Annotated in this window: 53 protein-coding genes, 3 tRNA genes, 1 other RNA gene and 1 pseudogene (1 of these 58 only partly in view); 38 read left to right on the forward strand and 20 right to left on the reverse strand. The window is 44.6% G+C overall.

What is annotated here, in order from left to right; all coding sequences use genetic code 11:
- Nucleotides 1-133: 133 nt before the first annotated feature.
- On the reverse strand, nt 134-730 hold the full coding sequence (locus H9J30_RS08180) for a Yip1 family protein (RefSeq protein WP_240130565.1): 597 nt from the start codon (nt 728-730) through the stop codon (nt 134-136).
- 278 nt (nt 731-1008) lie between these two features.
- Between H9J30_RS08180 and miaE the strand changes: the two genes are divergently transcribed.
- Nucleotides 1009-1779, forward strand: a complete 771-nt coding sequence (gene miaE / locus H9J30_RS08185) for a tRNA isopentenyl-2-thiomethyl-A-37 hydroxylase MiaE (protein ID WP_240130566.1) — start codon at nt 1009-1011, stop codon at nt 1777-1779.
- Nucleotides 1780-2089: 310 nt separating this feature from the next.
- On the opposite strand, the gene H9J30_RS08190 is transcribed toward miaE, so the two are convergent.
- Both H9J30_RS08190 and H9J30_RS08195 read right to left on the reverse strand, forming a co-directional pair.
- Nucleotides 2090-2809, reverse strand: coding sequence for a UDP-2,3-diacylglucosamine diphosphatase (locus tag H9J30_RS08190; protein ID WP_240130567.1), 720 nt, complete (start codon nt 2807-2809; stop codon nt 2090-2092).
- 9 nt (nt 2810-2818) lie between these two features.
- Entirely contained in the window at nt 2819-3310 is a 492-nt protein-coding gene (locus tag H9J30_RS08195) for a peptidylprolyl isomerase (RefSeq protein ID WP_208659283.1), read from the reverse strand.
- A gap of 140 nt (nt 3311-3450) precedes the next feature.
- Between H9J30_RS08195 and cysS the strand changes: the two genes are divergently transcribed.
- A complete protein-coding gene (gene cysS, locus H9J30_RS08200) occupies nt 3451-4830 on the forward strand; it encodes a cysteine--tRNA ligase (protein ID WP_240130568.1) in 1380 nt (459 codons plus the stop codon).
- Nucleotides 4831-4924: 94 nt separating this feature from the next.
- On the opposite strand, the gene folD is transcribed toward cysS, so the two are convergent.
- Complete coding sequence (folD, locus tag H9J30_RS08205) at nt 4925-5779, reverse strand: bifunctional methylenetetrahydrofolate dehydrogenase/methenyltetrahydrofolate cyclohydrolase FolD (protein ID WP_240130569.1); 855 nt, start codon at nt 5777-5779, stop codon at nt 4925-4927.
- Nucleotides 5780-6133: 354 nt separating this feature from the next.
- Here folD and H9J30_RS08210 point away from each other — a divergent pair.
- The 9 genes from H9J30_RS08210 to ppiD all read left to right on the forward strand — a co-directional run bounded on the left by H9J30_RS08210 (nt 6134) and on the right by ppiD (nt 15219).
- A tRNA-Pro gene (locus H9J30_RS08210) sits at nt 6134-6210 on the forward strand.
- A gap of 89 nt (nt 6211-6299) precedes the next feature.
- Nucleotides 6300-6376, forward strand: a tRNA-Arg gene (locus H9J30_RS08215).
- A gap of 9 nt (nt 6377-6385) precedes the next feature.
- Nucleotides 6386-6461: transfer RNA gene (locus tag H9J30_RS08220), tRNA-His, on the forward strand.
- A gap of 261 nt (nt 6462-6722) precedes the next feature.
- On the forward strand, nt 6723-8027 hold the full coding sequence (gene tig, locus H9J30_RS08225) for a trigger factor (RefSeq protein WP_240130570.1): 1305 nt from the start codon (nt 6723-6725) through the stop codon (nt 8025-8027).
- Nucleotides 8028-8116: 89 nt separating this feature from the next.
- Entirely contained in the window at nt 8117-8725 is a 609-nt protein-coding gene (gene clpP / locus H9J30_RS08230; RefSeq protein WP_011071916.1) for an ATP-dependent Clp endopeptidase proteolytic subunit ClpP, read from the forward strand.
- Nucleotides 8726-8824: 99 nt separating this feature from the next.
- The gene (clpX, locus tag H9J30_RS08235) at nt 8825-10105 is read left to right on the forward strand and encodes an ATP-dependent protease ATP-binding subunit ClpX (RefSeq protein WP_240130571.1); all 1281 of its coding nucleotides are present in this window, start codon (nt 8825-8827) and stop codon (nt 10103-10105) included.
- 132 nt (nt 10106-10237) lie between these two features.
- Nucleotides 10238-12595 carry an endopeptidase La gene (lon, locus tag H9J30_RS08240; RefSeq protein ID WP_240130572.1) on the forward strand — a complete coding sequence of 786 codons (2358 nt, stop codon included), beginning with the start codon at nt 10238-10240 and terminating at the stop codon, nt 12593-12595.
- A gap of 244 nt (nt 12596-12839) precedes the next feature.
- Nucleotides 12840-13127 carry a nucleoid-associated protein HU-beta gene (gene hupB / locus H9J30_RS08245; protein WP_486669440.1) on the forward strand — a complete coding sequence of 96 codons (288 nt, stop codon included), beginning with the start codon at nt 12840-12842 and terminating at the stop codon, nt 13125-13127.
- Between the two features lie 226 nt (nt 13128-13353).
- Nucleotides 13354-15219, forward strand: coding sequence for a peptidylprolyl isomerase (ppiD, locus tag H9J30_RS08250; protein WP_240130573.1), 1866 nt, complete (start codon nt 13354-13356; stop codon nt 15217-15219).
- A 166-nt stretch (nt 15220-15385) separates the two neighbouring features.
- Here the strand turns inward: ppiD and H9J30_RS08255 are convergent, their stop codons facing one another.
- The 8 genes from H9J30_RS08255 to pspF all read right to left on the reverse strand — a co-directional run bounded on the left by H9J30_RS08255 (nt 15386) and on the right by pspF (nt 23496).
- Nucleotides 15386-15598, reverse strand: coding sequence for a TOBE domain-containing protein (locus tag H9J30_RS08255; RefSeq protein ID WP_011071920.1), 213 nt, complete (start codon nt 15596-15598; stop codon nt 15386-15388).
- 118 nt (nt 15599-15716) lie between these two features.
- Nucleotides 15717-16919, reverse strand: coding sequence for an enoyl-ACP reductase FabV (gene fabV, locus H9J30_RS08260; RefSeq protein WP_240130574.1), 1203 nt, complete (start codon nt 16917-16919; stop codon nt 15717-15719).
- A 105-nt stretch (nt 16920-17024) separates the two neighbouring features.
- Nucleotides 17025-17810: a peptide ABC transporter ATP-binding protein gene (locus H9J30_RS08265; protein ID WP_011071922.1), complete on the reverse strand. Its 786-nt coding sequence runs from the start codon at nt 17808-17810 to the stop codon at nt 17025-17027.
- Nucleotides 17791-18798: a peptide ABC transporter ATP-binding protein gene (locus tag H9J30_RS08270; protein ID WP_240130575.1), complete on the reverse strand. Its 1008-nt coding sequence runs from the start codon at nt 18796-18798 to the stop codon at nt 17791-17793. Before H9J30_RS08270 ends, H9J30_RS08265 begins: the two co-directional genes overlap by 20 nt.
- A gap of 3 nt (nt 18799-18801) precedes the next feature.
- Nucleotides 18802-19692: an ABC transporter permease subunit gene (locus H9J30_RS08275; protein ID WP_240130576.1), complete on the reverse strand. Its 891-nt coding sequence runs from the start codon at nt 19690-19692 to the stop codon at nt 18802-18804.
- The gene (locus tag H9J30_RS08280; protein WP_240130577.1) at nt 19679-20710 is read right to left on the reverse strand and encodes an ABC transporter permease; all 1032 of its coding nucleotides are present in this window, start codon (nt 20708-20710) and stop codon (nt 19679-19681) included. The genes H9J30_RS08275 and H9J30_RS08280 overlap by 14 nt, the downstream gene beginning before the upstream one ends.
- Nucleotides 20710-22335 (reverse strand): ABC transporter substrate-binding protein, encoded by a 1626-nt coding sequence (locus tag H9J30_RS08285; RefSeq protein ID WP_240130578.1) that lies wholly within the window; start codon nt 22333-22335, stop codon nt 20710-20712. The genes H9J30_RS08280 and H9J30_RS08285 overlap by 1 nt, the downstream gene beginning before the upstream one ends.
- Nucleotides 22336-22404: 69 nt before the next feature.
- A complete protein-coding gene (pspF, locus tag H9J30_RS08290; protein ID WP_240130579.1) occupies nt 22405-23496 on the reverse strand; it encodes a phage shock protein operon transcriptional activator in 1092 nt (363 codons plus the stop codon).
- A 177-nt stretch (nt 23497-23673) separates the two neighbouring features.
- Between pspF and pspA the strand changes: the two genes are divergently transcribed.
- The 8 genes from pspA to ffs all read left to right on the forward strand — a co-directional run bounded on the left by pspA (nt 23674) and on the right by ffs (nt 30160).
- Nucleotides 23674-24357: a phage shock protein PspA gene (gene pspA, locus H9J30_RS08295; RefSeq protein ID WP_240130580.1), complete on the forward strand. Its 684-nt coding sequence runs from the start codon at nt 23674-23676 to the stop codon at nt 24355-24357.
- A 17-nt stretch (nt 24358-24374) separates the two neighbouring features.
- Nucleotides 24375-24614, forward strand: coding sequence for an envelope stress response membrane protein PspB (gene pspB, locus H9J30_RS08300; protein WP_240130581.1), 240 nt, complete (start codon nt 24375-24377; stop codon nt 24612-24614).
- Nucleotides 24601-24987 carry an envelope stress response membrane protein PspC gene (pspC, locus tag H9J30_RS08305; protein ID WP_037428145.1) on the forward strand — a complete coding sequence of 129 codons (387 nt, stop codon included), beginning with the start codon at nt 24601-24603 and terminating at the stop codon, nt 24985-24987. Before pspB ends, pspC begins: the two co-directional genes overlap by 14 nt.
- A gap of 115 nt (nt 24988-25102) precedes the next feature.
- Complete coding sequence (locus H9J30_RS08310) at nt 25103-26560, forward strand: YcjX family GTP-binding protein (RefSeq protein WP_240130582.1); 1458 nt, start codon at nt 25103-25105, stop codon at nt 26558-26560.
- Nucleotides 26557-27753 (forward strand): TIGR01620 family protein, encoded by a 1197-nt coding sequence (locus H9J30_RS08315; protein WP_240130583.1) that lies wholly within the window; start codon nt 26557-26559, stop codon nt 27751-27753. The genes H9J30_RS08310 and H9J30_RS08315 overlap by 4 nt, the downstream gene beginning before the upstream one ends.
- Nucleotides 27754-28066: 313 nt before the next feature.
- Complete coding sequence (megL, locus tag H9J30_RS08320) at nt 28067-29260, forward strand: methionine gamma-lyase (RefSeq protein ID WP_240130584.1); 1194 nt, start codon at nt 28067-28069, stop codon at nt 29258-29260.
- A 211-nt stretch (nt 29261-29471) separates the two neighbouring features.
- Nucleotides 29472-29837, forward strand: a complete 366-nt coding sequence (locus H9J30_RS08325) for a ComEA family DNA-binding protein (RefSeq protein ID WP_240130585.1) — start codon at nt 29472-29474, stop codon at nt 29835-29837.
- A 225-nt stretch (nt 29838-30062) separates the two neighbouring features.
- An RNA gene (gene ffs / locus H9J30_RS08330) (signal recognition particle sRNA small type) lies at nt 30063-30160 on the forward strand.
- Nucleotides 30161-30302: 142 nt separating this feature from the next.
- Here the strand turns inward: ffs and H9J30_RS08335 are convergent.
- Genes H9J30_RS08335 through dinG form a run of 6 tightly spaced genes read right to left on the reverse strand, consistent with a single transcriptional unit; the run spans nt 30303 to nt 35745 of the window.
- Nucleotides 30303-30587 (reverse strand): late competence development ComFB family protein, encoded by a 285-nt coding sequence (locus tag H9J30_RS08335; RefSeq protein WP_240130586.1) that lies wholly within the window; start codon nt 30585-30587, stop codon nt 30303-30305.
- Between the two features lie 21 nt (nt 30588-30608).
- Complete coding sequence (locus H9J30_RS08340; protein ID WP_240130587.1) at nt 30609-31523, reverse strand: histone deacetylase family protein; 915 nt, start codon at nt 31521-31523, stop codon at nt 30609-30611.
- Nucleotides 31524-31528: 5 nt separating this feature from the next.
- Nucleotides 31529-32221 carry a DUF2057 domain-containing protein gene (locus H9J30_RS08345; protein WP_240130588.1) on the reverse strand — a complete coding sequence of 231 codons (693 nt, stop codon included), beginning with the start codon at nt 32219-32221 and terminating at the stop codon, nt 31529-31531.
- Between the two features lie 9 nt (nt 32222-32230).
- Nucleotides 32231-32899 (reverse strand): primosomal replication protein, encoded by a 669-nt coding sequence (locus H9J30_RS08350; RefSeq protein ID WP_240130589.1) that lies wholly within the window; start codon nt 32897-32899, stop codon nt 32231-32233.
- Entirely contained in the window at nt 32890-33663 is a 774-nt protein-coding gene (locus tag H9J30_RS08355; RefSeq protein ID WP_240130590.1) for a sulfite exporter TauE/SafE family protein, read from the reverse strand. Before H9J30_RS08355 ends, H9J30_RS08350 begins: the two co-directional genes overlap by 10 nt.
- 9 nt (nt 33664-33672) lie before the next feature.
- Nucleotides 33673-35745, reverse strand: a complete 2073-nt coding sequence (gene dinG, locus H9J30_RS08360) for an ATP-dependent DNA helicase DinG (RefSeq protein WP_240130591.1) — start codon at nt 35743-35745, stop codon at nt 33673-33675.
- Between the two features lie 113 nt (nt 35746-35858).
- Between dinG and H9J30_RS08365 the strand changes: the two genes are divergently transcribed.
- From H9J30_RS08365 to H9J30_RS08405, 9 genes are all read left to right on the forward strand, one after another.
- Entirely contained in the window at nt 35859-38348 is a 2490-nt protein-coding gene (locus tag H9J30_RS08365; protein WP_240130592.1) for a DNA polymerase II, read from the forward strand.
- A 220-nt stretch (nt 38349-38568) separates the two neighbouring features.
- The gene (locus tag H9J30_RS08370) at nt 38569-39765 is read left to right on the forward strand and encodes a porin (protein ID WP_240130593.1); all 1197 of its coding nucleotides are present in this window, start codon (nt 38569-38571) and stop codon (nt 39763-39765) included.
- A 280-nt stretch (nt 39766-40045) separates the two neighbouring features.
- A complete protein-coding gene (locus tag H9J30_RS08375; protein ID WP_240130594.1) occupies nt 40046-42856 on the forward strand; it encodes a TonB-dependent receptor plug domain-containing protein in 2811 nt (936 codons plus the stop codon).
- Nucleotides 42857-43362: 506 nt separating this feature from the next.
- Nucleotides 43363-44145, forward strand: coding sequence for a DUF3450 domain-containing protein (locus tag H9J30_RS08380; protein WP_240130595.1), 783 nt, complete (start codon nt 43363-43365; stop codon nt 44143-44145).
- The gene (locus H9J30_RS08385; protein ID WP_240130596.1) at nt 44145-45500 is read left to right on the forward strand and encodes a MotA/TolQ/ExbB proton channel family protein; all 1356 of its coding nucleotides are present in this window, start codon (nt 44145-44147) and stop codon (nt 45498-45500) included. The genes H9J30_RS08380 and H9J30_RS08385 overlap by 1 nt, the downstream gene beginning before the upstream one ends.
- Nucleotides 45500-46027, forward strand: coding sequence for a MotA/TolQ/ExbB proton channel family protein (locus H9J30_RS08390; RefSeq protein WP_240130597.1), 528 nt, complete (start codon nt 45500-45502; stop codon nt 46025-46027). The genes H9J30_RS08385 and H9J30_RS08390 overlap by 1 nt, the downstream gene beginning before the upstream one ends.
- A gap of 13 nt (nt 46028-46040) precedes the next feature.
- Nucleotides 46041-46445: an ExbD/TolR family protein gene (locus tag H9J30_RS08395; RefSeq protein WP_240130598.1), complete on the forward strand. Its 405-nt coding sequence runs from the start codon at nt 46041-46043 to the stop codon at nt 46443-46445.
- Between the two features lies 1 nt (nt 46446).
- On the forward strand, nt 46447-47070 hold the full coding sequence (locus H9J30_RS08400) for an energy transducer TonB (protein WP_240130599.1): 624 nt from the start codon (nt 46447-46449) through the stop codon (nt 47068-47070).
- A 2-nt stretch (nt 47071-47072) separates the two neighbouring features.
- Entirely contained in the window at nt 47073-48320 is a 1248-nt protein-coding gene (locus H9J30_RS08405) for a tetratricopeptide repeat protein (RefSeq protein WP_240130600.1), read from the forward strand.
- Nucleotides 48321-48371: 51 nt separating this feature from the next.
- Here H9J30_RS08405 and H9J30_RS08410 read toward each other — a convergent pair.
- A pseudogene (locus H9J30_RS08410) lies at nt 48372-48883 on the reverse strand (diguanylate cyclase domain-containing protein).
- 81 nt (nt 48884-48964) lie between these two features.
- Here H9J30_RS08410 and H9J30_RS08415 point away from each other — a divergent pair.
- From H9J30_RS08415 to H9J30_RS08440, 6 genes are all read left to right on the forward strand, one after another.
- On the forward strand, nt 48965-50797 hold the full coding sequence (locus tag H9J30_RS08415) for a DUF885 domain-containing protein (protein WP_240130601.1): 1833 nt from the start codon (nt 48965-48967) through the stop codon (nt 50795-50797).
- A 166-nt stretch (nt 50798-50963) separates the two neighbouring features.
- Entirely contained in the window at nt 50964-51242 is a 279-nt protein-coding gene (locus H9J30_RS08420) for a peptidylprolyl isomerase (RefSeq protein WP_240130602.1), read from the forward strand.
- A 72-nt stretch (nt 51243-51314) separates the two neighbouring features.
- Nucleotides 51315-51851, forward strand: a complete 537-nt coding sequence (locus H9J30_RS08425) for a GNAT family N-acetyltransferase (protein WP_240130603.1) — start codon at nt 51315-51317, stop codon at nt 51849-51851.
- Between the two features lie 70 nt (nt 51852-51921).
- Nucleotides 51922-52152 (forward strand): RNA-binding S4 domain-containing protein, encoded by a 231-nt coding sequence (locus H9J30_RS08430; protein WP_011071954.1) that lies wholly within the window; start codon nt 51922-51924, stop codon nt 52150-52152.
- Between the two features lie 22 nt (nt 52153-52174).
- The gene (locus tag H9J30_RS08435) at nt 52175-52564 is read left to right on the forward strand and encodes a ribonuclease E inhibitor RraB (RefSeq protein WP_240130604.1); all 390 of its coding nucleotides are present in this window, start codon (nt 52175-52177) and stop codon (nt 52562-52564) included.
- Between the two features lie 484 nt (nt 52565-53048).
- Nucleotides 53049-53339, forward strand: coding sequence for a hypothetical protein (locus H9J30_RS08440; protein ID WP_240130605.1), 291 nt, complete (start codon nt 53049-53051; stop codon nt 53337-53339).
- 288 nt (nt 53340-53627) lie between these two features.
- On the opposite strand, the gene H9J30_RS08445 is transcribed toward H9J30_RS08440, so the two are convergent.
- Nucleotides 53628-54455: a substrate-binding periplasmic protein gene (locus H9J30_RS08445; protein ID WP_240130606.1), complete on the reverse strand. Its 828-nt coding sequence runs from the start codon at nt 54453-54455 to the stop codon at nt 53628-53630.
- A 131-nt stretch (nt 54456-54586) separates the two neighbouring features.
- On the opposite strand from H9J30_RS08445, the gene H9J30_RS08450 reads away from it, so the two are divergent.
- From H9J30_RS08450 to H9J30_RS08465, 4 genes are all read left to right on the forward strand, one after another.
- Nucleotides 54587-55654 carry a DUF2157 domain-containing protein gene (locus H9J30_RS08450; RefSeq protein WP_240130607.1) on the forward strand — a complete coding sequence of 356 codons (1068 nt, stop codon included), beginning with the start codon at nt 54587-54589 and terminating at the stop codon, nt 55652-55654.
- Nucleotides 55651-56799, forward strand: a complete 1149-nt coding sequence (locus H9J30_RS08455) for a DUF4401 domain-containing protein (RefSeq protein WP_240130608.1) — start codon at nt 55651-55653, stop codon at nt 56797-56799. The genes H9J30_RS08450 and H9J30_RS08455 overlap by 4 nt, the downstream gene beginning before the upstream one ends.
- The gene (locus tag H9J30_RS08460) at nt 56799-57314 is read left to right on the forward strand and encodes a GDYXXLXY domain-containing protein (RefSeq protein ID WP_240130609.1); all 516 of its coding nucleotides are present in this window, start codon (nt 56799-56801) and stop codon (nt 57312-57314) included. Before H9J30_RS08455 ends, H9J30_RS08460 begins: the two co-directional genes overlap by 1 nt.
- 236 nt (nt 57315-57550) lie before the next feature.
- Nucleotides 57551-57671: the 5' end (the start) of an ExeM/NucH family extracellular endonuclease gene (locus H9J30_RS08465; RefSeq protein WP_240130610.1), read on the forward strand. It continues 2726 nt past the right edge of the window; 121 of the gene's 2847 nt are visible here — the first part of the coding sequence; its start codon is at nt 57551-57553; the stop codon falls past the right edge of the window.

Genomic DNA, 57671 nt, shown 5'->3' on the forward strand with positions numbered 1-57671 from the left:
CGTTAATTGCTATCGCTAATAGAGAAGGCCCTATAAGGGCCTTTTCTATTTTCCTTTAGACGTTTTCTTGTTAACGACTTTATCTGTCACTTTTCAGTGCTCAAGCAACTTCTTGCATGTTAATCGTGACTTCTTATTGATACATAGGGCCAAAGCCAATACTCCAGAGAATAACGCTGGTGGCCATTAACCCAACCAAAAGCACTAAACCTGCTGTCACCATTGAACTTGCGTAAATAAAGCCTTTCTCTTCGGGGATATTCATGATGATTGGTACGCCAGCGTAGAGCAGGTATACCGAGTAGGCTAAACCGATGAGTCCGACAACCATAATAAACCAGAGTACAGGATAAAGCGCCGCTAGGCCGACCATAAATAATGGTGTTGCAGTGTAAGATGCCAGTTCCAATGCTTGGGTAAAGGTGGGATGAGCATCGAAGGTTTTTGCCATCCAAAAGGCTAAATAGGCAAGGGCAAAGACGCCAGCTATGAGACCAAAATACATACCTACGGACATAAACATTGCGCTTTGCGGCGTGAGATAAATGGGATCTCCAGCTCCCGGATTCCAACCAATGTAAGCGGTTGCGATAAAACTGCAGACAGCAGGGATGAGTGCGATGAGAAGAACATGGCTCAAGCTGCTTTTCAGTGCCTCATGGTTCTGTTCAATTGCGTGCCACTCTTGTTTTGGATGAGTGTATAACCCCATTAAGTGATTCAGTATCATTATAATTATCCTTGTTCAGCATTGATGATGGCTCGCCAAACGTCAGACGAGCTGATAACAGCTCTACAATCAGGGTCAATGCTCTCTAACCCATTTAACTCCCGATTGCCTACTCTTTGAATTGAGATGTGCTGTGAGCAGTATCTCAATTCTTAGTGTGTAGATTATTTATTGAACAAAAAGTTCAACTCGTCAAGTTTCCTGCTGTGTAGAGCTATAGCTTGTTGGGAATTACGCGTAAAATATGACAATATTTTTAGCGATTTTTGAGTGATCCCATGCAGCAATTATTGGCACCTGTTCATGCGTTTCTTCGTTGTGAGACGCCAGAAACTTGGATTGATATGGCAAGAAGCTCTTCCTCGTTAGATGAACTCTTGATTGACCATTGTAATTGTGAGCTAAAAGCCGCGCAGACTGCGATGTTCCTATTAAGGCGATATGCCTTGGATAAGGACAGCGGACAGTCGCTGTTGGTTTGGGCAAAACCCTATGAGGATTTTGTGTATCATAAGGATCGTGATATCGAGCAGTTTTTGGCCCGCGATGTCAAAAAGAATGAGTTGGTTGCAAATCTACAACCCAATCAACATTTTGTCTTTGCTCAGGATCTTATTCCGCCATTGATTCGTTTGATAAAAGAAGAGTTTCATCATTTTGAGCAAGTGCTAGAGTTAATGCACGCACGGCAAATTCCCTATCGCAATATTCGCGCAGGACGTTATGCCAAGGGCATGATGAGCCATGTGACAACTCATGAGAAGGATATTCTGCGCGATAAGCTCATTGTCGGTGCTTATATTGAGGCACGCTCCTGTGAGCGCTTTGCCAAATTAGCGCCTTATTTAGATGCAGAATTAAGTAAGTTTTATGTGTCTTTGCTGCGCTCCGAGGCGCGTCATTTTGAGGATTATCTTAAGCTGGCACAGTTAGTATCGACTGAGGATATCAGCGAGCGAGTTGCTTATTTTGGCGAGAGAGAAGCCGAATTGATTATGGCGCCCGATGACGAATTTCATTTCCACAGTGGCCAGCCGCTGGCTATCTAACTTGAGCTAGGGATTAGCAGAGCCGCTGAATAGACATCTTTTCGGGCCTCTGTGCGTTGCTCTGTCTAACCATAGCTCGCTATGGCAGACGCCAGAGCGACTTGAGATGCGCAAAAATCTGTGTATTCAATCAGAAAATAGATTTCTCGTTTCAAAATAATCATTTATAGCATTGGGTTAGTTTGTTACATTTAGATTTTTCGACTCTCGTTACCCCGAGTTCAGGTTATCTAATACTGATATGCATGAGCGAATTAACGGCCGTTACCTTGTTTGGGCTTGAGGCCGTTAATAGAGTTTTTAATGGCCTTTAAGTGGTTTCAAAGGGCAGGCTTTTTAACTCCATGCCGTCGGCGCTGACCATCAATACACTGCCTTGCTCGTACCAATCACCGACCACAATTCGTTTACAGCCATTAGTTAAGTCGTGGATGGCGGGTCTGTGGGTATGACCATGGATCATCTGTTTACAGTGGGTCTGGGTAAATAACGCATCTACCGCACACGGCTCCACATCCATGATGACATAGCTTTTTTGTTGATTGCTGCTCTGACTATTGCTGCGGATCTTATTGGCAATCGCTTGACGTTTTTTCTTCGGCAAACAGCTATAAAGCCAACGGGCGAAGGCAAAACTGCGTAATTTGCGAAAGCGTTGGTAGGCTTTATCTAAGGTGCATAGGCTATCGCCGTGCAAGATAACTGTATTAACACCATAGAGATCTAAGCAAGTGACTTCGGGCAACATTTGCATGCCTGCAGCATCAGCAAATTGTTTGCCTAACATAAAGTCTCGATTACCGTGAATAAAGTAGATGGGCAATTTTTGGGAGACTTGCTTGAGCTTGCATGCTAATCCGAGGGCAAAGGGCGCGGCTAAATCATCGCCGACCCATACCTCGAATAGATCCCCCAGAATATAGAGGGCATCGGCATCATCAAGTTCAGTATCGAGGAAACGATTAAAGGCTTGGGTGATATCGAGGCGATCGGCACTTAAGTGCAGATCGCCAATAAATAAGGTTCGCATCCTAGGGAATTAAGCCACACTTACTTTTTCAATCACAACCGCTTCCAATGGTACATCTTGATGCATGCCACGGTTACCAGTGCTGACAGCTTTGATTTTTTCAACGATGTCCATACCTTCAACCACTTCACCAAATACGCAATAACCCCAACCTTGCATGCTTTCAGATTTGAAATCGAGGAAGGTGTTATCGTTGACGTTGATGAAGAACTGGGCCGTTGCTGAGTGAGGATCTGAAGTACGCGCCATCGCGATAGTACCAGTACGGTTTGATAAACCGTTGTTGGCTTCGTTTTTCACTGGCTCATGGCAACGTTTTTGGCTCATTTCAGCGGTAAAGCCACCACCTTGGATCATAAAGCCGTCAATTACACGGTGGAAAATGGTGCCGTCGAAGAAACCTTCGTCAACATATTTCATAAAGTTTGCCACGGTCAGCGGTGCTTTTTCGGCGTTCAGTTGCAGTTTAATGTCGCCAAAATTAGTGTGTAATGTGATCATGTTTTCATACTCTCTGTAAATAGTGGCGCGATTCTAACTTATCTCGGATTGCACGCAAAGTGCAGTATTCAAAACCCTTGTCAGCGTGGTAGACTGACCCCTTGATTTTACACTCGAATCTACCATTGAAGAGAATGCCGATGTTGAAGATTTACAACAGTATTACCCGCCAAAAACAGGAATTTAAGCCAATTACTCCCGGAAAAGTTGGGATGTATGTATGCGGGGTGACCGTATACGATCTGTGTCATATTGGCCATGGGCGTACTTTTGTTTCCTTCGATATGATCGTTCGCTACCTGCGTTACGCGGGTTATGAAGTGAATTTTCAACGTAATATCACTGATATAGATGATAAAATCATCAAACGCGCCAACGAAAATCAAGAAGAGTGCAATGCATTAACCGATCGCTTGATTGGTGAAATGCACAAGGATTTTGATGCGCTGAATATGATCCGTCCCGATTTCGAGCCACGTGCCACTCTGCACATTGCCGAAATCATCGATATGGTTGAGCGTTTACTCGCTCGCGGGCATGCCTATGTGGCTGCTGATGGCGATGTGCTGTTCAGTGTGGCTTCTTTCCCTGAGTATGGTCGCCTATCAGGCCAGAATCTGGAGCAATTACAGGCGGGCGCACGGGTTGAGGTTGACGATAACAAGCAAAATCCAATGGATTTCGTGCTATGGAAAATGTCCAAACCGGGCGAACCAACATGGGAATCACCATGGGGGCCGGGTCGTCCAGGCTGGCATATCGAATGTTCGGCAATGAACAGCAAGCACTTAGGTTTGCATTTTGATATTCACGGTGGCGGTTCAGATTTACAATTCCCACACCATGAGAACGAAATTGCTCAGTCTTGCTGCGCCCATGATACGCCATATGTGAATTACTGGATGCACACCGGCATGGTGATGGTTGACCGCGAAAAGATGTCCAAGTCCTTGGGTAATTTCTTCACCATTCGTGATGTATTAGGCCATTACGACGCTGAAACCGTGCGTTACTTCCTGCTATCGGGTCATTATCGTAGCCAAATCAACTACTCTGAAGAAAACCTCAAGCAGGCGCGTGCGGCGTTAGAGCGTTTATACACTGCGATTAAAGATGTTGACCTGACTGTAGCGCCGGCACCTGCCGAAGAGTTTGTCGCTAAGTTTAAAGCGGCAATGGACGATGACTTTAACACCCCTGAAGCCTATTCAGTGCTGTTTGATATGGTGCGTGAGATCAACCGTCTGAAACTTACTGATATGGCAGAGGCTTCCGCATTAGCCGTGTCAATGAAACAACTTGCTGATGTGCTAGGCATACTGCATCAATCTCCCGATGCCTTCTTTAAAGGTGAGGGCAGTGACGATGAAGTGGCGGAGATTGAAGCCTTGATCGTTGAACGTAACCGCGCTCGCGCCGAAAAAGATTGGCCAGCGGCTGATGTGGCGCGTAATCGTTTAAATGAGCTTGGTGTGGTTCTTGAAGATGGCCCAAGCGGTACCACTTGGCGTAAGAAATAATTCCATCGCCTAAGTTAGATTCGCATCGATAATAAAAAACCTGCCAATGGCAGGTTTTTTATTCTTGTGGAACCTAGAACCTAGAACCTAGAACCTAGTCGTGATATTGCTCAGCGGCATATAAGGTGTTTTCTAATAGACTCGCAATGGTCATTGGGCCGACACCGCCAGGCACTGGCGTAATAAAGCTGGCGTTTTGCGCTGCAGTTTCATATTGCACGTCACCCACTAAGGTGCCGTTTTCTAAGCGGTTGATACCTACATCGATAACGATTGCGCCGGGTTTAATCCACTCACCTGGGATAAAGCCGGGTTTACCCACTGCTACTACAACTAAATCGGCCTGACGGATCTTTTGTTCTAAATTTTTCGTAAAGCGATGGCATGTGGTTGTGGTGCATCCTGCAAGTAGTAGCTCCAGTGTCATCGGGCGGCCAACGATGTTCGATGCGCCTACTACAACGGCATCTAAGCCATAGGTATCAACACCCGTTGATTTGATTAAGGTCATGATCCCCATTGGGGTACATGAACGTAATACAGGAATTCGCTGGGCTAAACGGCCAACGTTATAAGGGTGAAAACCGTCGACATCTTTATCGGGGCGAATGCGCTCGATCACTTTAGAGTCTTCGATATGCGCAGGCAACGGCAGCTGGACTAAGATCCCATCGATGCTTGGATCATCGTTGAGTTGATTAATCAGTGCTAAGAGTTCAGCTTCACTGCAGCTGGTGTCGAGATCATAGGAGCGAGAAATAAATCCCACTTCTTCACAGGCTTTACGCTTACTGCCAACATAAACCTGAGAGGCGGGGTCGGCTCCAACGAGAATGACGGCTAAACCTGGTACGCGTTGTCCAGCCTCTTTACGGGCAGTTACTTGTTCGCGAAGTTGTGTGCGGATGGATTGAGCAATCGCCTTGCCGTCGATTATTTGGGCTGTCATGGGTGTAGGATATCCTTTATATGGGCGATGGTGAAAACAATTGTTAACACAGAGATTGGCAATCGCGGCTATTTTAACAGGGCGTTGCGGGTGTGTCATGGCAAATGCCGTCGTGAAATGGATAAATAAAAGCGTATTCGACTGATAATTCAGCATCTAGCGTGAACGGTTAAAAAAATCGTTGACGGGTGCAAAGTGAGGGGATAAGATGCGCTCCGTTCTCAAGCAGATGTGTTGATTTGCATTGAAAACTTAATACTCGGTGATTAGCGCAGTCCGGTAGCGAATCCAGATTTTGGATGAGAGCCGACCAGAGGAAACCCTCTAAGTTAATGCCAAATATAGTAAGACCTTCGGTGATTAGCGCAGTCCGGTAGCGCATCTGGTTTGGGACCAGAGGGTCAGAGGTTCGAATCCTCTATCACCGACCACTTTATTGTTATTTGCTTAGTCAGTGAATAACATGGATAGCCAAACGCTATCCAACGCCGGTTAGGATGCAGAGTAATCTGTAGACCATGCGCCCGTAGCTCAGTTGGATAGAGCACCCGCCTTCTAAGCGGGTGGTCGCAGGTTCGAATCCTGCCGGGCGTACCAGTTTCAGTGGTGATTGTAGCTCAGTTGGTAGAGTCCCGGATTGTGATTCCGGTTGTCGTGGGTTCGAGCCCCATCAGTCACCCCATTTTTAGTACTTTGAGTACAAAATAAAAAAAGCGACCTCTGGTCGCTTTTTTTATACCCTAGATTCGGCCGTTGAGGCTCGACTCTATACAAAACGGTGGCTATAATGTCGCGTCTTGATAGATATCAACTAACAGCGACCTGTGCCAAAAGCCAGTAGTGGTGGGCATTGTAGTCAAATTTAATGATCAAGAAACGAATACCTGAATAGTTGAAGATTCGACTATTACAAAGGACGTTAGACAAATTTCGAGGTAAAACAATGCAAGTTTCTGTTGAAGCAACCCAAGGCCTAGAGCGTCGCCTGACCATTTCTGTTCCTGCTGAACAAATTGAAAAACTGGTTAAAGACAGTTTACAACGTGAAGCTAAGCGTGCTCGTATTCCAGGTTTCCGTCCTGGCAAAGTGCCTGTTACTGTAATCAACAAACGTTATGGCGCTGCTATTCGTCAAGACATCACTGGTGAAGTGATGCAACGTAACTTTATCGAAGCGATTATCGCAGAGAAATTAAACCCAGCCGGTGCACCGACTTTTGTACCAGGTGCGACTGACGGCGAAAAATTTGAATTCGTTGCAACTTTTGAAATCTACCCAGAAGTTGAGCTGAAAGGTTTAGATGCAATCGAAGTTGAACAACCAAAAGCGTCAGTGACGGATGCTGACGTAGACAGCATGATCGAAACTTTACGTAAGCAACATGCAACTTTCGCAGCAGTTGAGCGCGAAGCAGCTGACGGCGACAAAGTGAAAATGAACTTTGTGGGTTCTGTTGACGGTGTTGAATTCGAAGGCGGTAAGGCTGAAGATTTCGAACTGCAATTAGGCAGCGGTCGTATGATCCCAGGTTTTGAAGCGGGTATCTTAGGTCACAAAGCGGGTGAAGAATTCGTTATCGACGTGACTTTCCCTGAGGAATACCACGCTGAAAACTTAAAAGGTAAAGCGGCTAAGTTTGCTATCACCTTAACTGAAGTGTTAGCGGCTAACTTACCAGAAGTAAACGATGAGTTTGCAGCATTATTCGGTATCACTGAAGGTGGCTTAGAAGCACTGAAAACCGAAATTCGTAAGAACATGAACCGTGAACTTGAGCAAGCGTTAAAAGCTAACGTGAAAGAGCAAGTGATTGCAGGTTTATTAGCGAACAACGACATCGAACTGCCAAAAGCACTGATTGATGGTGAAGTTAACGTATTGCGTCAACAAGCGATGCAACGTTTCGGTGGTCAAAGCGCTAACATGCCTGAACTGCCAGCTGAGTTATTCACTGAGCAAGCAGCTCGTCGCGTGAAAATCGGTCTGTTACTAGGTGAAGTGATCAAGACTAACGAACTGAAAGCTGAAGATGAGCGTGTACAAGGTTTAATCGCTTCTATGGCTTCTGCTTATGAAGATCCAAGCGAAGTGATTGCTTATTACAACAGCAATAAAGAGCTGATGCAAAACATGCGCAACGTTGCGCTTGAAGAGCAAGCTGTTGAAGCACTGCTAAAAACGGCTAAAGTGACCGAAAAAGAAGTCGCTTTTGAAGAATTTATGAACAAGGCTACAGGTCGCGCATAAGCTAAGCTTGACTTGATTAGCAGTTCGCCATTTATAATGGCTCGTATGAGGCTCCTCATGCGAGCCATTTTTATTTAGGGAAATGAATAATGCATAATGCGTCAGATATACAAAGTGCTTTAGTGCCTATGGTGATCGAACAGACTGCTAAAGGTGAACGCTCATTTGATATTTATTCTCGTTTGTTAAAAGAGCGGATTATCTTTTTAGTGGGCCAAGTAGAAGAGCATATGGCGAATCTGATTGTGGCGCAGTTACTATTCCTTGAGTCAGAAAGCCCTGATAAAGATATTTTCTTATATATCAACTCACCTGGTGGATCTGTTACCGCGGGTATGGCAATTTACGACACCATGCAGTTTATTAAGCCTAATGTGAGCACTGTGTGTATTGGCCAAGCGGCTAGCATGGGCGCATTTTTATTAGCGGGCGGTGAAAAGGGCAAGCGTTTCTGCTTACCTAATTCGCGCGTTATGATCCATCAACCTTTGGGTGGTTTCCAAGGTCAGGCTTCTGATATCGCGATTCATGCTCAAGAGATTTTGGGCATTAAGAATAAACTGAACCAGATGTTAGCTGATCACACTGGACAACCCCTCGAAGTAATTGAGCGTGATACCGATCGTGATAACTTCATGAGTGCTACTCAAGCTGTAGAATATGGTTTAGTTGACGCAGTGATGACTAAACGCGGCTGATTTTTACTTTCGACTGGGCTATGCTCTGTAAAGTAAAGCTGAGTTGACAGTGAACAGATTTAAAATAAGCAGTAGAGCAGACTGCAAATGAGGTAATTAATGGGCGACAACAAAAATAATGGTGACAGCGGTAAATTGCTGTACTGCTCTTTTTGCGGTAAGAGCCAGCATGAAGTCAGAAAACTGATTGCAGGCCCATCAGTATATGTATGCGACGAATGCGTAGAACTATGTAACGACATCATTCGTGAAGAGATTAAAGAAATCTCTCCCAAACGTGATAATGATAAATTGCCCACGCCACACGAGTTGCGCGCGCATTTAGACGATTATGTGATTGGTCAGGACAGAGCTAAAAAAGTGCTTTCTGTTGCGGTATACAATCACTATAAGCGCCTTAAAAATTCATCTCCAAAAGATGGTGTTGAATTAGGCAAAAGTAACATTTTGCTTATTGGCCCAACGGGTAGTGGTAAAACGCTGCTGGCCGAAACGCTTGCGCGCTCATTGAACGTGCCCTTCACCATGGCTGATGCGACCACACTGACTGAAGCGGGTTATGTGGGCGAAGACGTTGAAAACATCATTCAAAAACTTTTGCAAAAGTGCGATTACGATGTTGAAAAAGCGCAACGTGGTATTGTTTATATCGACGAAATCGACAAAATCAGCCGTAAATCGGACAACCCGTCTATCACCCGTGACGTATCGGGTGAAGGCGTGCAGCAAGCACTGTTGAAGCTCATCGAAGGTACGGTTGCCGCGGTTCCGCCACAAGGTGGTCGTAAACATCCACAGCAAGAGTTCTTACAGGTTGATACCTCTAAGATCCTATTTATCTGTGGTGGTGCATTTGCAGGCCTTGAAAAGGTGATTGAGCAGCGTGCTCACGTTGGTTCGGGTATCGGTTTCGGTGCGCAAGTGAAGGGCGAAAAAGATAAGGCTACGATTTCTGAAACCCTATCTCAGGTGGAGCCGGAAGATTTAGTCAAATATGGTCTAATCCCTGAGTTTATCGGCCGTCTACCGGTTGTAGCGACGCTTACAGAGTTAGATGAAGAAGCCCTAGTGCAAATTTTGTCTGAACCTAAAAATGCCTTAACGAAACAATACAACGCGCTGTTTGAGATGGAAGGTGTTGAATTAGAGTTTCGCGAAGATGCGCTTAAAGCCATTGCTCATAAGGCAATGTCCCGCAAAACCGGTGCACGTGGCTTACGTTCAATCGTAGAAGGTATCTTACTCGATACAATGTATGATATCCCTTCGATTGATGGCGTTGTAAAAGCGGTTGTTGATGAGTCAGTCGTTAATGGTGAGTCAGCCCCCATTCTTATTTATGAGCACAACGAAGCTCAAGCTGCTTCTGGCGAACAATAATTGTACAGAACGCTAATAAACTGAAAATCAAGGAGTCCAATGGGCTCCTTTTTTCGTATTGACCATTGAAAGGGCATAAACCGCCCCAATATACTCCCTAACAAATCCCTTTTATTTAAACGGAATCGAACTATGACCTTAGAGCGTGAAGCGCATATCGAACTCCCCGTGCTGCCACTGAGAGATGTGGTGGTCTATCCCCATATGGTAATTCCGTTGTTCGTTGGCCGAGAAAAATCGATTCGTTGTCTCGAAACAGCAATGGCCCAGGATAAGCAAATTATTTTAGTTGCTCAGCGTGATGCTGAGTTAGACGAGCCAGCTAAAGACGATATCTTTAACGTTGGTACTGTGGCATCTATTCTGCAACTGCTTAAACTGCCGGACGGGACGGTAAAAGTACTGGTAGAGGGTGGTCGCCGAGCCCGTATTACCCGTTATACCCAGGAAGCTGATTTTTTTGTGGCAAAGGCCGAGTATCTCGAATCTGAGCCTTTAGAAGATAAAGAAGAAGAAGTGTTAGTGCGCAGTGCGATTGGTCAATTTGAAGGCTATATCAAGCTGAATAAGAAGATCCCGCCGGAGGTATTAACCTCACTTTCTGGTATCGATGAAGCCGCGCGCCTTGCCGATACTATGGCGGCCCATATGCCACTCAAGCTTGAGGATAAACAATCTGTCCTTGAGATGACTAATATTGGCGAGCGTCTGGAATATCTAATGGCGATGATGGAGTCGGAAATCGACCTGCTACAGGTTGAGAAACGCATCCGCACCCGCGTTAAAAAGCAGATGGAAAAAAGCCAACGTGAGTACTATCTCAACGAGCAAATGAAAGCCATCCAAAAAGAATTGGGTGACTTAGATGAAGGCCATGATGAATTTGAAGTCTTAAATCGTAAGATTGAAGAAGCCAACATGCCAAGTGATGCCAAAGAAAAGGCCGTCGCTGAGCTGAACAAATTACGTATGATGTCACCGATGTCTGCCGAAGCGACCGTGGTTCGTAGCTATGTGGATTGGATGACGTCTGTGCCTTGGAGCCAACGCTCTAAAATCAAACGCGATTTAGCTAAAGCCCAAGAAGTGCTCGATACTGACCATTATGGTTTAGAGAAAGTTAAAGATCGCATTCTGGAATATCTCGCGGTTCAAAGCCGTGTGCGTCAACTTAAGGGGCCAATTCTGTGTTTAGTTGGACCTCCAGGTGTGGGTAAAACCTCATTGGGTCAATCAATTGCCAAGGCGACTGGTCGTAAGTATGTGCGTGTTGCTTTAGGTGGCGTGCGTGATGAAGCGGAAATCCGTGGTCACCGCCGTACTTACATTGGCTCTATGCCAGGTAAAGTCATCCAAAAAATGGCCAAAGTGGGCGTGAAAAACCCCTTATTCTTGCTGGATGAAATCGACAAAATGAGTTCGGACATGCGTGGTGACCCAGCATCAGCACTGTTAGAGGTGCTTGATCCTGAGCAAAACGCGACCTTTAACGACCACTACCTCGAAGTCGACTACGACTTATCCGATGTGATGTTCGTGGCGACCTCTAACTCGATGAACATTCCAGGCCCGCTACTGGACCGTATGGAAGTGATCCGTCTGTCGGGTTATACCGAAGACGAGAAGCTGAATATCGCTAAGCAGCATCTCCTGACGAAACAAATCGAGCGTAACGGCTTAAAAGCCTCTGAAATTAAAGTCGATGACAGTGCGATTGTCGGTATTATTCGCTACTACACTCGCGAGGCGGGCGTACGTTCACTCGAGCGAGAATTGTCGAAGATTTGCCGGAAGGTTGTGAAGATGATCCTGCTCGACAAATCCGTCAAGTCAGTGACTGTGACAGCGGAAAACCTCAAGTCTTTCCTTGGTGTGCAGCGTTTTGACTATGGTAAAGCAGAATCAAATAACCAAATCGGTCAAGTGACAGGTCTTGCTTGGACCGAAGTGGGTGGTGATTTACTGACCATTGAAGCGACGTCTGTGCCTGGTAAAGGCAAGTTAACTTATACAGGCTCCCTTGGCGATGTGATGCAAGAGTCGATTCAAGCAGCGATGACAGTTGTTCGCGCCCGTGCTGAGCAATTAGGTATCAATGGCGACTTTTATGAGAAGCGTGATATCCACGTGCATGTGCCAGAAGGTGCGACACCCAAAGATGGCCCATCTGCGGGGGCGGCTATGTGTACTGCGCTTGTTTCAAGCCTCACAGGTAACCCTGTGCGTAGCGACGTGGCTATGACGGGGGAAATTACCTTGCGTGGTGAAGTATTACCTATCGGTGGTTTAAAAGAAAAACTGCTGGCGGCACACCGCGGCGGCATAAAATTGGTGCTTATTCCAAAAGAAAACGAGCGTGATTTGGAAGAAATTCCTGCCAATGTGATTGCTGATTTAGAAATTCGTCCCGTGCGTTGGGTCGACGAAGTGTTAAAACTGGCACTTGAAAGACCGGTTCAAGGCTTTGAAGTGGTTAAAAACTTGGCATAACGCAAGAAATTGCGCTATCACGTTAAAAAAAATGAAAAAAGGGGCTTAACAAAGCGCAGACCTGTGGTAGCCTAGGTCTGTGGAGAGCCAGCTGCTCCAAGCCCTTGGCGCAACTGGCTTTGAGCTGTATCCAGTTTTATTTCTTTGGTTTTCGAACTCAGCTTGAACTTTGAATTCAAGCTTGTTATAAAAGCCTCCGCAGACCGCTCTAGAGACGGATTTGGTTGCGGCGCAAAAAAATTACATTCAAGGGGATGACATGAACAAATCTGAACTAATCGAGAAAATCGCTTCTGGTGCTGACATTTCTAAAGCCGCTGCTGGCCGTGCACTGGATTCTTTTATCGCAGCTGTGACCGAAGGTCTGAAAGATGGCGATAAAATTTCTCTTGTTGGTTTTGGTACTTTTGAAGTGCGTGAGCGCGCTGAGCGTACTGGTCGCAACCCACAAACGGGTGAAGAAATCAAAATCGCAGCAGCAAAAATTCCAGCATTCAAAGCTGGTAAAGCTCTGAAAGACGCTGTCAATTAATTTTTGATATCGTAGCCTTTGTAAGGCGTTCGTAATGATAAGCACTGTTAAAACAGTGCTTTTTACGAATTGAAAGTAATGGATTTTGAAGGTAAATTTCTACCATTACTTGGGGTTTTAGCACTTACCTGTGGTAGCGTCTGAATAATCCCTATAAATTACAGAAAGGCGCATCTCAACGTGATGCGCCTTTTTATTTTGTTAATCGCAACGAGCGAGATATCTGATGTTAGAAAAGATCCGCGATGGTTCGCAAGGCGTGATTGCTAAAGGCATTCTCGTACTTGTGATTTTATCTTTTGCATTTGCAGGCGTAAGTAGCTATTTAGGCTCAACCTCCGAAGTCCCTGCTGCAGAAGTCAACGGTGATAAGATCACTAAAGCCGAGTTAGAACAAGCCTATCAGAGCGAACGTGCTCGTATGGAACAACAACTGGGTGAAATGTTTGCTGCGTTATCTGCTGACGAAAGATACCTAGAAAGCATTAAGCAGAGCGTACTCGAACGTTTAGTGGCTGACAAACTAGTCGATCAAGCTGCCGCTGCGATGGGGTTGCGCATTTCTGACGAGCAAATTATTGAGGCGATTAAATCCGAGCCCGCTTTCCAAACAGACGGTAAATTTGATAACGAGCGTTATCAAGCCATTTTGCGCCAGTTAGGTTATCAACCACAAACCTTCAGAAGCATGATGCGTGTAGATATGACTCGTCGTCAGCTAACGGCAGCTTTGGTTGGTACTGAATTTGTTTTACCCGGTGAAGCAAAACAGCTAGCTGAGCTTCAAGGTCAAACTCGTGACATTCGTTATTTGGTCGTTGATTCAGCGCCATTCTTAGCCAATGCATCTGTAACCGATGAGCAAGTGAAAAGTTACTATGACGCTAACCAAGGGCAATTTATGAGCCCAGAGAAGGTGAGCCTAGAGTATGTTGAATTAAATGCGGCGGATTTTGCCAAAGACAGTAAAGTGACTGAAGAAGAAGCGCAGACTTACTATGATGAGCATAAAGCCCAATACGTGTCTAACGAAAAACGTTTAGCTGCGCATATCTTAATTGCTCTTGGTAATGATGAGGCGGCCGCGAAAGCCAAAGCGGAAGATTTAGCTAAGCAACTCGATAGCGGTGCTGATTTTGCTGCGTTAGCCAAAGCGAACTCGGAAGATACCTTGAGTGCTGAGCAAGGCGGTAAATTAGACTGGTTTGAACCCGGTGTAATGGACCCAACATTCGATACTGCACTTTTTGCATTGCAAAAAGGTCAGCATTCAGGTGTAGTGAAAACTGATTTTGGTTTCCACATCATTAAACTGTTAGACATTCAGCCTGGTACCACTGTGCCATTTGCTGATGTCAAAACGAAGATTTTTGCTCAGTTGCAAGAGAAAAAAGCGGTAGATCAATTCTATAGCCTGCAAAGCAAACTGGCTGATACCAGCTACGAAGTACCTGATACCTTAGCCGAAACCGCAAAAGTGGTGGGTGTTGAGATAAAGACAACACCGCTATTTTCACGTGATGATGTGCCAGCGGCGCTGAATAAGCCCGATGTCGTTAAAGCTGCATTTTCAGACTCAGTGATGCGTCAAGGGCTAAACAGTGAAGTGATTGAGCTTGAGCCTAATCATGTAGTGGTTATTCGCATGAAAGAACATCACGATGCCGGTACTATGCCATTAGCAGAAGTGAAAGCAGGTATTGCGGAGCGTTTAAAGCAAGAACAAGCAAACGAAGCGGCCCGTGCTAAAGCTGAAGAGTTAATGGCGCAAGTGAAAGCGGGCGCTGCTGATGTGAGCTTAACCGCTAAGGCTAAATTGGGTCGTGGTGCGCAAGATGTCGATGCTGCTATTGTGGGTAAAGCCTTCCAAATGCCAACACCGAGTGCTGCGCCAGTAGTAGGTACTGTTGGTTTAGCAAACGGTTACGCTGTGGTAGCTCTGGATAAAGTCAATGCGGCAGATTCTGTTAGTGATGAATTAGTCAATGCGCTTAAACAACGCTTAAATGCACAATACAGCGAAGCGGATTACCGTGGTTTGATTGAGTCACTTAAAGCAAATGCGAAAGTGCTCTATCCTGTAGAAGGTTAAGAACAGAGGGATAACGCTCAGTTATCCCTTAATAGTGCCTTAACATGATGGTTTTGTTACTAAAAAGATAAAAAGGCCAAGTATTCACTTGGCCTTTCTATTTGTCTCTACGATGAATTGCTTAATGATGTTTGTTTAGCAAGCAGCAGAGATAATCATTATGGATTTAATCATCAACGCCAATCATTACACTGCTGGCTTTTATCAGCGCGTAGGCAGAATCTCCCACCTTTAAGTTTAAACGCTCACAGGAAGCTTTTGTGACGACAGAGGTTAATACCACGCCTGGTGCTAACTCGATGGTGACTTCATTGTTTACTGAGCCAATTTCAATCGCGGTAATTTTGCCACTTAGCGTGTTACGTGCACTGATCTTCATTTTTTATCCTTATTTAGTGTTTAAATACTCATGCTAGTCTAGCGTATTGTCAGCCATTTTCGGCAAATAAAAACGCCACCCGAGGGTGGCGTTTTACATAAGTGATTAAACTGTTTGATTAAAGCTCAATCACATCGAACTCAACGTAGGGGTTTACGTCAGCGTCATAGTCGATGCCTTCGATACCAAAGCCGAATAACTTGATAAATTCGGCTTTATATTCTTGATAATCGGTCAGTTCTGACAGATTCTCTGTCGTTACCTGTGGCCACAGATCACGGCAATGCTGCTGGATATCTTCACGCAATTCCCAATCGTCTAGACGTAGACGGTTATCGCTGTCAGTTTCAGGTTTTGCACCATCGGCACGGAAAAGACGCTCGCTGAACATGCGATAGATTTGTTCCATACAGCCTTCATGCAGGCCTTCTTGGCGCATTTTCTTAAACACCATCGCAATATATAGTGGCATCACTGGTATCGCAGAACTGGCTTGAGTGACAACGCTCTTAAGCACGGCAACGTTGGCGCTACCGCCTGTCACTGAAAGCTTGTCGTTTAAGGCTTTTGCAGCACGGTCTAAGTCCATTTTGGCTTTACCTAGTGCGCCATGCCAGTAAATTGGCCAAGTTAGTTCAGTACCAATGTAGCTATAAGCAACGGTTTTACAGTTGTCGCTCAATACGCCAGCTTCAGCGAGCGCGTTAATCCACAATTCCCAATCTTGGCCGCCCATTACAGTAACAGTATCGGCAATTTCTTGTTCTGTAGCAGGTTCTACTATGGCTTCAATAATGCAGTCTTTATTGGTGTCTACCGCTGTTGCAGTGTAAGTCTCACCAATTGGTTTGAGCGCTGAGCGCACCACCTCGCCAGAATCTGGCAGTTTACGTACTGGCGATGCTAATGAATACACCACCATATCCACTTGACCTAAGTCTTGTTTGATTAGCTCAATGACTTTTTGCTTGGCTTCATGGCTAAAGGCATCGCAGTTAATGCTTTTAGAATATAAGCCTTCAGCTTTAGCAAACTTATCAAAGGCGGCAGAGTTGTACCAACCTGCAGTACCAGGTTTAGCTTCGGTACCTGGTTTTTCGAAGAACACGCCAATTGTGGCTGCCTCGCTACCAAAAGCGGCGGCAATACGAGAAGACAGGCCGTAACCACTGGATGAACCAACAACAAGCACTTTTTTCGGGCCGTTGGCGATTTTGCCTTTGGCTTTGGTCAAGGCAATTTGTTCTTGGACGTTAGCTTCACAACCAACGGGATGAGTGGTGGTACAAATGAATCCACGAATTTTGGGTTTGATAATCATGTTTAAGCTTCTTCTATCAAAATGACCAATAGGATAAATACTTCGGCAACTAAATGGCATCTATTTTTAGCCAATTTACCTGAATATTTAAGTGGTTGGAGCAGTTTAACGTTTGTGAACAAACAGGCTCTGCTCCTGAACAAGCCTTTGGGTATATTCATGCTGAGGCGAATTAAATATCTGTTCTGTAGGGGCTTTTTCAACCATTACCCCTTTGTGTAATACCATAATTTTATCGCTAACATGGCGAATAATATTAAGGTTATGGGACACGAAAATGTATGACAAACCTAGGTCTTTTTGCAATTTCAGCAACAAATTGAGGATTTGCGAGCGGACAGAGAGATCCAAAGCGGTCAGGGCTTCATCGGCGATAATGATTTTTGGGTTGAGCATGAGTGCTCGCGCTACGGCGACCCGTTGTTTTTGACCTTCAGAAATCATATGCGGATAAAAGTCAGAATGCTCGGGTAATAAACCAACTTTTCTTAGTGTGTCAATTACTTGAGTGTTACGCTCTTTCGCGGATAGCTGAGTATTGAAGCGTAAAGGTTCATCGAGCAATTGGCCAATAGTCAGTCTTGGGTTGAGCGACGTATTAGGGTCTTGGAAAATCATCCGAATGAGGCGGCAGCGTTGTTTGATATTGCGGCTATCTAAAGCTTCGCCTTCGAAATAAATTTCACCGCCGCTGCGAGGTTCAGCGCCCACTAAAATGCGTGCTAAGGTACTTTTACCTGAGCCCGCTTCACCCACGATAGCCAAGGTCTCACCGCGATTCAGCTCGAACGAGACCGGTGCGAGGGCATCGTTATATTGGCGGGTAAAACCCTTATAACCGGTGTCATATCTTTTAAAGAGATCGTTAACTTTAAGCAGTGGGGTCGTCATTTGTCGTTTCACCGTGGTAAGGGAAATGGCAGGCAAAGTAGCGGTCTCTCGAATGACTTAAACTTGGCTGATTAACACATTTCTTTTGCGCTTCTGGGCATCTTGGCCCCAAGCGACAACCAATTGGCAGATGTTGCAAAGCGGGTGCAGATCCTGGCAGCGTAGGCATAATCGCTTTGTGCGCCTCTATCCCCGAGTAATCAGGCATATTATCTAATAACGCCTTAGTGTAGGGATGATAGGGCTGATTAATCAGTTCATCCGTTGGGCCGGACTCCATCACTTGGCCGCAATAGAGCACGGATAAGTGATCGCACCACTGGGCTAGGGTTTCAAGCTCGTGACTAATGATTAAAATCGACACGTTTTGCAATTGGTTGAGCTGCGACAATAGGCGGAAAATTTGTGCTTGAGTGCTGAGTTCCATCGAGTTTGTCGGCTCGTCAGCAATCAATAATCTTGGCTGGTTAGCAATCGCCATGGCGATCATCACTTTTTGACATTCGCCCTCTGACAACTCCCAAGCGTAGCTGGACATGACTTTTTGCGGATTTTTAATGCCGACTTTGTGAAGCCACTTTTGCGCCGTGAGCTTGGCATGTTTATGCTTTTGCCAAAAAAAGGCCTTAGGATTTTTCGGCATCGCTTGCATAAGCTGACTGCCTACAGTTTGCGAAGGATCAAGGCTGCCTGAAGGGTCTTGGAAGATCATCGCCATATCCGAACCCATCAGATTACGGCGCTCCTTTGAACTCATGGCCATCAGATTATTACCATCCCACATCATGCGGTCGGCTGTAATGGTCCAGTTGGGGCCTGGGATCCCAAGAATTGCTCTGGCAAGCAGGCTGCGTCCTGAGCCTGATTCCCCCACTAAACCGTGGATTTCACCGGCATTGAGGGTCAAGCTCACTTTCTCAAGGGCCCGCACTTTGCCGTGGGGCGTGTCGAGTTCAATGGTCAGGTTTCTAACGTCGAGTAATGGCATAGGTTAGTTTCTGATGGGCGCAAGCGCCGATCTTAAGCCATCGCCAACCAAGTTAATGGCAAGCACACTAAAGAGAATCGCAAGCCCTGGAATCGTCACAGTCCAAGGTGCGGTGAGTAAATTATCCATGCCTTGCGCCACCATCGCCCCCCATTCTGGGCTTGGGGCTTGAGCGCCAAGGCTTAAAAAGCCAAGTGCGGCAATATCTAAAATGGCAGCAGAGATGGCTAAGGTGGTTTGAATAATCACTACCTCCCATACGTTTGGCATAATCACATACCAAAAAATCTGTAGCGAATTGGCACCATCCAAACGGGCCGCGGTAACATACTCTTTTTGTAATTCTTCATGAACCGATTGATGAATTGAGCGCACAAACTGTGGCGTTAAGGCGATTCCTACCGCCCAAAACACGTTTTCAAGCCCAGGGCCCATGACTGCAACCACTAAAATCGCCATCAGCAGTGAAGGGATGGAGAGCAGCGCATCGAGTAAATGGCCCAAAATACTGGATTTTAATCCACGCATCATTCCTGAAAGTGACCCGATGATAAATCCGGTAAATAAAGCTGTACCGACAATCATTAATGCCATACCAAAAGTCAAATGCGCGCCATGTAGCAGGCGGCTAAAAATATCGCGGCCAAGATCATCTGTGCCTAAAAAGTGCGATACAGTGCCGGAGGGATCCCAAGAGGGCGGTAATAATAGGGCGCGTGGATCTTGCGCCTCTGGCGCAAAGGGGGCAATGAGAGGACCAAAGAGGGTGAGCAGCAGCAAAAAAGCAATGGTCCATAGCCCTGCTAAGGCAAAAGGGTTTGCCGAAAAATTTTGCCAGACCCGCATCATAGGGGAGGCAATTTGATCTTCCTGATAAATTTTAACTAGAGGCATAAAGATCTTTTCTGCTTAATGGATTGAAGACTGTGTGCAGCACCTCAATCAAGATACTTAAAAAGATGATCAGCAAGGCAACAGCCAAGATCCCGCCTTGAATAACAGTATAATCCCGCTGATAAATCCCCGATACTAACCAAGAACCTACACCTGGCCATGAAAATATTACTTCCACAACAATAGCATAGCTAGCAAACGAGCCAAGCATTAAACCCAAGTGCTTTAATACAGGGATAAGCGCGTTTGGTAAGGCATGGCGTAAAATAATGGTATTAGTATGCATACCTCTGGCTTCCGCTGCGCGGATAAAGGTTTGATTCATCACATTCATCATCGCAGAGCGCGTGCTGCGTACTACTACGGTAAAAGGCAGCACTGCGAGCGTAGTCGCGGGCAGAATGATGTGCAATAAGGCATCTTTAAAAGCCGGTATACGGTATTGCGAATCGGAAAGTAGGATGTCGACCAGCATAAAACCAGTGACAGGCTTTATTTCATATAAAAGATTGAGTTGCCCCGAAATTGGCAGCCAACCGAGATCGACACCAAACCATAGCGATAAATACAAACCTAACCAAAATACCGGAACAGAGTAGCCCGTAAGGGTTATGGCCATAATGGTATTTTGGGTAAGTTTATGCTGGCTTTGTGAAGCCAAAACACCTAAAGGAACACCTAAGCCAATGGCAATCACTGCGGCCATGAAGGCGAGTTCAAAGGAGGCAGGGAGAACGGTACTCAACTCCACTGCAACGCTTTGATGGGACGTGACAGATACGCCCAAATTTCCGCCGAGTCTTTGCTGTAAATAAGCAATAAACTGCATCGGTTTGTTGCTATCTAATTTATAGTCTTGCTCAATTTGGAGTAACTGACTCGCCGAAGGTGAATGTATGCCAGTCAGGGCAAAAGTACGCTCAACTGGAAACAGGCCTGTTGCATAAAATAGCACACCAATCATGATGAGTGATGTTGCTAGGAATAAATTCAGGCGCCGTAACAGGTATCTTAACATCAGTTAGTCTCCTGCGAGGTTTGGCTTGTTTTTACAAAAGAAATGCCGCCAAAAGGTGTGAGTTGCATATCATGTACATTATTACGGGTTAAAGCGACCCGTTTTGCATGGGCTAAACTTAGCATGGGCACTTGATCAGCTAAAAAGGCTTCGGCTTCTTGATAAATTTGTTTGCGATCAGCTTGAGTTGAGACTTCTCTGGCTCTATCTAAAATGGCGTCAAATTGTTTATTACACCAGCGGGAGCGATTGTTGTTCGATTCCATCGATGAGCAGCTAAGTAGTGGTGTGAAAAAGTTGTCTGGATCGCTGTTATCGGCATTCCAGCCAATCAGTACTGAGTCATATTCATCTCGGCTTAACCTTTGGGTAAAGACACTCCAGTCGTAACTGATGATATTGACTTTTACGCCGATATTGGCCAAATCAGATTGAATTAACTCTGCTGTTTTCAGTGCGTTAGGATTATAAGCTCTCGCAACAGGCATTGCCCAAATATCGATGCTCAGATTACTGATGCCAGCTTCTTTTAGCAGATCTCTGGCTTTTTGAGGATTGTAATCCAACAGCTTTTTATTGCTGTCGTAGGCCCATGAGGCTGGCGGGAGCACGCCAATCGCCTCGATCGCTGTATTTTGATAAACAGCACGTAAGATATTTTGTTTATCCACCGCATGGGCGAGGGCGCGGCGCACTCGAACATCATCTAATGGTGGTTTTTGAGTATTAAAGGCCCAAAATGCCACATTAAGCCCAGGTTGTGATTCGATTTTGAGCTGCTCATGTTGTTTGATAACCGGCAGTTCTCCCGCTTTGGGCAGGGCTGAAACACTACAATCACCCGCGATCAATTTGGCCAGTCTCACGGTACTTTTGGGCGTGATATCATAGACCAGCATCTCCACATTGGCGGGTTCTCCCCAAAAGTCAGGATTACGGCGATAGCGAATATATTCGTTTTTAGCGTAATGCACTAAAGTAAAAGGCCCAGTACCGATGGCGAAGTGGTCAATATTTTCAGGGTGCCCAAGCGCAAGTTGTTGCTCGGCATATTCACTGGAAAGGATTACTGCAAAATCAGTGGCCAGATTCGATAAAAATGACGCATCTTTTCGAGCTAAACGAAACACCACTTCATGGTCATTGATTTTTTCGACACTTTTAACTTGTTCTGAAAAACCAATGCTTTGGAAAAAAGGATAACCAGTGCGCGACACACCATGATAAGGATGATGCTCGTCGATAATTCGATTGAAGGAAAACAGCACGTCATCGGCGTTAAAAGAGCGACTTGGCGTAAAACGGGTCGAGTGCTGAAACTTAACATTCTCCCTGAGTGTAAAACGATAGCTAAGACCATCATCACTTTCAGCCCAGCTAGTCGCCAGCGCGGGCACGAGTTGACCAGAGATAGCATCATAGTCCACTAAGCGGCTATAAATTTGGTGTGATGTTGCATCGATAGTGGTGCCAGAGGTCACCAACTGCGGATTAAAAGACTCGGGATTCCCTTCGGAACAATAAACCAAACCAGAAGGGAGTTGTTGGGGGCCACATGCAACCAACAACCCACTCATGCAGAAAACGGCAGTTGTTAGGCAAAGGCGTCTTATTAACACACTCATTTAAAAATCATTATTTTATCGACTATGAACCGCTATTTTAGCAGTGCATCTCGCCGATGGGCAATCTGCTTATGCTTTATCGAGCAAATTGTACTTTTTAAGAATGCCGCGCAGCTGATGGTAGCTTAAGCCAAGGATTTCAGCGGTCTTCTTTTGATTGTACTGACTTGCCGATAAGGCTTGCTGAATAAGCTCCATCTCATAACGCTCGGTTTGCTCTTTAAAGTCTAAGGGAAAATTAAAGTTGATTGTTATCGATTCCGAGGTTTTGGTAACCTCTGTATCGGTTATTGTGGTAACGATAGGCGGACTCGCTAAAGGTACATGAGGTGGTGGTGTGATTTGTCGCTCTCGAGTACGAATTCGTGTTGTCGGTCTGTACGGTGAGGCGAAGGGGTCGAGAATAATATGCTCAATGGGCCTATTCTCACCATAATTACGGTAAACACTACGCTCGACCACGTTTTTAAGTTCACGAATATTTCCTGGCCAGTCATGGCTCATCAGTTGATCAATCGCGCTGGCACTGAAGCCACTGAAGAGTTCCAGCTTAAGTTGCCGCGCCATGCCCACGGCAAAGTACTCCGCTAATGTCATGATATCTTCTGGGCGACAACGCAGTGGTGGCAGGGTGATAACATCAAAAGCCAGACGATCGAGTAAGTCGGCCCTAAACTCGCCTGCTTCGGCTAATGAAGGCAGATCTTCGTTGGCCGCACATATTAGCCGTACATCGGTTTGAATGGTTTTACTGCCGCCGACCCGTTCAAATTCACCGTATTCGATGACACGCAGCAGTTTTTCTTGAATTAACCCTGAGGTATTGGCTAACTCGTCAAGAAATAGCGTTCCACCATCGGCCCGTTCAAAACGGCCTTCGTGTTTGCCTTTGGCGCCAGTAAAGGCCCCAGATTCGTGGCCAAACAATTCACTTTCAAGCAGGTTTTCGCTCAAAGATGAACAATTTAGCTTAATAAAACCTTGATCCCAGCGTTTAGACAGATAATGTAAGCGTTCGGCAATCAGCTCCTTACCCGTACCGCGTTCACCAATAATCAGTACAGGTTTAGAAAGCGGCGCTATCTGCGAAACATGTTCTAACACTTCGAGTAGGGCGTTCGATTGGCCGATCAGGTTGTTTTGCTGAAATTTATTATCCACGATATTTTTTAGTCTTTAACGCTAAATTTTGGTGAAAATCATAATAAGTGGCTTGAGCTGTAAAATAAAGTAAAAGTTAATTAAATGTTTATCTATTTGAATTTAAATAATAAATAAAAGTTGGCACAGTTAGTGTATTACCCTGAGCGAGACCAACATTAATTTGAGGATAGCATTATGGGTATTTTCTCTCGTTTCGCCGATATCATTAACTCTAATATCAGCGCATTACTCGACAAAGCCGAAGACCCTGAAAAAATGGTTCGCCTGATCATCCAAGAAATGGAAGATACACTGGTAGAAGTGCGTTCAACCTCAGCAAAAGTATTGGCTGAAAAGAAAGAATTGCATCGCCGTATCAGCCGAGTTGAGGAGCAAGTTCAGGATTGGCAGGATAAAGCGGAACTGGCTCTTTCAAAAGACCGCGAAGATTTAGCCAAAGCGGCTTTAGTTGAAAAACAAAAAGCGGCTGGTTTGGTGGATACCTTAAACCAAGAATTGGCGGTGCTGGATGAGCATATCGCTCGTTTAAAAGACGAAGTGAGCCTGCTGCAGGAAAAACTGTTAGATGCAAAAGCGCGTCAAAAGACCATTATTTTGCGCACTCAAACAGCGTCATCACGTTTAGAAGTGAAAAAGCAGTTAGATTCAAGCAAAATTGATAACGCCATGCTTAAGTTTGAGCAATATGAGCGCCGTGTTGAAGGATTAGAAGCCCAGGTTGAATCCTACGATCTTGGCAGCAAAAAAACCTTAGCTGATGAGTTTGCGGCATTAGAAGCTGAAGATTCAGTCAATGCGGAGCTGGAGGCGCTCAAGGCAAAAGTCAAAGGCAAAGCTCCCACAAAGGCAGAAGAATAACATTTTAGAGGTGAGTTATGGATATGGACATACTAATGGCTCCGATTATCATCTTCATGGTAGTGGTCGCGCCAATATGGTTAGTTCTTCATTATCGCAGTAAGCGACAAGTGAGCCAGGGACTCACTGAGGAAGAGTTTTCGCAGCTTAATGAGTTGATCACCAAAGCCGATAAAATGGCTGCACGTATTGAAACCTTAGAGGCGATTCTTGATTCAGAATCGCCTGAATGGAGGGGGAAACATGAGAGGATCTAATGGTCGAACTTTGTACCGTATTCCCCAGTCAGGTAAAATCGCTGGTGTGTGTGCAGGGATAGCTGAATACTTTGCAATTGAAACTTGGTTAGTACGAGTGCTTGCGGTTTCTATCTTCCTATTGGGTGGTTCGGGTGTCGTCTTTATTATCTATGTGGCGTTATGGGTGATACTCGATATTAAACCCCAAAATAGCTCTGTTAGGGATGACATTGAAGTGAAGAAGAAGCCTTGGCAGTCGGGGGAGCCTGCTAAACAAGCACTGAGCGATGTGAGTCGTCAATTTAGAAGCTTAGAGGTGAGATTGCAAAACCTTGAACGGCATGTGACGTCTGACAATTTTGATTTAAAAAGACAAATCAATAGCTTGTAATCCCTCTAAAGGGCGGCCATGTCCGCCCTTGTTGTTTTATCTTTCGTTGATTCCAGTGTCATCTCTCGTTGATTCCAGTATATAGTTATCTCATTCAACATTTAGGGAAATCCTTATGGGAATGCTTGATGTATCGCTCCATAAAATCACACAAAAGAGTCAATCTTTGCTCCACAGAACGGCCGATAGGCATTTGCGCCTTGCGGTAACAGGGTTATCGGGGGCGGGCAAAACGGCTTTTATTACAGGGTTAGTCAATCAATTACTCAATAGCGGCGCTGCATCATCTGCATCGCATTCTCGCCAACATGGTTTGCCTCTTTGGCAGGTGAGCCGTGAACAACGTTTGCTTGGGGTTAAGCGAGCGATGCAGCCGGATCTTGAAATCGCGAGTTTTGATTATCAGGGCGCTATGTTAGCGCTGACTTCAAATCCTCCTACTTGGCCTGAATCGACTCGCACTATTTCTGAATTGCGTTTAGCCATTAAATATCGGCCAGAAAAGGGATTTCTCGCCAAGTTTGCCGATACCGCAACGCTGTATTTAGATATTGTGGATTACCCCGGTGAGTGGCTTTTAGATTTACCTATGCTGCGCCAAAGCTATGTTGAGTGGTGTACTGCTCAGCAGCAGCGGATTGCGGTTTTGAAGAGTTCACCTTTATACACAGGGTTTGAAACGTCGTTAAGTGCACTCAATTTAACGGCGATGGCCGATGAATCGGAACTGAAACGGCTTGCCGATCAATATCAGCAGTTATTGCATGATTTAGTACACGTGCAGGGCTATTACCAAGCGCAGCCTGGGCGGATGTTATTACCAGGAGAGTGGCAAGGTGCGCCGCTGCTGGCGTTTTTCCCGCTGTTATCTGTGACTGATGCTCAGTGGAGCAACCTTAAACAAAGTGATAAGCATAGTGCTTTCCATGTGCTGGAAAAGCGCTATCAAGAGTATGTCGCTAAGGTTGTTAAACCTTTTTATAAACAACATTTCGCAGGGTTTGATCGTCAGGTGGTGCTCGTTGATTGCTTTAGTGCGTTAAATCGTGGCAAGTCACAATTCGAAGATATGGGCGCAGCACTAAATGCCATTATGGAGAGTTTTCAATACGGACAATCCAGTTATTTACGCCGGCTTTTTGCGCCGCGGGTTGACCGTTTGCTGTTTGCCGCCAGTAAGGTTGACCATGTCACGCGGGATCAACAAAGTCATGTGCTATCTTTGCTCACCGATATGCTCAAGCACAGTCAGCACTTTGCTGGTTTTGATGGTTGTAAAGTTGAGACTATGGCCATTAGTGCGATTAAGGCCACGCGCCACGGCATGGTGACTACTCAAGATGGGGATGTGGAAGTCGTGCAGGGCACCGGATTGAATGGCCAAGCCCTGACCTTGTTTCCTGGTGAAGTGCCTACTCGCTTACCCGAGTCTACTTTCTGGCGTGAGCAAGGCTTTAACTTTATTGGTTTTGCACCGCCGGACAACCGCAATCTCGATCCTTCTTCGGTGCATTTTGACCATATCCGTCTTGATCACCTTCTGCAGTATCTTGTGGGGGATAAGCTTGAATGAGAAAAGACCCGTTACCACATTCAACTGAGTCACAAATAAATGAGTCGGAGCAGTCTGTTACTTCGATTACAACTCAAACGCTTAAAAAACAGCAAGTATTTGATGCTGAACAGGTCAAGCTTCAGTCTGCAACGGATGAGTTAAAAAGTGCGCAAATGTTTGCGCCACAAACCCCGATAAAAGCGATTGATAACGTTGTTGAAGAGACGTTAGCGGCCCAGCCGCAGGTTTTAGATGTGGCATCCATACGCCCTAAATTACATCAATCCCGCCGTAGGTCTCGGTTGGCGCGCTTATCACTAATGGCATTACTGTTACTCACGCTAGTGCAGACAGGTCTTGGTTTGCGGGATGCTTGGCTTGAAAGTCCGTGGCTATTTAGTTTTTATGGCGCCGTGCTTGGGATTGTGGGCAGCTGGGCCATAGTGGGTGTTATTGGCGAATATCGAAAACTCAAACGGCTTAAACAAGTTGCTGATACGCAAGAGACAGGAGCAAGGCTAGCCCTGAGTATGCAAATGGGTGAGGCCGATGGTTTTATCGATAATATCGTACGACATTATCCCGATAGCCAAGGATTACAACGGCTGCGCCACTCGTTAAAAGATGAACATAACGATGCCGAAAAAGTGCTGTTATTTGAGGACTTAGTCCTAACGGAGCGGGACGAACTCGCGAAAAAAATCGTGCGTCGATATGCGGCCGAGTCTGCAGTGTTATTGGCGGCTAGCCCGCTTGCTGCATTGGATATGGCGATCATTCTTTGGCGTAATCAGCGAATGCTACGTGATGTCGCCGCTTGTTATGGTATCGAATTGGGTTACTGGAGCCGGATTAAACTCATTCGCAGCATAGTGATCAACATTATTTATGCCGGCACCAGTGAGTTAGTCACGGACTTAGGCACTCAACTGCTGTCGGTTGAGATGACAGGTAAATTATCCGCGCGGCTTGCCCAAGGATTAGGGGGCGGTTTGTTAACCGCTCGCCTAGGATATCAGGCCATGGCACTATGCCGTCCCATCCGTTTCAAGGATGAACAGCGGCCTAAATTGACTAAAGTCCATCAAGAGTTATTGCTGGAACTTAAACAATTTGCGGGGAATTTATTGACCAAAGATGGGCGTGATGCGCTTAAGAGCCAATTAGAGGCTGCTGAGCTAAAAACCAGCTCAACGGCAAAAGACAAATAACATAGCCGAATGCACAAAACCGCGAGTGCACTTTAGGCTAAATGCTAATGCGTTAATGACTCTGTCATTAGCGCATTTTTTATCGCCGATGTTCTGCCCTAAACGCTGAATGTAACAACTTAGTTACAGTGGTTCTGTTGCTATTTTCACCGTTGCACTGGTTTCAACTGTTCAGCAGGGTATGTTAGTGCTTATTCGATAGGGCTAATGTTTTATTAACTTATCTATATGGACTAAAAACACAAGCAAATCATCATTCCTCGAACAATCAATCAAGAATCGAATGATGTAATGGCATAACAAGGAGCAAGCAATGCAAGATGAATCAAGCAAAATGTGGAAAGCGGCGACCCAAGCCATTCATGTCGGACATGAGCGAGAGGCCTTCGGTTCGTTAGTCACACCACTTTATCAAACTGCAACTTTTGTGTTTGACTCGGCGCAGCAGGGGGGCGAACGTTTTGCAGGCAACGAGCCAGGCTATATCTATACCCGCCTTGGTAATCCGACCGTTGCAGAGCTTGAGCGGAAAATGGCGATATTAGAAGGGGCTGAAGCTGCAGCAGCAACGGCATCGGGGATGGGGGCGGTGTCTGCGGCGCTACTTGCAAACTTACAGATAGGTGATCATCTTGTGGCATCTAATGCGGTATATGGGTGTACTTTTGCGCTAATGACCAACCAATTTGCCCGTTTCGGTATTGATGTGACTTTAGTTGACTTTAGTGAGGTAGAGTTGATTGAGCGGGCTATTAAACCCAATACCAAGGTGATTTTTTGTGAAACGCCAGTGAATCCTCATTTGCAGGTATTTGATCTGAGCGCCATTGCAGCTATTGCCAAACGACATAGTCTGACAAGTATTGTCGATAATACGTTTATGACGCCGCTGCTGCAGCAACCGATAGCGCTGGGCATTGATGTTGTGGTGCACAGTGCGACTAAGTACTTAAATGGGCATGGTGATGTGATTGCGGGCATTGTTTGTGGTAGTGAAGCACAATTACACCGAGTCAAATATGAAATTCTTAAAGATATTGGTGCGGTGATGTCTCCCCACGATGCTTGGCTTATCCTACGAGGCCTTAAAACCTTAGATGTCCGCTTGCAACGCCATTGTGACAATGCGCAGCGAGTTGCTGAGTTTTTAGAGCAACACCCCGCAGTGACTCGAGTTTACTATCCAGGGCTTAAATCCCATTCGGGTCATCGATTTATCGGCCAACAGATGCGGCGTGCAGGAGGGGTGATCGCCTTTGAATTAGCCGCTGATTTTACTCAGGCGATGGCGTTTGTTGGTAACCTTAAATTATTTTCGATTGCGGTCAGTCTGGGCGATGCGGAATCTCTTATTCAACATCCGGCTTCAATGACCCACTCTCCTTACTCGCCAGAAGCGCGTGCCGCTGCGTGCATTGGGGATAATCTGCTGAGAATTTCTGTCGGTTTAGAGGATTGCGACGATATCATCGCTGATTTGAGCCAGGCATTAGCTGCGTTAGTGTAATTTTTAAAAAACCATTTTTTAGGAAAGGATGCCTTCACAGTGTTTTTTCGTGGTATGGCATCCCTAAAATAACGGTTCTGAAGATCCCAATTTTAGCCATAGGTAATATTTGTACTTTGGCATTTGGAAATTTGTAAAAGCTTCGTCTATGTTTGATTGGTGGCCACGGAAGTTGGACGAAAGGCCGAATTTCAAGGAGAGAGGAGCTATTATGAAAGTAAAATCTAGTTTACCTGCGATGGTATGTGCTATTGCATTTTCCGCACTGTTAACCATGCCTGCGATAGCGGCAGATGCGGTAAAAGAAGTATCTAAGTTGCAAAGCCAAGCGAAAACTGAAGCCAAAACTATGGTAAGTGATGCTAAGCAAGCATTACCTGATGCAGCGCAAGTCAATATCAACACCGCTTCAGCTGAACAGTTACAACTGCTAAAGGGTATTGGTGTCGCAAAGGCGCAGGCCATCATCGATTATCGTACCCAAAATGGACAATTTAAGGCTATTGATGAGTTAGCCAATGTTTCAGGTATCGGCGCTAAATTGATTGAGCAAAATCGACATATGATTAAGTTGTAACTCGATTGCATCATCTCGAGTTGTTTGAGCTTGAGTGTTGTTTAGCGAAGAGAAAGCCTGCATTTGCAGGCTTTTATCATTTTAATACTTGCGTTTGCCTATAGATTGTCCAGTTAAACTGGATATTTACCAAACGGGTGGATTAACACTTGATCCCATAGAAGGCATGGGGGATAATCCGCGTCGTTCAGTCATCATCTTGATGCACTCGAAGTTATGGTGACCCTAGGGTCCCCCCGCAATGATAACTTGTGAACTCGGCCAGGCCCGGAAGGGAGCAACCGCAGCAAGCGACTCGTGTGCCGGGGTGTCGGCTCTAGGGGAACCTCCAAATATCCTGTCTTGTTACAATCACTATTCGTTTTCACTTTTATATCGGTGTGTAACCATATTCTTTGATAATTTCACCAATGAATTTAATCGGTTGACGATTATTTATTCCAATTCATGTATTTTAAAATCGATTTACCCTTCGCTTTCTTCCTGTATTCTTTTTTGTAAATTCTGTTTTAGAAAGACGCGCGATTTTTCGAGTGCTGCTTGGATTTCCCGCTTAAGTTCTTGCAATTCATCGTAATCTTCAAAAAAGTAGGTGTCGACTAAGTGGCGAATATAACGTACGGGCAGTTGATTGAGCGTGACACAGCAGAGATCGGCTAAATAATCCTCCGGCAGTTCATCGATGAGGCCTTCATCGGATAACATTTCCATTAAGAGAACTTCGTAATAGTTACGGATTTCGAGTTGCATCGTTGTGCTCCATGGTGGTTTTTATTGAGTGTGCAACCACAAATGGTTTGCTGCAATAAAAAGTTGGCTATGTCTCTGGCTTAATTGTAGTGCGTCTCTGCTATAGCCGCCGCCAATTACCGCGGCGACAGGGATATTTGCCGCTTTGGCTATGGATAGTACGGTGATATCGCGCTGATACAGCCCTTGCTGGCTGATCTTGAGATGACCTAAGTCATCATCCTGATGGATATCAACGCCAGCGTCATAGAGGATTAAATCCGGTTGATGTAGACGGATTAGCAACTCGAGTGTCTGCTCAACGGTGTCTAAATAGGCGCTATCATTCGTGCCTTTGACAAGTTCAATATCGTAGTGTGAATGTTGTTTACGGCTAGGGAAGTTGTCTTTGCAGTGAATAGAACAACTGATAATCCCTTGATGTAGTTGGCTAAGAGTGGCAGTGCCATCGCCTTGATGAACGTCACAATCAAAAATCAAAATCTTATGCAGTTGCTGCTCCGCTATAAGTTTTCGCGCCGCAATAATTAAGTCATTGAAAATACAGTAGCCACTGCCGAACTCATAGTGCGCATGGTGATAACCCCCGGTTAAGTGCAGTGCTATACCTGTTTGCAATGCTAAGGCTGTTGTCAAACTGGTGCCCGCAACGGAATGCAAAGTGCGTTCAACCAATGCTTCACTCCAGGGAAATCCAATGCGCCTGAGTGCAGAAGTCGCTAAGGTGCCATCAATAAACTGCTCAACGTAATCCCGATGGTGCACTTGCATTATCTCCTCGGCTGTCATTGGCGTAGGAGTGTGAAATTGTGTAGGCGTGGCAAGTTGGTTATCGAGGAGAAACTGATAAAGATGTGCGTATTTGGTGGTGGGGAAGCGATGGTGGGCGGGTAACGCCAGCTTAGAGTAGCTGGCGTGATAAACCAATGGGATCATGTAAATTAGAGCTGTGAAATTGCCCAGCTCATAAACTCTTTACGAGTTTTCTCGTCAGCTTGTAACCACCAGTACTGTAACATCTGTTGTGGGTTTGCACCGGTTGCTTTTGAGGCGTCGGTTGGTGCTGTTATTGATGTTGCACTTACTGCGACTTGCGCTGATGTAGGTGCTGGTGTCGCTGCGACGGCCGCTGCGCCTGCAACACCTGTTGCTGTGGCAGCAGTACCAGAAACATCCACCGCTTGGTTACCACTGAATAGACGAGATACGAAGCTCTCTTCTTCAATGTTTGTATTGGTGACCTGATAGTTCACTTGAGCTTTGTCAGCACGGGTTAGCACTACTTGGGGATTTTGGGCAAACACTTTAGGCTTTTTAACGACTTTGCCTTCAGCGGCTTGTAAATAATATTGATGATCGCCATCGACCTCTAGGGTCACAATAAAGGGAGATGACTTAACAAAAGTTTGGCTGTCACTGAAATCATCTTCCACCATTTCGTGGTAGCGAATAGCGATTTTGTGGGTGCCGGGTGCCAATTCTAAACTGCTTTTATGGTTGAATACGCTGGACTCGACTTTTTTGCCGTCGAGGGCAAGGTATTCGAATGACATAGGGATATTCAGATCTGCGGCAAAGACTGAGGCAGAGCCGAGTAGCACTAGCAGGCTGCTGATTGGCAAAAGTGATTTCATTGTTGCTCCTTAACGATTATGGCTCTGATACGGACGTTCGAATGCTTGAATGCGATCTTCGATATAACTGATAGCTTGCCTGCATTTACCTAAACGACGATGCATCAAAAGGATGTCATTTTGCAAACTGATTTTGTCAGCACTATGACAGTTTTCAAGTTTTGATTCCATTTCTGCAATTTTTTGTTCGAATTTCTTCGCCCAATTCAGATGCTTATTCAGCTCTGCATAGATTTCGTGGCTATTTTGTAACACATTGCTAGCGATCCAAGCAAACCCACTCGCTTGGTGAGACTGGTTTTGCTGCTGAGCAAAACGCGCGCGTTTACTTGCTCGTTGTTGATTTTTGGACTTTACGTCAATCGATGTTGTCAGTAAGGCGCGTTTAACCGCGGTAAATCTGTCTTGGATACGCTCACAGCTCATGGCGATGGTTTGCGGCGCGAGTTTTAGTGCTATTTGCTTCTCTAACTGAACGATACTACTGCGAATTTGCTCAATGCATGGCATAAGTTGAGCGCCATGCTGAATGAACAGTGACTGATTAAAGCGCTCAATATCTTGCAGAAGTTTGCGTTGGCTTGGCACAAGGTGACTGTCGTGTTGCAGTACTTCTTGCTCTAATGTTGTTAGCTGATTTTTCAACGTACTGATTAGCTGCGATGTGTTCAAAACCATGCGCTCCAAGCCAGATTAGCGGCAATTGACAGGACGATTAATATAAATAAAGGCCGTATAAATGGCATGCCAAATTTTATTGCACAGCGGGCGCCAACAAAGGAACCTAGCATCATTGATAGACCCATCCACAGGCCTATCTGCCAGTGTACTTGTCCTAGAAAGCCAAAAATCGCCAGTGCGGTCAGGTTACTGGTAAAGGTCATGGCTCTAGCGAGCGCACAGCTATGTAACAATGGCAGTTTGTAGAGTGTTCCTGAACTGACCGTCCAAAACGCGCCAATGCCTGGGCCAGCAAAACCATCGTATGCGCCCAGTATCAAACCTTGCAGGGTCTGTTTCAACTTGGGCTGGGTTTGTGTTGGTGCTTGGCAATTAGTATCTGAGATGGCATTGGGGCTGAGTAAACTGTATATCGCGATGCCGATAATCAACAGTGGTAAGGCTTTTTCAAGCCATTGAGCATTTAACAAATAAACCAATATGCTACCTAAGACTGCACCAATAAAAGTGGCGATAAAAGCTATATACCAAAAGGCGGGTTTGAGTAAGTGTTGACGATAAAAGGTCCACGCAGCCATTGAGGAGCCAAAACTGGCGGCAAATTTGTTGGTACCTAAGGCGGTATGAGGTGGTATACCAAGGGTGAGTAGGGCTGGGATTGATAATAGGCCTCCACCACCGACCACAGCATCGATAAAACCGGCAACTAAGCCAATGGCGGCCAATAAGGCCCAGTTACTGGGCTCGAGTAACAACTCCAAATCTTAATCCTACTCTATGACTCGTCTAAAGGGAGGCAGAGCGTCTAGCAAAGATTTGCCGTAACGTTTGGTCACTAATCGCCTATCTAAAATAGTGACGCGGCCATAATCCTGCTCTTTACGCAGTAATCTACCACAACTTTGAATCAGTTTTCGCGATGCATCTGGAATGGTCAGTTGCAGAAACGGATTTCCACCCTTTATTTTCACATACTCAGCATGGGCTTGCTCAACCGGAGAGGTTGGTACGGCAAAGGGTAGCTTAGTCACAATGAGGTTAGTCAGGTAATCACCGGGTAAGTCTAAGCCTTCAGAAAAACTGCCAGTACCGAATAAGATGCTCGGCTCCCCTTTGTCACATTTGGCCTTGTGGGTTTCGAGCAGTTGTTGGCGCGGGGCATTACCTTGAATTAGGAGGTTCTGCGCAAGTTTGCCTTCGAGTAATTCGGCAACTTTTTCCATTTGCCAGTAGGAAGCGAACAGCACCAAGGTTGCCATTTCACCTTCAATCAGTTGAAGGATTTGTTCGGCAAGTTCGGCGGTATAGGCATCGTCCGTCGGCTCGGTTTTCATTTTAGGTAAGTAAAGTGTGGCGTTATTGGGATAATCAAAGGGCGATTGCAGGGCAAGATAACGGCTGCCGTCCTTGAGTGATAATCCCACTTGATGGGCAAAGTGGTCGAAGTTATTGAGTGCGCGCAGCGTGGCACTGCACAGCACAACCCCCGCGGCCTTTTGCCAAAGCATGGTTTCCAGCATAAAGCCCACTTCAATCGGCGAGGCGCTGAATAGGTAATCGACTTGCTTGCCTGTAATTAACTCAATCCAACGGGCCATAGGGGCGCCTTTATTGGAGTCTTCCTTGGCCATCATCTTCCAGAGTTTTTGGAGATTTTCTAGCCGTTGCAACATAAAGCCCATTTCGGCCTGCAGTGCTTCCGCTTGATGCTTAGGAATATCGCCATCCTTTATTGCTTCTGCGAGCAATAATTGCATTTTATTAAATTGCTTAAGTGCGAGATTGGCTGTCGTCGCGAGGTTCTCTGCGGGGATTTTTAGTGCGTCAGGTAATTTGCCATGCTCGAAGCGATAACGGCTCTCGGGGTTAGCAAACTGCTTAGTTTGGGTGTCACAGTAGTGGGCGACTTGATTGAGTTGGCCAATGAGATCGCCAATATGATCTTGCATTGCCTGAGCGGGGGCAATGATATTGTTACTTTTTATTTGATTTTGTAATTTAGCGCTGGTCTTGCCAACTTTTTCGAGCCAGTCGGTGGCGCCTCTTAGGGTTGCCTGTGCGCTGGAAAAATCCCGAGCGACAATTGGCAAATGGTGGGCTTCGTCAATGACGTAAAATACCTCTTCGGGATCGGGCAAAATCACCCCGCCGCCAAGTTCTAAATCGGCAAACAATAAGCTGTGGTTAGCAATGAGTACATCCCAAGTATCGACATCTTCACGGGCCTTATGAAACGGGCAATTACGATGACTGGCGATTTGTCGATGACAACTGTGTTTATCGCAGGCAATTTGTTGCCAGAGATGATCTGGTATCGGCGTTGATAAAGTGTCAATTTCACCATTCCAACGGCCTTCATTAAAATCGGTTAACAGCGTTTGCAGCATGGCAATTTGGCTATTATCCGGCTTAGTTTGCCACATAGCCATTTGGGTACTGTTATCATCACCAATTAGCATGGCAAGCTTAGATAAACAAACATAACGCTGACGCCCTTTGACAAGCCCGAAGCGAAAGTTTAATCCTGATTGCTCAAGGAAAAACGGCAAATCTTTGTGCAGCAATTGCTCTTGTAGTGCCACGGTTGCGGTGGCGATACAGACCTTTTTCTTACTCGCCAGCGCCAGCGGGATCGTGCCTAAAATATAAGATAATGATTTTCCTATCCCCGTACCCGCTTCGACCACAATGATGCGTCTATCCTTGTCATAGTCACCTGCAAGTGTTTTAGAGATTTCTGCCACCATAAAGTTTTGCTCGCGCCGAGGCCTAAAATTAGGCAAAGAGGCGGCAATATCTTTATAGATAGCGCGGATCTGGTTTTTTACGTTGTCAGGTAACATGCGGCACTACTTTATCGAATTAATGCTGTACATAATAACAGTGATTGCATAGCCTAAGAAACTTTTCTGCCATTTTATGGCTATTTAATTGAAAACCTAGCGAGAGCATAAGATTGAGACCGCCATTCAGCAGCCCCAGCACGCCGACTTTTGCCAGCTTCACGCCTGAGAGTGTACAGGGCCGAGTGCTGACACGCCACGCGATTGCGCGAGATGGTAATCTGTTGTTGCAATACTATCTCGCTACAGAATCGGGTCCTGTGCTGGTGGAATTGCCTGACACTGAATACATTTGTTTTTGCCATCAAACAGATATGCAGGCTTTGCAGCTACAAACGCCGGGATTGGCGCTACGGTTCGTGCCACTTGAACTTAAGAGCTTTAAAAGACAAGCTGTGGCGGGGATTTATGCCAAGTCCAGTAGCGCATTTAGAAGTTTACAACGGATTGCAAACGATGCGGGTATTCCATTATTCGAGGCTGATATTCGCCCTGAGCAGCGTTTTTTAATTGAACGCTTTGTCGCTCTCGATGTGGCTTTTTTAGGGCACTATGCTAACAACATCAAATGTGGCAATGACGCAGCCATTCAGACTATTAACAAAAGTGAGAACAGTCAGGGACATTTACCGGTTTTCACTGCTATGCGCGCAAAAGCGGTTGCGCCGCAGCCAAGGATTCGGTTGCGCTCGATTTCCCTTGATTTTGAATGCAGTTTTGACGGTTTACTCTATTCTGTGGCGCTTTATGGGCGTGACGTTCAGGCTCACCCCTATGAAAAAGTGATTATGGTGGGGGAGGTGCAATCTGATGCTCCGCAGTACATAGAATGGGTGAGCGATGAGGCGATGCTTATTCGTCAATTGATTGCATGGTTTGCCGAGTTTGATCCCGATGTGATCATTGGTTGGTCGGTGGTGACCTTTGACTTAGCACTGTTATATCGGCGAGCGTTACTGCATCGCATTCCGTTACGTGTTGGTCGTGGTGGCGCGATCCTTGAGTGGAAGGTTGAGAATAAGTTTCGCCCTGAAACCTTAAATTTACCGGGGCGAGTCGTGCTGGATGGCATCGATTGGTTGAAGGCGGCATTTTATCACTTTGAACGCTTTTCTTTGGAATTTGTGGCCCAAGCGCTGCTCGGTGAGGGAAAGGCAATTAACAATGTCGAAAACCGAGTTGAAGAAATTGACGCTTTATTTACTGTAAATAAACAGGCACTTGCTCACTATAACCTGACAGATAGCCGATTGGTATGGGATATCTTCGAGCACACCCAGTTGTGGGATTTTGTCCTCGCACGCGCCGAGTTAACGGGATTAGAACTGGGCCGAGTGGGGGCATCGGTCGCTGCATTTAATCATTTATACCTACCGCATTTACACCGTGCTGGCTATGTCGCGCCTGCAGAACCTGCCAGTCAAGGGATTGAAAGCCCTGGCGGGTATGTGATGGATTCTGTCCCTGGATTTTATCAGCATATTTTAGTTTTTGATTTTAAAAGTCTTTATCCCTCGATAATCCGTACTTTTTTGATCGATCCCAAAGGGCTCATTGAAGGCTTGGATTGCGGGGCGGTACAGGTTACAGATGAATCTGAAACGGTTCCCGGATTTTTAGGGGCTCGTTTTAGTCGGCGACAGCCTATTTTGCCAAAGCTTATTCAAACACTATCGGAACAGCGCGAAAAAGCTAAGCGGGAAGCGAATGCGCCTTTATCGCAAGCGATTAAAATCATTATGAATTCACTTTATGGGGTATTAGGTTCCCAAGGTTGTGTATTTCATGATGCAAAGTTGGCGAGCTCCATTACCATGCGCGGTCATCAGATTATGAAACAGACGCGCGCTTGGATTGAGGAGATGGGCTATCAAGTGATTTACGGTGACACCGATTCTACCTTTGTCTATTTAGGTGATGAGCCTGATTTAAGTGATATTTCCACTTTAGGTAAACAGATAGCCGCGAAAATAAATGCAAACTGGCAGGCTAAAATCACCAAGGACTTTGAGCTAGAAAGTTTTCTCGAGTTACAGTTTGAGCGCCACTACGAGCAATTTTTTATGCCGACCTTGAGGGGATCAGAGGAAGGAAGCAAAAAGCGCTATGTGGGCGCTTGGCGAAATGTGAGTGACGAGTTGGAAATCACTTTTAAGGGGATGGAACAGGTTCGAAGTGATTGGAGCCCTTTAGCGAGAAAGGTTCAGGCTGAACTCTATGAGCGAATGTTCAATCAGCGAGATATTAGCGGTTATCTCGCGGATGTCATAGGCGAACTTCAGGCCGGAAAGCGGGATGCTGAATTAGTGTTTAGCAAACGAATGCGCCGAAATCTTGAAGAGTACACCGCAAAATCCTCCCCCCATGTCAAAGTCGCACGTCAGCTATGTGAGTTAACAGGGAAGGTATCCTATAGCAAGCGAGGCGCACAGATTGATTATGTCATCACGGTAAACGGTCCTGAACCTGTTTCCCATAGATCGTCTACAATTGACTATCAGTATTACATTGATAAACAAATCGGTCCTATCGCTGAGCCTGTTTTTTCAATAATGAAATTAAATTACACTGATATTGCCTCAAAACAACTAATGTTAATTTAATGTTGCCAATGTGTTCTTTGTATTTTATTAACTGTGTTTTGTAGTGTTTTAATCTGTTTTGTGGCGGTTAAATGGTCTGTTTTTGTGATGTTTATCTATAGATTCCTTAGGTTTCCCTTGGAGAGTTTAATAAAATTTTGCTACTCTCAGTGGGAAATTGTAAGGAAAAATAACAACGGAATGACGTTGATAGAACATAAACAAGAAGGTTAAGCACCAAATGAACAAAACGATAGTCGCCACTGCGCTAGCAGCACTCTTTCTTGCACCAACCGTATCTGCAATTGAAATCTACAAAGATGATAAAAATGCAGTGGAAATAGGGGGGTTTATTGATGCGCGCGTAATCAACACTCAAGGTGAAACAGAGGTTGTTAATGGTGCTTCTCGAATTAATTTTGGTTTCAGCCGCGAGTTAAGCGATGGCTGGAATGCGTTTGCTAAGTTGGAATGGGGCGTTAACCCAGTTGGCAACAGTGATATTGTATATAGCAATCGCTTTGAATCTGTTCAAGATGAATTTTTTTATAACCGTTTAGGTTATGCCGGACTGAGCCACGATAAATACGGCACACTCACCATCGGTAAACAATGGGGAGCTTGGTACGATGTCGTTTATGGCACTAACTATGGTTTTGTCTGGGATGGCAATACCGCTGGTGTTTACACCTTTAACAAAGATGATGGTGCTGTTAACGGTGTCGGTCGGGGTGATAAAACAGTTCAATACCGTAACACCTTTGGCGATGTCAGCATCGCGGCGCAGGTACAGCTAAAAAATAGCAGTTTTTATACTTGTGATTCTGTGCCTGACCAAGATGACTGCAAAAAGTTATGGGAGACTGGTGATAGATCTGCCCAGCAAGTTGATTATGACGAAACCTATGGTTTTGCTGTGACTTATAATGCAACTGACAAATTGACCTTAACCGCTGGTGTTAACCGTGGTGAATTTGACGTTAGCTTTGGGAATGGCGAATCAACTACTGCAGTCGACCTTATCTATGGTGCTGGCATAATGTGGGGCGGGTTTGATGCTAATGGTTGGTATGCCGCCGCTAACATTAACAAGCAAGAAAACCACGATACCGATAATTTAGGCCGTTTGATTAAAGAGGCTGTTGGGGCTGAAACGTTACTGTCGTACAAATTCGATAATGGTCTACGTTACTTCGTGTCCTATAACATTTTAGATGCGGGTAAAGATTATGTCATTCAGCCCAATTTACCCATTTATGCCAACGATGTGTTTAAGCGCCAATTTGTCGTGGCTGGTGTGCACTATCTGATGGATGCCAATACGGTTATCTACTTGGAAGGTCGTAAAGATTTTAGCGATTTTACCGGAGTGGATGAAGCTGCGATGGCGCTTTCAGAAGATGATGGTATCGCTATCGGGATCCGTTATACACTGTAAGTCATAACGTTGCCTGAAAGGGCCTAAGTTCAACAAAAACGCCAGTCAGCAATGACTGGCGTTTTTGTATTTGGATTTAGGAGTATTAAGGTTCGCGTTTGTAAAGTGACCACAATGTCGCTAGATGGTTTAATTTGTTTATTTTATGTTGATTAAAGGTTTCATATGTGATTTTATTGTTTCTGCCGAGTACAGCGTGTTTTTGACGTACTTTTGTTTGAAACTGCTTATTAAATAAGCGGATTATAATAAAGACATAATATGTCCAGGGAGATAGACAATGCATAAGAATAACTTATTAGCCAAATCTGTGCGTTTCGCATTGATTGGTGGTGTAGCTGCAACCGCATTAAACGTGCCATTAGTCATGGCTGCTGATGAAGCTGGTGCTGATAAAAAAGTAGAACGTATAGAAGTAACAGGTTCACGTATCAAGCGTACCGATATGGAAGCGGCAAGTCCTGTTCTTGTAATGAATAGAGATGAGCTCGAAGCCACAGGTATGATCAGTATTGGTGATATCTTACAAACAATTCCAGCTGCAGGTTCTGCACTAAACACTGCTTTCAACAATGGTGGCGACGGTTCTACTAACATGGACCTGCGTAACCTAGGCGCTCAACGTCTACTGGTGTTAGTGAATGGTAAGCGTTGGATATCTTCTTTGGGTTCAACAGTTGACTTAAACACAATTCCTACATCAACAATTGAGCGCATTGAAGTATTAAAAGATGGTGCTTCAGCGGTTTACGGTTCTGACGCTATTGCTGGTGTAGTTAACATTATTACCCGCAAAAATTTTGAAGGTGTTGAAGTTTCTGTATATGGCGGACAAAACGCTAAATATGACGATGGTCGCCAATATACCGCTGATTTTACTGTTGGTTCCGTATCTGAAAAAGGTGGCTTATTATTCAACATGGCCCACGTGACTCAGCAACCTATTTGGGCTGGTGACCGTGATATTTCTGACACTGGTTACAGTTCTACTGCGGATAACACTCGTATCCGCGTTAAGGGCTCGCAACTGAATCAAGCTAACCAAGATGCATTAGCTGCTATTGGTAAACCAAACAGTTCTGGTATTTACGACTATATGTCTAAAGAAGGAACTGGCGCCAATGTTGGTATGGATCAATTCCGTCCACGTACTGGTAGCGATGTTTATAACTATGCTCCTGATAACTATCTATCAACACCGCAAAACCGTAACTCTTTCTATGTTCAAGGTTTTTATGATATTTCAGACAACTTAAGAGTTGTTTCAGACTTTATGATGACCAACCGTAAGTCATCTCAAGAATTAGCGCCTATGCCACTGACATTAGGCGCTTCATTTGGCGCGGCCGCAAGTCGTGTGGATATTGGCGCGAATAATATCTATAACCCATTCGGTGAAACACTTTATGGTGATAGTGCTCGTGCGGTTGCTAATGGTAAACCTGCTGGGTATGTTCCTTATGCTTTACAACGCCGTATGGTTGAGGCCGGTTCTCGTCAATACAATCAGAACGATACCACTTATCGTGCAATGGTTGGTCTTGAAGGCAATATCAATGATAACTGGAGTTGGACTGCAAGTTACATCTACGGCCAAAATAACCAAGATGTATTGACCACAGGTCTACTCAATTTAACGCGTATCAATCAAGCATTAGGCGATAATTGTAATGCAAGCAATGGTTGTGTTGCGTTAAACCTATTTGGTGGCCCTGGTTCTGTAACTCAAGATATGGTTGATTATATTACTTTCGATAGTGTTAGCCGCTCAGGCTTAACGATGAAAGACTATACATTCAACATCGCGGGTGACCTATTTGACTTACCTGCTGGTCCTGTTGGTTTAGCTTTAGGTCTAGAACGTCGTGAGGAAACAGGTTTTGATACGCCAGATCCATTAACTGTAACAGGTGAGTCTTCTGGTAACCAACGTGATGCGACGTCAGGCGGTTTCCGTTTAGATGAAGCTTATGCTGAATTAGCAATTCCCGTAATAGAAAGCTTATTAATTACGCCTGCTATTCGGGTTTCTGATCACGATGCCTATGGTAACAATACTACGGGTAAAGTGGGCGCGGAATTCCGCCCAATGGATGATATGCTGTTACGTGGTACATGGGCTCAAGGTTATCGCGCACCTTCAATTTCTGATTTATATGCAGGTAGTGCAGATTCTTATCCAACTTGGAATGATCCTTGTAATACAAGAGATTCTAAAGGTAATGTACTTAATATTTCAGGTTTACCAGGATGTGCTGGTGTGCCTGATGGCTATCGTCAAGCCAACACGCAAATTCGGATTTCTCAGGTTTCATCACCCGATTTAAAACCTGAAACGTCAGAGTCATACACTTTTGGTGCAGTGTATAACCCATCTTGGTTAGAGGGGGCAGAGTTTACCGTTGATTACTATAATATCAAGGTTGAAGATGCAATTGGTCGTTATGGACATACCATTATTGCTCGCGAGTGTGCTACTGGAGATAAGATTTCCTCTTGCGATAAGATTGACCGTGATAGTTTAGGTAATATTGTTGATTTACGTAACTTCCTCCAAAATGCTGGCACATATGAAGTAGAAGGTATCGACTTCTTCACTGCATATCGATTCCCTGAAACATCATTTGGCTCATTCAAAACTTCACTTGATCTAGCTTATGTGCTGGGTAATGAGTTTGACGGAGAAGATCGTGCAGGGATTCAGTATGGTGATGGTGGTTTCCCTGAACTCAAAGGTAGTTTAAACATTGATTGGGCTATGGGGGATTGGGATGCACATTGGAAAATGCGTTATGTTGGTGAGCTGACCAGTGATTTTTATGCTAATGATCCAGACAATTATGACTTCTATAAAGACAATGGTTATAGAGAGACATTCAGTGCTTATATGGTTCATAACGTCTCTGTTGGTTATAATATAGAAGATTATAATACTAAGATTTCTTTAGGTATTAATAACTTGTTCGCAAAAGAGCCACAGGCTGAAGGCCCAACTAATAACGAAGCACTTTCTAGCAACAACTTCTCTGTTACAGAGTATGATGTGAATATGGATCGCTTTATCTATTTACGTGCAACAACCAAGTTCTAATGGTAGAACCGCTTAGTTGAAATAAAGCCGAATGCTGAAAAGTGTTCGGCTTTTTCATTATTTGCAGCCTTTTTAGCTATAGAACATACATATTGCCTTCGGATAACAATGGTTGATCTTCAATCTAACGCAGTTTCAAATTCGTGATAATTAGGCCGTGCAACTTTTAACAACGTTAATTGTTTGTACTGCTGAAGATGACGAGCATTTTTATCTGTTATCCAGTAAATCAGAACGTTTGTTTAAAAAAACACCTTTCGAAAAAAAATTCATAACTTAGACTTCTTTACACTCATTTTTTACATGTTCTGAATGTTGACACAGGTCAACATTTTGTGAAATGATGCCAGCGGGTCTATACCCGTAAGGGTGTAGGAAAGGGAAGAAAAAACTAAGAATCACAAGAGAAAGATGAACTTACGGTAAGCATTTCCTAAAGTAAGTCTTGATTAAAGTGATGTTGCTAGTAAGTTAACTTTTTATTCACTTCAAATTGGTTGGGAACTATGTCCAAGGTAAGCAATAGAACAAAAATCGCTACTGCACTTGTTGGCGTGCTGGCATTAGCGAGCAGCAACTTAGTAGTTGCAGATCCTCTTACCGACGTGCAAAAAGCGGATAGTATGATCCATGCTGATGCTGCTGCGTCGCAAAAGAACGTTGATAAGTATTTCGATCAAGCACAAGACATGCTTTTTGAGTATGGTTCTGTTGCTGATGAACGTGAGTCACTGAAGTCCTATAACGACTATGTTGCCAGCTTAGTTGCTGACCAACAAAAAACAATGGACGCGATTCAAAACGACATTAATGGCGTAGATAAACTGCGTCAGGGTGTTGTGCCTTTAATGTTTAAAATGGTTGAGTCTTTAGAACAGTTCGTTCAATTAGATTTACCATTCAACTCTGAAGTACGTGCTAACCGCGTAAAAGAGTTAAAAACACTGTTAAACACAGCTGAAGTGACTTTAGCTGAAAAATACCGTTTGATCCTTGATGCGTATAGCATCGAGCGTGAATATGGTAGTGCTGTTGCAGTTAACCAAGGTAAATTAACCTTAGATGGTAAAGAAGTATTAGTTGACTTCTTCAACTTAGGTCGTGTGGCTCTTTATGCGCAAAGCTTAGATCAAAAGACTGGCTGGATGTACAACCCACAAACTAAGGGTTGGGACAAGTTAGAAGACAGCTATTTGCGTGAACTGACAAAAGGTATCCGCATTGCCCGTAAACAAGGCGCTCTAGATCTATTCGCATTACCAATTCCTGCTGCGGAGACTGCACAATAATGAAGAAGTTAATTACTACAGCTGTATTAGCTGCAAGTTTTTCTTTAACTGCTGGTATGGCTAGCGCTGCTGATGCGCCAAAGACCATCGACCAATTATTGCAGCAAGTTAAAGTCGATCGCGCTGCTGAAGGTAAAGTTAATAGCAAACGTGAACAAGAGTTTCAGGCTGAGCGTGGCGATAAAGCGGCTCTGTTAAAGCGTGAAAAAGATGCTTTAGCGGCTGAAAAACAACGCGGTAAAGACCTAAACCAAGCTTTCTTAGATAACGAGCGCAAAATTGCTCAAATAGAAGAAGATCTAAAAACAGCTCAAGGTGACTTGGGTGAAATGTTTGGTGTTGTTAAAGGTGAAGCTGGCGATTTCGCTGGTAAATTAGCGAGTTCAAACGTAAGTGCTCAATACCCAAATCGTGACAAGTTTGTTGCTGATTTAGGTGCGCGTAAGCAATTACCAAAGATTGAAGAGTTAGAGCAATTCTGGCAAGAGCAATTATTCGAGATGGTACAATCTGGTAAGGTTGTAAAATACGAAGGTTCTGTTACTGCAATTGATGGAAGTGTTAAAAATACCACTATTCACCGTGTTGGTACTTATAACTTAACTGCTGATGGTAAATACGTTGTTTACAATCCAGATTTAGGTTTAGTTCAAGAGTTGTCGCAACAGCCTGAAGGTTATCAAGTCAGTGCTGTAGGCAAGTGGGAGCAAACCACGTCTGGTACTGCTCCTTTCTACATTGACCCTGCTCGTGGTGTTTTGTTAAATATCTTCACTAACAAAGCGAGTATGGAAGATCGTATCGAGTCTGGTGGCACAATTGGTTATATCATTCTGGTACTACTTGCACTTGGTTTATTAATTGCTGCTGAGCGTTTCATTGTTCTGGCTGCTATTGGTGCAAAAGTTAAAAATCAAGCGAAGAATGTTGATAAACCAGGTAATAACGCACTTGGTCGTATCTTGAAGGTTTACCATGAAAACAAAGATGTTGATGTTGAAACATTGGAGTTGAAATTGGATGAAGCCATTCTAAAAGAAACACCAGCATTAGAAGCGCGTATTCCAATTCTAAAAGTGATTGCTGCTATCGGTCCTATGTTAGGTCTGTTAGGTACAGTAACAGGTATGATTGCAACCTTCCAAAGTATCCAATTGTTCGGTACTGGCGATCCAAAACTGATGGCTGGCGGTATCTCTATGGCATTGGTTACAACGGTTCAAGGTTTGGTTGCGGCACTGCCTCTGATGTTACTGCATGCAATGTTAGTTGCGCGTAGTAAGTCCATCACCCAAATTTTAGAAGAACAAAGTGCTGGTATCATCGCGGCACACGCTGAGAAGAGGGCTGACTAATGATGATTCACCTGATGGACATATGGGATTCCGTCAGGGGCTTCATGGCCTCCGGAGGCGATGTTCTCTGGTTAGTTGCGTTTGTGCTGTTCTTAATGTGGGTATTGATGCTTGAACGTTACTGGTATCTGAATTGGGTATCACCAAAGCAACATAAAGCAATTATAGCTGCATGGGATGCAAGAGAGGAAACTACCTCTTGGTATGCACACCGTATCCGTGAAGCTTGGCTGTCCCAAGCGAATCAAGATTTGAATGCACGTATGCTGATGATAAAAACCTTAGTAGCCATTTGTCCTATGATAGGTTTGTTAGGTACCGTTACCGGTATGATTTCAGTGTTCGATGTGATGGCAGTTCAGGGGACGAGTAATGCTCGTTTAATGGCGGCTGGTATTTCAATGGCAACAATGCCCACCATGGCGGGGATGGTTGCAGCATTATCGGGAGTATTTTTTAGTACTCGCCTTGATGTGAAAATGAAAATCAGTTTAGAAAAGCTAAAAGACAGCATGCCGCACCACTAGAGAGAGATTGAACATGGCACGTAAAAAGCATTCCAGTGTAGACGAGGAAGCGCAAATTGATATGACACCGATGCTCGACATCGTGTTCATCATGCTGATCTTCTTCATTGTAACAACGTCATTCGTAAAGCCATCTGGTTTGGACTACAACAAACCAAAGGCTTCACAAGCGACTTCAAAGCCTTCGGCTAACATCTTTATCGGCGTCAGCAAAACTGGCGTGATCATGATGGAAAACCGTCAGGTTGATATCGAGCGTGTAACAGCAAACGTTGAGCGTATGCTCGCTGAGGCCCCTGAAGCAGCTGTGTTGATTCAGGCGGATAAAGATGCGCAACACGGTTTAGTTGTGAAAGTTCTAGACCAAGTCAAAGCGGCTGGTATAGATAAAATTTCGGTATCTGCGGGGAACGATTAATATGCTAAGAGCACTAGTATCAATCATTATTGGTGCTGCTGTGACTTTTGGTCTGTTCGCTTTTATGGCGTTCTTGGTCGGTGGAGGAGCGCAGCGCGCTGAAACATCGGCCGAGACCCCTGTAATTGAAATCACGATGGATAGACAGGATGCAAAAGCACAGAATAAGCCAAGGGTAGTCCCTAAGCCACCACCACCACCAGCACAGCCTGAGAAGCCTCAAGCTGCGCCGCCAGAAACATCATCAAATATTGATACGGCCATGTCGTTCAATATGGGGGGAGTGGAAGCAGGTGGTCATAGTGCTGGTGGTTTTAAACTGGGTAATATGATGAGCCGTGACGGAGATGCGACACCAATCGTTCGTATCGAGCCACAATACCCAATCGCTGCAGCACGTGATGGCAAAGAAGGTTGGGTGCAATTGCGCTTTACCATTAACGAATTAGGTGGTGTTGAAGACGTAGAAGTAATTCAAGCTGAACCTAAGCGTTTATTTGATAAAGAAGCCATCCGTGCGCTGAATAAGTGGAAGTACAAGCCAAAGATTGTTGATGGTAAGCCACTTAAACAGCCTGGTATGACTGTACAACTTGACTTCACTTTAGACAAAGGAGGCAATTAATAATGCGTAATGCTCATAAAATCGCAGTTGCGTTATTACTTTCCCTTTGTGGTGGTAGTTTATCCGTATCTTCGGCAATTGCAGCTGAAAAATGCGAAGTTGATACACGCCAATCTAAAGCGGTAGGTGAAAGTGCGGCAAAAAAGGTACAGAAATCCTTTGAAGCTTACACAAATGGTCAGGTTGATGAAGCCATAGCCATTCTGTTAGAAGCAAACCCAAAGAATGATTTCGATAAAGCCTATGTTGCGCGTATGCTCGGTAACTTCTATGCCGAAAAGGGCAAAATGGATACCGCGATCAAGTACCTAAAACAAGCTGTTGAAGCGGATATTTTAGGTGGTACAGATCATGCTGCAACACTGCGCCTTTATGCCGATTTGCTGTTACAAGAGAAAAAGTTCAAGGAAGCGATTCCTTATTATTACAAGTGGATGGAATTCACCTGTAAAGCCGATTCTCAGATGTACCGCCGTATTGGTATTGCTTATTCAGAACTTAAACAGTGGGATAAAGTGATAGAAGTGGCTGATAAAGGCCTTTCACTCGCAGAATCTCCTGATAAAGGTCTGTACCAGATGAAGCTAACGTCATACTTCAACCAGAAGAAGTATAAAAATGCCGTTGGTGTGTTAGAAACCATGGTGCCGTTATTTCCTGATGATGGCAGATTATGGGTTCAATTAGCACAGTTTTATCTGATGATTGAAGACTATGATAAAGCGCTAGCAACTTATGACTTAGCTTATCGTAATGGTTTCTTAGATACTGGAGCTAACATTACTCGTTTAGCTCAGCTGATGGCTCAAAAAGGTGCGCCTTACCAAGCAGCAAAAGTGTTTGAGAAGCACATGAAATCTGGCTTGATCACGCAGGATGTTAAGTCCTATGAGATTTTGGCTGGTTTCTATCAAAACGCGAAAGAGTTTAAAGAAGCTGCAGAACTTTATGGCAAAGCCGCTGCAATCAGCAATGACGGTAAGCTTTATTTAAAGCAAGGTCGCTTACTAAGCTTGGAAGAAAAATACTCTGAAGCGATACCAGTGCTTGAAAAAGCCATCTCTTTAGGTATTGAGCATCCTGGTGAAGCAAACTTTGAATTGGCTTTAGCTCATTTAAGTTTGAAACAGTATAAGTCTGCTTATAACCGTGCAGTATTAGCTGCAAAGGATAAGAAGACTGAGAAGAGTGCAAACAGCTATATCTCTTACATCAAAGAGAAAGCCCGTATGCATAACGTCACGCTGTAATTCATATTATTTGCAATGCAGATCTAAAAAGCCCCGCAAGGGGCTTTTTCTTTATTGTAGTTTTATCTGTGCTTGTGATTGCTGTGGGATTGCGCTCAAGTTTCTGTGTGAGTTTAGAGACATTATTAAACATGGATTCAATTTTTTGTTCCTGAGTTGGCAAGCAGAGGCAAGCCGCGAGTTTATAATCAATTTTAAGCTTATGATTTTTACTAAACTCTTGATTAAATTCTTGAATATGTTGTCCTATTCGCTTCAAAACAACTTCAGAGCCTTCTTCATCAATATTGAATAACCCTAAAGTAAAATGGTTGTGATCCAATCTTGCAATTAAATCAGTTGCTCGTAGCAAGGCTTCTTGTACTTGTTTAGTAAAAAATTCGAGTAAATGCGGTTGTTTTACGGTTTCATGAATGTGGGGGCACAGATACAATAGCGCCAAGCTTTGCTGCTCTCGTATATGTCTATGCCATTCTCGGTTAAAGACTTCCATAAAATAAGTTTGGTTATAGACGCCCGTTTCTGGAAACCCTAAAACCTGAGTTACGAAATGAGTAGATCATAGATGAATCCCGTAAGCAGACTTTGCACTAAGTATTAGGAAGAGTTTGCCTATCACGGACGTAAAAGGAGAAATATAAAAGATGAAATTAAGTTTATTAGCGGGAACACTGGCCTTAGCGCTAGCCTTACAGGGGTGCTCAAAGCCTGAAACAAATGTTGTTGCACAGGACGGTTCAATTTCTGCTGCAGCTCAAGCTCAAGCTGAAACGCAAACCGCCGAATCGCGCTATCTCGCTCTCGTCGATGCCTATTTTAAAGACTATTTGAAGCTAGAGCCGATATACGCAACCTTTGTTGGCGTCAATGACTACAACGCTCAGTTTGGTGGTGATTTAACCGAAGAATATCTCAAGGCTCGCCACGATCTAAATACCCGCTATTTAGCACAAGTTAAGGCCATTGATCTTGACCAGTTACCAGCGGATCTGCAATTAAGTTATTCGTTATTTGTTTATGACCGTGAAATGGCGTTAGTTGATGAAACCTATCCTTCACGCTTTATGCCTATCAGTCAGTTTTACAGTACTGTTATTACCATGGTGCAGCTAGGGAGTGGTGAAAGTGCTCAGCCTTTTAATACGGTTCAAGACTACCGTAATTGGGAGCTGCGCGTGAATGGTTTCATTGATTGGATCAAACTCGCTCAACACCGTATGGATGAGGGGATTGCAAGTAAGGTTGTGCTTCCTCGGGTTCTTGTTGAACGTATCATTCCTCAGCTTGATGCTATGCTGACGACTGATGCCAGCCAAAGTATTTTTTTCTCGCCGATTACGCATTTCCCTGAAGGGTTTTCAGCTCAGGATAAAGCTGAGTTAACCGCAAGTTATCAAGCGATGATTAATGAGCGTTTAGTCCCGGCATTAACTGGGCTTCGTGACTATTTTAAACAGACATACTTGCCTAAGTCCCGTGCGACTGATGGTTGGTCTGGTTTGCCTAATGGCAAAGCTTGGTATCAACATTTGGCCAATTCACATACTACAACCACTATGCCCGTGGATGAAATCCATCAAATTGGTTTGAGTGAAGTTGCACGAATTCTTTCTGAAATGGATAAGGTGCGTGAGCAGGTTGGTTTTAAAGGTGATTTGAAAGCCTTTTTCGCGTCATTATCCTCAGAGCCACAGTACTTCTATAGCGATCGCCAAGGCTTAATTGATGGCTATATGGCGCTTAAAGATAAAATTAACCTTGTGTTACCACAGTATTTTAATGTGATGCCCAAAGCGGACTACGTTGTTAAACCTGTTGAGAGTTTTAGGGAACAATCTGCCGCGGGTGCATCCTATGAGTCACCTGCGGTGGATGGTAGCCGTCCAGGGGTGTTTTATATCAACACTTACAACTTAAAGGCGCAACCCAAATGGGGCATGACGACGCTGTCTTTGCATGAAGCTGCACCTGGCCACCATTTTCAAATTGCCATTAAGCAAGAGTTAACAGGGGTGCCTGAGTTCCAACGCTTTAGTGGCTATACTGCCTTCGAAGAGGGCTGGGCGCTGTATGCTGAATACTTAGGTATCGAAATGGGGCTCTTTAGCGACCCTTATCAATACTTTGGTAAGCTGTCAGACGAAATGCTGCGTGCAATGCGTTTAGTGGTGGATACCGGATTACATGCCAAGGGCTGGAGCCGTGAGCAAGCCATTCAGTATATGAAAGACAACTCCCCGATGGCAGAGTCGGATATTGTTGCCGAGGTTGAGCGTTATATGGCGATTCCTGGCCAAGCACTATCTTATAAAGTGGGTCAGCTAAAAATTCTTGCTCTACGTGAGCGGGCTGAAAAAGCCTTGGGTGATAAGTTTGATCTTAAAGCCTTCCATGATCAGATCCTAACGTCTGGCTCGTTACCGATGGCGGTCATGGAGCAGAAGATAGATCGCTGGATTGCGGCAAACAAGGCTTAATGTATTGTCGCCGTTATCGGATGATAAAATCGATAACGGCACTGTTTAACTCTTTTTAATTTAATAGAATGTTTTTATACTCAACATTCACATCCCGTTTAGTGTGATAAACGGGAACCATATGATATTTGGGGCAAATGTCTCAGGTTTTTCAGGGAGTTTTATTATGGTTCAAGCGACAGCAAGACATTTGTTAGTGAGCAGCGAAGATCAATGCCAAGTGCTTAAGCAACAAATTCTAGACGGTGCGGATTTTGCGCAAATAGCTCGCGCGCATTCTTCCTGCCCATCCGGTGCTCAAGGCGGTGAATTAGGCTCATTTGGCCCCGGCATGATGGTGCGTGAGTTTGATGAGGTGGTGTTTAGTGCGCCATTAAATGTGGTTCAAGGCCCAGTAAAAACACAGTTTGGTTACCATTTACTCGAAGTGACAAGCCGCGGTTAAATCCCAACTTGCCTAGAAAACGGCAGCTTATCGCTGCCTTTTTTATTTGTGTCCAGCCATATCGGAGCCGTTATGCTTGAACTTTACACCGACAGATTAAGAATTCGCAGTTTACAAGATCATGATTGGGAAAATTTTTTAGCATTACATCTCGATCCTGACATTAATCGCTATGTGCGAATACCTGAACCAGTCGAAGTGATCCATCAAAAGTTCGAACAGCGCGCCAAGACATGGAGTTATCCCTCTGGCGATTGGTTAACGCTAGTGATTGAATCCCTTGAAACTGATGAGTTTATTGGATTAACCGGTTTTCATTGTCAACATCTTGAGGAACAACGTGCTGAAGTTGGTTACCTATTGGTGCACACCAGTCACGGTAAAGGCTACGCGACTGAAAGTTTGCAGGCTGTCATCGATTGGGCCTGTTTGAGTCTTCAGGTGCATAAGTTTGTTGGCTATTGTGCCAAAGACAATATTGCCTCTGCCCGTGTAATGGAAAAGTGCGGTTTTCAACTTGAGGGCATATTTCGCCAGCAGTTTAAGATTGGTGATCTCTGGCTTGATGAATGTGCCTATGGCCTGCTTGCCGATGAAAGGCAAAGATAAGTTAAATTATCTGCATCGCTGGGGACATACTGCTATAATGCCGCAGGTTTATTTTTAGAGGCGTGTTTAAGTGGCGCAAATTAATCAGTTAGCTTTGCATCCAGGCGAAGATTTTATTGAATTGTACAAAGTGTTAAAGGTACAAGGCATGTCTAATGCGGGTGGTGAAGCTAAGCACTTTATTGATGAAGGTTTAGTTACTCTCAATGGCGAAGTAGAAACCCGCAAGCGTAAAAAAGTCGTTGCGGGTGATATCGTCAGCTTTAACGGTGAGTCGGTTCAAATCATTGCGGCTGAATAAGCCTGAAACTGTGGAGTAGGATATGCAATTTCCAGACGACGATAATGGTAAAATGCTGGCTGCAATGGCTGAGGCGGGTATTGATCTTACTAAGGCCCTCGATGTTGATTTCTTTTTAGTCTTTGATGATCAGCGTGATGCTGAAACTGCACTTGAAGAGTTATCCAATTCGGATCTCGAAGGTGAAGTTGAGCTGAATTTGAACGATGAGCTTGGCAAGTGGGAAATTATTGTATGCATCAATATGGTGCCTGAATACGATGATTTGGTTGAGCAAGAAACCATACTCAATGATTTTGCGGCTGAGTTCGGTGGCATGACTGATGGCTGGGGCGTGATGCAACATCAAGATGGCGACGATGAGTTTATGGACGATGATGATCACGTTCATGATGAGCATTGCCATCATTGATTTAAGTGTTATTTCAATGATAAAGGAGCCATAAGGCTCCTTTATTTTTTGCACAATATTACCTCGACTCTGTTCATTTACAACATCGTGAAATGTAAATAGGTTGAAGCGGGTCTTACTCTTTAACCTCAGCTTGGGATAATAAATCTATATCAAATAGCTTTTGCACCGCTTACTGCGTGGAATTGACTTACAATGGGCTCGCTATTGAGGGGGAAATTCACCTTGTTAACAGCGCAAAGCGCAAGTTTGAGGGTAACGATTTGAATTTTGCAATGTATATTGCATTGATCAATCTCTTAACCCGAATTGAGGTTATTGACTGAAATGTGGTAGCACTATTTTCAAGTTGGAGTAGCAATATAAGAGGGTAAACACCATGCGGATAAGTTTACTGGTGGCGGCGCTATTGAGCTTGATGATTTGTACTTATTACTCATGGCAAGGAAGATTAAGGATTATCAGCTCCCTCAAAGAGGCCTGTATGAGTCAATGGAATAAGCAAATATTGCGCAGCTTATTCCATTGTCAAACGGGCTTTTTGTTCATCTCTAGCCTCTATCTATTTGCCTGTGCTTTAGGCCTGATTCCTCGTATGTATGCCTATAGTTTGTTACTTTTTATAGGGCTTAATCACGGCATTTTCGCTATTTGGCATTGTTATATTGCGATTTTGAGCCCACCCGACAGAGGTATTGGTATGTATATAATGGCATTGCTTTTTTTGTTTGTTGCATTATTTGCTTTGTTGGGAGCCTTAACGTCGTGTGTTTAGGGCGTGTTGTTGTTTCAGGGGGATTTTTACAGCAGCTTGGCCACCGTTTATGCAAGGCAAAGTCTGTGCTGTGTCGTTATTCTACATAAACAAAAGATAACGCAGCAGAAACCTCAGCCCAATGCTGCCCTAAGGGTTTGTCTGGCAAGCCCTTGCGCTTACTTTCTGTCATAACAGCCGCTCGTCATTTGAGTCGAATAACGACACATCATGCCTCGTTTCGCGAGCACGTGCTTGCCAGAACGAACAAAATGTAATCTCGAAACGTCAACACGCCCTAGCAAATCCCTAATTCGCCTTATTTTTTTCGCTAGGGTTTTGAGTGGCGAGTTCCAATCCATATTGGCGGACGAGCTCTGTGAGTTTGCCATTTTGTTGTAATTGCTGTAGCCAAAAATTGAGTTTCTTCGTATTTAGTCGCGAATGAGGGTTTAATAATACGCCGTGATAATAGTGCTGATCCCATTGATCTGAAATATGGAGTCGTAGCTGATCTTGCGGATTTGAGGCCAGATAAAAATTGATGTAAGAGAGGGTGACAGGAGCAATTTCTGCACGCTCTCGAAGCACGGTTTCAATTGATGCTTTATTGCTGTTTACAAAAATAACATTAAAGTTTTTTTCAAGTATTGTGGGATCGGTTTCGAAGTCGGCAAAACGATAGTGGTAACCTTTAACTAATGCCAGCGTTCGTTGTTTGAGATGAGTAAAAAACTGTGAGTCTTTTATTTTTTCTTTTAACGCGATGAAGACTTCACCATCATGGATATGGAGAGGAATAAATCCGGTATCGAGGTTTTGCCAACCCCAGAGCGGACTTTCAAACATGATCATCTCGAATCTTCCCGCAGCATAGGCTTTGTATCTGTGTTCTATGCTGGTGGATACGAACTCAAAGCTGATTTCTTGCTGAATTTGGTTTAGGGCATTGATGAGATCCAGCGTCAGGCCTGTATAACGACCGTCAGTTTGTAAATTGACGTAGGGAGCAAATTGATAACCGCCAACGCGAATAACAGATTTTGCTTGCACAGGGGATAATGTATCTGCAGTGGCAACACTGAATAAATTTAACACTAGGCAAAATAGCAAATTGAGTAATACGGCTAGTCGCATAGGTTCTCCCATTCATCATTAAGTCTTAAGGTTATCTTGATGTGAGACAAGTTAATACAATTAATTATTGCAGTTAAGTTGGTTAAATGCGTATTTTGTGTGAGTCAATATCAAAATAGGGAGATTTCATATTGCGCAATCTTACATCTCAAGTTTATGAGTGGCTGGATCAAGGACATCTCACTCGGGCGCAGGTAGATGAATTGTACCGCCATGTTTGCGCACCACCAAGTGCCGCCAGTTGGCGTTGCTTAATTGCTCAGCTTTTACAGTGGGCGGGAGCGTTAAGCTTAGCGACAGGAATTATCTTCTTTTTTGCCTATAACTGGCAGTCCCTCAACCGAATAAGCAAATTTGCTCTGATCGAAGCGGCACTTTTGCTCAGTCTTGTTTGTTTTGTGTGGCTTTATTATCGAGGTGCGTCGCAACAGCAGAGTTCAGCCTCCTACAGTATGTTTGGGGCTACAATTGCGAATGTGGCACTGTTGGTGGTGAGCATCTTAATTGGTGGGCTTTTAGCGCTTGTGGGACAAACCTACAAAACAGGAGCCGATCCTTGGCAATTATTCGCGCTTTGGGCCTTAGCGATTCTCCCCTTAGCTTGGGTAGCAGGTTTTGATGGTTTATGGTTGTTATTCGTCGGTTTAATTAATTTAAGCCTTGGACTCTTTGCCGACACATCATCGCACCTGTTGGATGAACAGATCTGGTTATTTATTTTCGCGGTGCTCAATCTGACTACCTATTATGGATTTGTGTTTATGGGCAAAGGCTCTAACAAACGCTGGCATGCGCCACTTGTGCTGTATACGACATCACTTATGGGTATGGGCTGTTTCACCTTATTACTCTGTTGGATGATTTTTGAGCCCAGTGATGCTAAGCCGTTTCTCGTGGGTGTTTGGGCTGGGTATTTTATCCATCTGTTGTGTGGATTTTGGTGGTTCAGGTACAGATTATTAGAGGTTTACCCTTTAGCGTTGGGCGGTTTTAGTTTAATCGCTGTCGGGGCGGCATTACTCACCGAACTGTTATATAAAGATAGCGATCCTATAGGTGGTTTTTTGTTGATTGGACTCTACATTATTTTGGCCAGCACAGGATTGAGTTCAATGCTGCGACGATTGCATCGGCAGTTTAAGAACGAAGTTACCACTAGCGACATGTCTGCAATCAATGAGCAAGGAGCGGCGTCATGAACACGCTTCCACATACGTCGACTCAAGATAATGGCGCCTCACACATTAAGCCCTTATCGACTTCGTCTGCTCAAACCTTGTGGGAGATGTTATATGCACAAGGCAAAGTGAATTCACCTGAACCGCCCGAATCCAATGAACTACCTTGGTATCTCGCTTTGATGCAGGCCTTTGCGGCTTGGATTGCTGCCTGGTTTTTATTGGGGTTTATGGTGTCGGTTTTTTATGCCTTGTGGGAGCGACTTGAGGGGGGAGCGGCACTTTTTACCGGCGCAAGCTATTTAGGATTAGGACTTGCCTTATATTGGGGAGGACGCCAACAGCATTTTTTGCAACAGTTTGCGTTTGCGTCCTGCTTAAGTGGCGCTATGGCATTTGGTTGGGGATTGTTTGATTTACTCGGCTATGAGTTCAGTTTGATCTGGTATTTGTGTATGTCGGTGCTGTTTCTGCTGCTTTGGGGAATAATTAAACACGCTGTTGCGCAATGGGTATTTGCATTTAGTTTATTGGCCTGCTTGACGGGGCTGTTGGCTGAGTGGCATTTACTCAACTTAACACCGACGTTGTTGGTATTGCTACTGAGTGTGGTGTTATTAAATATCCATCGTACTGGATACCACTATCAACGGGCGAGAATGTTGGTTTTTGGTGCAGCTACGCTGCTGTTAACCATTCAGCTTATGCATGTATTCAGTATGGACAGAATCTTCGAGGAGTTATTTGTATCCAGTTGGCAGTCGGGAATGACTGCCATCCATTTGATTGTCGTGTTCTCAATCTGTGGTTTTTTAATTTTTAGCTCGTTTAAACAATGGCATACTCAACCCACATCCCCCGTTGTGTTGTTTATGTTTTTAGGCTTAGTGCTCGTCACCGCGTTGTCCTTACCTATGCAGGGCTTATCGACAGCAGTGCTACTGATGTTATTGGGCCATTATACTCGCGAAGTTTGGCTAAAAGGCATTGGGATTGGCTCAGGGCTAGTGTTTGTGAGTGGCTATTATTATTCCTTAGAGACAACGCTTATGCTCAAATCGCTATATTTGATGGGATTAGGATTGTTATTGCTTGCCGCGCGATTAGTGATGTGGCGTTACTTTCCTATCTCAGACGCACAAGCTGAGTTAGAGGAGCATGTTTGATGGGGACGGCGATGTTGTATTTAGCAAACAGCCACCGAAGAGTCCTATTTTGGGTTGTTGTTACAGTGGTGGCCTTGTTGACGATGGTGAATTGGCGAATCGCCCAGTTTGAGCAGTTATTGCAAGATGGCAAAGTGGTGCGTTTTGCCTTAGCGCCAGTTGATCCTCGCTCGATTATGCAGGGGGATTATATGGTCTTGGAGTATGCCATTGCGCAGGAAGTGCGCGCCGCATTGCCTGAGGGGATGACACAGGGGCAACTGTTATTGACGCTCGACTCGCAAAAGGTGGCGCGCTTTGTCGGTATTTACCGTGATCAACCCAAAACTGCTGAGCAGCTCACGGTAGATTTTCGCCTGCGTAATCATAGAGTAAAGCTGGCCTCAAATAGTTTTTTCTTTGAAGAGGGCCAAGCTGACCACTTCAGCCAAGCCAAATTTGGTGAATTCAGAGTTAGTGAGCGGGGAGAGTTGTTGTTGGTGAACCTGCTCGATGATCAGTTGCAACCGCTATAACGGGAAACCGAAATGGATGTTAACAAGATGGTGAGCCATGCTCGCCATCTTTATCCATTTTACCTAGTTCAAACCGCTAAACTTTCGCCTAAATATCCACCTTAAGTTGCAACCAGGGTGCAACCAATTTGTAACCTTTGTTCCCTATAGTATCGTCAGTTTTCGAAGCTGATGCTTCGTGAAATGATCAATCATTAAATCAAATATCAATATAAAAGATACTTTTAGGGGTCACTATGTTTAAACACAAAACACTGTTGGCGTTAGCCATCAGTAGCGCTTTTGGCGTTGCCAACGCGGCCGATAATTTAATTATTTCTGAATATGTCGAAGGCAGCGGCAATAATAAAGCCATCG

Origin of the sequence: Shewanella cutis, assembly GCF_022410515.1 — a bacterium.
Lineage (GTDB): Bacteria > Pseudomonadota > Gammaproteobacteria > Enterobacterales > Shewanellaceae > Shewanella > Shewanella cutis.

Excerpts from the sequence above, each read along its gene's own strand:
- H9J30_RS08340 (WP_240130587.1), bottom strand. The coding sequence starts at position 31,523 with ATGATCCCATTGGTTTATCACGCCAGCTACTCTAAGCTGGCGTTACCC.
- H9J30_RS08395 (WP_240130598.1), top strand. The coding sequence starts at position 46,041 with ATGGCACGTAAAAAGCATTCCAGTGTAGACGAGGAAGCGCAAATTGAT.
- miaE (WP_240130566.1), top strand. The coding sequence starts at position 1,009 with ATGCAGCAATTATTGGCACCTGTTCATGCGTTTCTTCGTTGTGAGACG.
- pspB (WP_240130581.1), top strand. The coding sequence starts at position 24,375 with ATGGATATGGACATACTAATGGCTCCGATTATCATCTTCATGGTAGTG.
- lon (WP_240130572.1), top strand. The coding sequence starts at position 10,238 with ATGACCTTAGAGCGTGAAGCGCATATCGAACTCCCCGTGCTGCCACTG.
- H9J30_RS08415 (WP_240130601.1), top strand. The coding sequence starts at position 48,965 with ATGAAATTAAGTTTATTAGCGGGAACACTGGCCTTAGCGCTAGCCTTA.
- pspC (WP_037428145.1), top strand. The coding sequence starts at position 24,601 with ATGAGAGGATCTAATGGTCGAACTTTGTACCGTATTCCCCAGTCAGGT.
- H9J30_RS08335 (WP_240130586.1), bottom strand. The coding sequence starts at position 30,587 with ATGCAACTCGAAATCCGTAACTATTACGAAGTTCTCTTAATGGAAATG.
- H9J30_RS08380 (WP_240130595.1), top strand. The coding sequence starts at position 43,363 with ATGTCCAAGGTAAGCAATAGAACAAAAATCGCTACTGCACTTGTTGGC.
- H9J30_RS08315 (WP_240130583.1), top strand. The coding sequence starts at position 26,557 with ATGAGAAAAGACCCGTTACCACATTCAACTGAGTCACAAATAAATGAG.
- H9J30_RS08180 (WP_240130565.1), bottom strand. The coding sequence starts at position 730 with ATGATACTGAATCACTTAATGGGGTTATACACTCATCCAAAACAAGAG.
- H9J30_RS08460 (WP_240130609.1), top strand. The coding sequence starts at position 56,799 with ATGGGGACGGCGATGTTGTATTTAGCAAACAGCCACCGAAGAGTCCTA.
- H9J30_RS08390 (WP_240130597.1), top strand. The coding sequence starts at position 45,500 with ATGATGATTCACCTGATGGACATATGGGATTCCGTCAGGGGCTTCATG.
- H9J30_RS08190 (WP_240130567.1), bottom strand. The coding sequence starts at position 2,809 with ATGCGAACCTTATTTATTGGCGATCTGCACTTAAGTGCCGATCGCCTC.
- cysS (WP_240130568.1), top strand. The coding sequence starts at position 3,451 with ATGTTGAAGATTTACAACAGTATTACCCGCCAAAAACAGGAATTTAAG.
- H9J30_RS08375 (WP_240130594.1), top strand. The coding sequence starts at position 40,046 with ATGCATAAGAATAACTTATTAGCCAAATCTGTGCGTTTCGCATTGATT.
- H9J30_RS08400 (WP_240130599.1), top strand. The coding sequence starts at position 46,447 with ATGCTAAGAGCACTAGTATCAATCATTATTGGTGCTGCTGTGACTTTT.
- H9J30_RS08405 (WP_240130600.1), top strand. The coding sequence starts at position 47,073 with ATGCGTAATGCTCATAAAATCGCAGTTGCGTTATTACTTTCCCTTTGT.
- H9J30_RS08265 (WP_011071922.1), bottom strand. The coding sequence starts at position 17,810 with ATGACGACCCCACTGCTTAAAGTTAACGATCTCTTTAAAAGATATGAC.
- H9J30_RS08385 (WP_240130596.1), top strand. The coding sequence starts at position 44,145 with ATGAAGAAGTTAATTACTACAGCTGTATTAGCTGCAAGTTTTTCTTTA.
- H9J30_RS08280 (WP_240130577.1), bottom strand. The coding sequence starts at position 20,710 with ATGTTAAGATACCTGTTACGGCGCCTGAATTTATTCCTAGCAACATCA.
- H9J30_RS08255 (WP_011071920.1), bottom strand. The coding sequence starts at position 15,598 with ATGAAGATCAGTGCACGTAACACGCTAAGTGGCAAAATTACCGCGATT.
- clpX (WP_240130571.1), top strand. The coding sequence starts at position 8,825 with ATGGGCGACAACAAAAATAATGGTGACAGCGGTAAATTGCTGTACTGC.
- H9J30_RS08370 (WP_240130593.1), top strand. The coding sequence starts at position 38,569 with ATGAACAAAACGATAGTCGCCACTGCGCTAGCAGCACTCTTTCTTGCA.
- megL (WP_240130584.1), top strand. The coding sequence starts at position 28,067 with ATGCAAGATGAATCAAGCAAAATGTGGAAAGCGGCGACCCAAGCCATT.
- H9J30_RS08270 (WP_240130575.1), bottom strand. The coding sequence starts at position 18,798 with ATGCCATTACTCGACGTTAGAAACCTGACCATTGAACTCGACACGCCC.
- H9J30_RS08440 (WP_240130605.1), top strand. The coding sequence starts at position 53,049 with ATGAGTCAATGGAATAAGCAAATATTGCGCAGCTTATTCCATTGTCAA.
- H9J30_RS08425 (WP_240130603.1), top strand. The coding sequence starts at position 51,315 with ATGCTTGAACTTTACACCGACAGATTAAGAATTCGCAGTTTACAAGAT.
- H9J30_RS08445 (WP_240130606.1), bottom strand. The coding sequence starts at position 54,455 with ATGCGACTAGCCGTATTACTCAATTTGCTATTTTGCCTAGTGTTAAAT.
- ppiD (WP_240130573.1), top strand. The coding sequence starts at position 13,354 with ATGTTAGAAAAGATCCGCGATGGTTCGCAAGGCGTGATTGCTAAAGGC.
- clpP (WP_011071916.1), top strand. The coding sequence starts at position 8,117 with ATGCATAATGCGTCAGATATACAAAGTGCTTTAGTGCCTATGGTGATC.
- tig (WP_240130570.1), top strand. The coding sequence starts at position 6,723 with ATGCAAGTTTCTGTTGAAGCAACCCAAGGCCTAGAGCGTCGCCTGACC.
- H9J30_RS08420 (WP_240130602.1), top strand. The coding sequence starts at position 50,964 with ATGGTTCAAGCGACAGCAAGACATTTGTTAGTGAGCAGCGAAGATCAA.
- H9J30_RS08455 (WP_240130608.1), top strand. The coding sequence starts at position 55,651 with ATGAACACGCTTCCACATACGTCGACTCAAGATAATGGCGCCTCACAC.
- H9J30_RS08275 (WP_240130576.1), bottom strand. The coding sequence starts at position 19,692 with ATGCCTCTAGTTAAAATTTATCAGGAAGATCAAATTGCCTCCCCTATG.
- H9J30_RS08285 (WP_240130578.1), bottom strand. The coding sequence starts at position 22,335 with ATGAGTGTGTTAATAAGACGCCTTTGCCTAACAACTGCCGTTTTCTGC.
- fabV (WP_240130574.1), bottom strand. The coding sequence starts at position 16,919 with ATGATTATCAAACCCAAAATTCGTGGATTCATTTGTACCACCACTCAT.
- H9J30_RS08345 (WP_240130588.1), bottom strand. The coding sequence starts at position 32,221 with ATGAAATCACTTTTGCCAATCAGCAGCCTGCTAGTGCTACTCGGCTCT.
- folD (WP_240130569.1), bottom strand. The coding sequence starts at position 5,779 with ATGACAGCCCAAATAATCGACGGCAAGGCGATTGCTCAATCCATCCGC.
- H9J30_RS08325 (WP_240130585.1), top strand. The coding sequence starts at position 29,472 with ATGAAAGTAAAATCTAGTTTACCTGCGATGGTATGTGCTATTGCATTT.
- pspA (WP_240130580.1), top strand. The coding sequence starts at position 23,674 with ATGGGTATTTTCTCTCGTTTCGCCGATATCATTAACTCTAATATCAGC.
- H9J30_RS08310 (WP_240130582.1), top strand. The coding sequence starts at position 25,103 with ATGGGAATGCTTGATGTATCGCTCCATAAAATCACACAAAAGAGTCAA.
- H9J30_RS08350 (WP_240130589.1), bottom strand. The coding sequence starts at position 32,899 with ATGGTTTTGAACACATCGCAGCTAATCAGTACGTTGAAAAATCAGCTA.
- H9J30_RS08195 (WP_208659283.1), bottom strand. The coding sequence starts at position 3,310 with ATGATCACATTACACACTAATTTTGGCGACATTAAACTGCAACTGAAC.
- H9J30_RS08435 (WP_240130604.1), top strand. The coding sequence starts at position 52,175 with ATGCAATTTCCAGACGACGATAATGGTAAAATGCTGGCTGCAATGGCT.
- dinG (WP_240130591.1), bottom strand. The coding sequence starts at position 35,745 with ATGTTACCTGACAACGTAAAAAACCAGATCCGCGCTATCTATAAAGAT.